This window comes from Modestobacter sp. Leaf380, assembly GCF_001424485.1.
In the GTDB taxonomy this organism is placed as follows: domain Bacteria; phylum Actinomycetota; class Actinomycetes; order Mycobacteriales; family Geodermatophilaceae; genus Klenkia.
Genome location: NZ_LMQC01000012.1, coordinates 453024 through 509842, shown reverse-complemented (window position 1 = coordinate 509842; position 56819 = coordinate 453024). Strand labels below are relative to the sequence as shown.

General features: G+C 73.9%; 59 protein-coding genes and 1 tRNA gene (2 of these 60 cut by a window edge). 44 read left to right on the top strand and 16 right to left on the bottom strand.

Features of this window, described 5'->3' with window-relative positions:
* From tmk to ASG41_RS10500, 4 genes are all read left to right on the top strand, one after another.
* A protein-coding gene (gene tmk, locus ASG41_RS10515) for a dTMP kinase (RefSeq protein WP_056293605.1) crosses the window boundary here: on the top strand, positions 1 to 47 show its end. The gene continues 619 nt to the left of window position 1, outside the view; the window shows 47 of its 666 coding nt (coding positions 620–666); the start codon falls outside the window, past its left edge; the stop codon is at positions 45 to 47.
* Positions 44 to 1219: a DNA polymerase III subunit delta' gene (locus tag ASG41_RS10510; RefSeq protein ID WP_056293603.1), complete on the top strand. Its 1176-nt coding sequence runs from the start codon at positions 44 to 46 to the stop codon at positions 1217 to 1219. Before tmk ends, ASG41_RS10510 begins: the two co-directional genes overlap by 4 nt.
* A 58-nt stretch (positions 1220 to 1277) precedes the next feature.
* Positions 1278 to 1353, top strand: a tRNA-Thr gene (locus tag ASG41_RS10505).
* 142 nt (positions 1354 to 1495) lie between these two features.
* Complete coding sequence (locus ASG41_RS10500) at positions 1496 to 2458, top strand: nitronate monooxygenase family protein (RefSeq protein WP_056293600.1); 963 nt, start codon at positions 1496 to 1498, stop codon at positions 2456 to 2458.
* Between the two features lie 5 nt (positions 2459 to 2463).
* On the opposite strand, the gene ASG41_RS10495 is transcribed toward ASG41_RS10500, so the two are convergent.
* The gene (locus ASG41_RS10495; RefSeq protein WP_200938822.1) at positions 2464 to 3501 is read right to left on the bottom strand and encodes an aldo/keto reductase; all 1038 of its coding nucleotides are present in this window, start codon (positions 3499 to 3501) and stop codon (positions 2464 to 2466) included.
* Positions 3502 to 3506: 5 nt separating this feature from the next.
* Positions 3507 to 4304, bottom strand: coding sequence for an SDR family NAD(P)-dependent oxidoreductase (locus ASG41_RS10490; RefSeq protein WP_056293597.1), 798 nt, complete (start codon positions 4302 to 4304; stop codon positions 3507 to 3509).
* 54 nt (positions 4305 to 4358) lie between these two features.
* Between ASG41_RS10490 and ASG41_RS10485 the strand changes: the two genes are divergently transcribed.
* Positions 4359 to 4961, top strand: a complete 603-nt coding sequence (locus ASG41_RS10485) for a TetR/AcrR family transcriptional regulator (RefSeq protein ID WP_056294842.1) — start codon at positions 4359 to 4361, stop codon at positions 4959 to 4961.
* A 96-nt stretch (positions 4962 to 5057) separates the two neighbouring features.
* Here ASG41_RS10485 and ASG41_RS10480 read toward each other — a convergent pair whose 3' ends face one another.
* A complete protein-coding gene (locus ASG41_RS10480; protein ID WP_056293593.1) occupies positions 5058 to 5552 on the bottom strand; it encodes an inorganic diphosphatase in 495 nt (164 codons plus the stop codon).
* Positions 5553 to 5561: 9 nt separating this feature from the next.
* Between ASG41_RS10480 and dacB the strand changes: the two genes are divergently transcribed.
* The 10 genes from dacB (at position 5562) to ASG41_RS10430 (ending at position 14802) form a co-directional block, all read left to right on the top strand.
* On the top strand, positions 5562 to 7058 hold the full coding sequence (dacB, locus tag ASG41_RS10475) for a D-alanyl-D-alanine carboxypeptidase/D-alanyl-D-alanine-endopeptidase (RefSeq protein ID WP_235564708.1): 1497 nt from the start codon (positions 5562 to 5564) through the stop codon (positions 7056 to 7058).
* 40 nt (positions 7059 to 7098) lie between these two features.
* Positions 7099 to 8181 (top strand): zinc-dependent metalloprotease, encoded by a 1083-nt coding sequence (locus ASG41_RS10470; protein WP_056293589.1) that lies wholly within the window; start codon positions 7099 to 7101, stop codon positions 8179 to 8181.
* Between the two features lie 4 nt (positions 8182 to 8185).
* Positions 8186 to 9166 carry a tRNA lysidine(34) synthetase TilS gene (gene tilS / locus ASG41_RS10465; protein WP_056293586.1) on the top strand — a complete coding sequence of 327 codons (981 nt, stop codon included), beginning with the start codon at positions 8186 to 8188 and terminating at the stop codon, positions 9164 to 9166.
* 38 nt (positions 9167 to 9204) lie between these two features.
* Positions 9205 to 9762: a hypoxanthine phosphoribosyltransferase gene (gene hpt, locus ASG41_RS10460; protein WP_056294836.1), complete on the top strand. Its 558-nt coding sequence runs from the start codon at positions 9205 to 9207 to the stop codon at positions 9760 to 9762.
* Positions 9763 to 9954: 192 nt separating this feature from the next.
* Positions 9955 to 11964: an ATP-dependent zinc metalloprotease FtsH gene (gene ftsH, locus ASG41_RS10455; RefSeq protein WP_056293583.1), complete on the top strand. Its 2010-nt coding sequence runs from the start codon at positions 9955 to 9957 to the stop codon at positions 11962 to 11964.
* On the top strand, positions 11961 to 12560 hold the full coding sequence (folE, locus tag ASG41_RS10450; RefSeq protein ID WP_056293576.1) for a GTP cyclohydrolase I FolE: 600 nt from the start codon (positions 11961 to 11963) through the stop codon (positions 12558 to 12560). The genes ftsH and folE overlap by 4 nt, the downstream gene beginning before the upstream one ends.
* Positions 12557 to 13447 carry a dihydropteroate synthase gene (gene folP / locus ASG41_RS10445; protein WP_255352979.1) on the top strand — a complete coding sequence of 297 codons (891 nt, stop codon included), beginning with the start codon at positions 12557 to 12559 and terminating at the stop codon, positions 13445 to 13447. Before folE ends, folP begins: the two co-directional genes overlap by 4 nt.
* On the top strand, positions 13440 to 13802 hold the full coding sequence (gene folB, locus ASG41_RS10440) for a dihydroneopterin aldolase (protein WP_056293574.1): 363 nt from the start codon (positions 13440 to 13442) through the stop codon (positions 13800 to 13802). The genes folP and folB overlap by 8 nt, the downstream gene beginning before the upstream one ends.
* A complete protein-coding gene (folK, locus tag ASG41_RS10435) occupies positions 13799 to 14302 on the top strand; it encodes a 2-amino-4-hydroxy-6-hydroxymethyldihydropteridine diphosphokinase (RefSeq protein ID WP_056293572.1) in 504 nt (167 codons plus the stop codon). Before folB ends, folK begins: the two co-directional genes overlap by 4 nt.
* Positions 14299 to 14802: a DUF3180 domain-containing protein gene (locus tag ASG41_RS10430; RefSeq protein ID WP_056293570.1), complete on the top strand. Its 504-nt coding sequence runs from the start codon at positions 14299 to 14301 to the stop codon at positions 14800 to 14802. Before folK ends, ASG41_RS10430 begins: the two co-directional genes overlap by 4 nt.
* A gap of 18 nt (positions 14803 to 14820) precedes the next feature.
* Here ASG41_RS10430 and ASG41_RS10425 read toward each other — a convergent pair whose 3' ends face one another.
* A complete protein-coding gene (locus tag ASG41_RS10425) occupies positions 14821 to 16020 on the bottom strand; it encodes an ABC transporter ATP-binding protein (protein WP_082556771.1) in 1200 nt (399 codons plus the stop codon).
* Positions 16021 to 16046: 26 nt separating this feature from the next.
* On the opposite strand from ASG41_RS10425, the gene ASG41_RS10420 reads away from it, so the two are divergent.
* From ASG41_RS10420 to ASG41_RS10405, 4 genes are all read left to right on the top strand, one after another.
* Positions 16047 to 16799, top strand: coding sequence for an ABC transporter permease (locus ASG41_RS10420; protein ID WP_304438020.1), 753 nt, complete (start codon positions 16047 to 16049; stop codon positions 16797 to 16799).
* A complete protein-coding gene (locus tag ASG41_RS10415) occupies positions 16796 to 17569 on the top strand; it encodes an ABC transporter permease (protein WP_082556769.1) in 774 nt (257 codons plus the stop codon). Before ASG41_RS10420 ends, ASG41_RS10415 begins: the two co-directional genes overlap by 4 nt.
* A gap of 120 nt (positions 17570 to 17689) precedes the next feature.
* On the top strand, positions 17690 to 18682 hold the full coding sequence (locus tag ASG41_RS10410; protein ID WP_056293568.1) for a glycine betaine ABC transporter substrate-binding protein: 993 nt from the start codon (positions 17690 to 17692) through the stop codon (positions 18680 to 18682).
* A gap of 205 nt (positions 18683 to 18887) precedes the next feature.
* Entirely contained in the window at positions 18888 to 19874 is a 987-nt protein-coding gene (locus ASG41_RS10405) for a glycine betaine ABC transporter substrate-binding protein (RefSeq protein WP_235564705.1), read from the top strand.
* A 114-nt stretch (positions 19875 to 19988) separates the two neighbouring features.
* On the opposite strand, the gene ASG41_RS10400 is transcribed toward ASG41_RS10405, so the two are convergent.
* Entirely contained in the window at positions 19989 to 20597 is a 609-nt protein-coding gene (locus ASG41_RS10400; RefSeq protein ID WP_056293562.1) for a DUF1684 domain-containing protein, read from the bottom strand.
* A gap of 83 nt (positions 20598 to 20680) precedes the next feature.
* Here ASG41_RS10400 and ASG41_RS10395 point away from each other — a divergent pair, with 83 nt between their 5' ends.
* Complete coding sequence (locus ASG41_RS10395; protein ID WP_056293559.1) at positions 20681 to 21943, top strand: DUF6779 domain-containing protein; 1263 nt, start codon at positions 20681 to 20683, stop codon at positions 21941 to 21943.
* Between the two features lie 6 nt (positions 21944 to 21949).
* On the opposite strand, the gene ASG41_RS10390 is transcribed toward ASG41_RS10395, so the two are convergent.
* Positions 21950 to 22711 (bottom strand): SDR family oxidoreductase, encoded by a 762-nt coding sequence (locus ASG41_RS10390; protein WP_056293556.1) that lies wholly within the window; start codon positions 22709 to 22711, stop codon positions 21950 to 21952.
* 293 nt (positions 22712 to 23004) lie between these two features.
* Between ASG41_RS10390 and ASG41_RS10385 the strand changes: the two genes are divergently transcribed.
* The 9 genes from ASG41_RS10385 to ASG41_RS10345 all read left to right on the top strand — a co-directional run bounded on the left by ASG41_RS10385 (position 23005) and on the right by ASG41_RS10345 (position 33577).
* Entirely contained in the window at positions 23005 to 23946 is a 942-nt protein-coding gene (locus ASG41_RS10385; protein WP_082556857.1) for a Rossmann-like and DUF2520 domain-containing protein, read from the top strand.
* Positions 23943 to 24800, top strand: a complete 858-nt coding sequence (panC, locus tag ASG41_RS10380; protein WP_056293549.1) for a pantoate--beta-alanine ligase — start codon at positions 23943 to 23945, stop codon at positions 24798 to 24800. The genes ASG41_RS10385 and panC overlap by 4 nt, the downstream gene beginning before the upstream one ends.
* Before the next feature lie 8 nt (positions 24801 to 24808).
* Positions 24809 to 25234: an aspartate 1-decarboxylase gene (panD, locus tag ASG41_RS10375; protein ID WP_304438019.1), complete on the top strand. Its 426-nt coding sequence runs from the start codon at positions 24809 to 24811 to the stop codon at positions 25232 to 25234.
* Positions 25231 to 26925: an L-aspartate oxidase gene (locus ASG41_RS10370; protein ID WP_235564703.1), complete on the top strand. Its 1695-nt coding sequence runs from the start codon at positions 25231 to 25233 to the stop codon at positions 26923 to 26925. The genes panD and ASG41_RS10370 overlap by 4 nt, the downstream gene beginning before the upstream one ends.
* On the top strand, positions 26922 to 27845 hold the full coding sequence (gene nadC / locus ASG41_RS10365) for a carboxylating nicotinate-nucleotide diphosphorylase (protein ID WP_056293544.1): 924 nt from the start codon (positions 26922 to 26924) through the stop codon (positions 27843 to 27845). Before ASG41_RS10370 ends, nadC begins: the two co-directional genes overlap by 4 nt.
* Entirely contained in the window at positions 27845 to 28636 is a 792-nt protein-coding gene (locus tag ASG41_RS10360; RefSeq protein WP_056293540.1) for a type III pantothenate kinase, read from the top strand. Before nadC ends, ASG41_RS10360 begins: the two co-directional genes overlap by 1 nt.
* A gap of 33 nt (positions 28637 to 28669) precedes the next feature.
* Positions 28670 to 30175, top strand: coding sequence for a lysine--tRNA ligase (lysS, locus tag ASG41_RS10355; RefSeq protein ID WP_056293537.1), 1506 nt, complete (start codon positions 28670 to 28672; stop codon positions 30173 to 30175).
* Positions 30176 to 30325: 150 nt separating this feature from the next.
* A complete protein-coding gene (locus ASG41_RS10350) occupies positions 30326 to 30685 on the top strand; it encodes an Lsr2 family protein (RefSeq protein WP_056294825.1) in 360 nt (119 codons plus the stop codon).
* 351 nt (positions 30686 to 31036) lie between these two features.
* Positions 31037 to 33577, top strand: coding sequence for an ATP-dependent Clp protease ATP-binding subunit (locus tag ASG41_RS10345; RefSeq protein ID WP_056293535.1), 2541 nt, complete (start codon positions 31037 to 31039; stop codon positions 33575 to 33577).
* Between the two features lie 82 nt (positions 33578 to 33659).
* Here the strand turns inward: ASG41_RS10345 and ASG41_RS10340 are convergent, their stop codons facing one another.
* The gene (locus ASG41_RS10340) at positions 33660 to 34556 is read right to left on the bottom strand and encodes an A/G-specific adenine glycosylase (protein ID WP_056293532.1); all 897 of its coding nucleotides are present in this window, start codon (positions 34554 to 34556) and stop codon (positions 33660 to 33662) included.
* Positions 34557 to 34629: 73 nt separating this feature from the next.
* The gene (locus tag ASG41_RS10335; protein ID WP_157519254.1) at positions 34630 to 34935 is read right to left on the bottom strand and encodes a putative quinol monooxygenase; all 306 of its coding nucleotides are present in this window, start codon (positions 34933 to 34935) and stop codon (positions 34630 to 34632) included.
* A 129-nt stretch (positions 34936 to 35064) separates the two neighbouring features.
* Here ASG41_RS10335 and ASG41_RS10330 point away from each other — a divergent pair, with 129 nt between their 5' ends.
* Complete coding sequence (locus ASG41_RS10330; protein ID WP_056293526.1) at positions 35065 to 35772, top strand: hypothetical protein; 708 nt, start codon at positions 35065 to 35067, stop codon at positions 35770 to 35772.
* A gap of 22 nt (positions 35773 to 35794) precedes the next feature.
* Here ASG41_RS10330 and disA read toward each other — a convergent pair whose 3' ends face one another.
* The 3 genes from disA to ASG41_RS10315 all read right to left on the bottom strand — a co-directional run bounded on the left by disA (position 35795) and on the right by ASG41_RS10315 (position 38956).
* Positions 35795 to 36880: a DNA integrity scanning diadenylate cyclase DisA gene (gene disA / locus ASG41_RS10325; RefSeq protein ID WP_056293523.1), complete on the bottom strand. Its 1086-nt coding sequence runs from the start codon at positions 36878 to 36880 to the stop codon at positions 35795 to 35797.
* A gap of 119 nt (positions 36881 to 36999) precedes the next feature.
* A complete protein-coding gene (gene radA, locus ASG41_RS10320; protein ID WP_200938821.1) occupies positions 37000 to 38364 on the bottom strand; it encodes a DNA repair protein RadA in 1365 nt (454 codons plus the stop codon).
* Positions 38365 to 38410: 46 nt separating this feature from the next.
* Positions 38411 to 38956, bottom strand: coding sequence for a copper chaperone PCu(A)C (locus ASG41_RS10315; RefSeq protein ID WP_056293520.1), 546 nt, complete (start codon positions 38954 to 38956; stop codon positions 38411 to 38413).
* A 100-nt stretch (positions 38957 to 39056) separates the two neighbouring features.
* On the opposite strand from ASG41_RS10315, the gene ASG41_RS10310 reads away from it, so the two are divergent.
* A complete protein-coding gene (locus tag ASG41_RS10310) occupies positions 39057 to 40628 on the top strand; it encodes a cryptochrome/photolyase family protein (protein ID WP_235564701.1) in 1572 nt (523 codons plus the stop codon).
* Here ASG41_RS10310 and ASG41_RS10305 read toward each other — a convergent pair.
* Complete coding sequence (locus tag ASG41_RS10305) at positions 40625 to 41485, bottom strand: UbiA family prenyltransferase (RefSeq protein WP_235564698.1); 861 nt, start codon at positions 41483 to 41485, stop codon at positions 40625 to 40627. The genes ASG41_RS10310 and ASG41_RS10305 overlap by 4 nt on opposite strands.
* A 129-nt stretch (positions 41486 to 41614) precedes the next feature.
* Between ASG41_RS10305 and ASG41_RS10300 the strand changes: the two genes are divergently transcribed.
* Together ASG41_RS10300 and ispF are read left to right on the top strand one after the other, a co-directional pair.
* On the top strand, positions 41615 to 42097 hold the full coding sequence (locus ASG41_RS10300; RefSeq protein ID WP_029337651.1) for a CarD family transcriptional regulator: 483 nt from the start codon (positions 41615 to 41617) through the stop codon (positions 42095 to 42097).
* A gap of 91 nt (positions 42098 to 42188) precedes the next feature.
* Complete coding sequence (gene ispF / locus ASG41_RS10295; RefSeq protein ID WP_200938820.1) at positions 42189 to 42668, top strand: 2-C-methyl-D-erythritol 2,4-cyclodiphosphate synthase; 480 nt, start codon at positions 42189 to 42191, stop codon at positions 42666 to 42668.
* Between the two features lie 13 nt (positions 42669 to 42681).
* Here ispF and ASG41_RS10290 read toward each other — a convergent pair whose 3' ends face one another.
* The 4 genes from ASG41_RS10290 to ASG41_RS10275 all read right to left on the bottom strand — a co-directional run bounded on the left by ASG41_RS10290 (position 42682) and on the right by ASG41_RS10275 (position 46098).
* On the bottom strand, positions 42682 to 43659 hold the full coding sequence (locus ASG41_RS10290) for a sugar-binding transcriptional regulator (protein ID WP_200938819.1): 978 nt from the start codon (positions 43657 to 43659) through the stop codon (positions 42682 to 42684).
* Between the two features lie 155 nt (positions 43660 to 43814).
* Positions 43815 to 44282, bottom strand: a complete 468-nt coding sequence (locus ASG41_RS10285; protein ID WP_056293513.1) for a PTS sugar transporter subunit IIA — start codon at positions 44280 to 44282, stop codon at positions 43815 to 43817.
* Positions 44279 to 45703 (bottom strand): PTS galactitol transporter subunit IIC, encoded by a 1425-nt coding sequence (locus ASG41_RS10280; protein WP_056293510.1) that lies wholly within the window; start codon positions 45701 to 45703, stop codon positions 44279 to 44281. The genes ASG41_RS10285 and ASG41_RS10280 overlap by 4 nt, the downstream gene beginning before the upstream one ends.
* An 80-nt stretch (positions 45704 to 45783) precedes the next feature.
* Positions 45784 to 46098: a PTS sugar transporter subunit IIB gene (locus tag ASG41_RS10275; protein ID WP_056293507.1), complete on the bottom strand. Its 315-nt coding sequence runs from the start codon at positions 46096 to 46098 to the stop codon at positions 45784 to 45786.
* Between the two features lie 53 nt (positions 46099 to 46151).
* Here ASG41_RS10275 and ASG41_RS10270 point away from each other — a divergent pair, with 53 nt between their 5' ends.
* From ASG41_RS10270 to ASG41_RS10220, 11 genes are all read left to right on the top strand, one after another.
* Positions 46152 to 47234, top strand: coding sequence for a thiamine pyrophosphate-dependent dehydrogenase E1 component subunit alpha (locus tag ASG41_RS10270; RefSeq protein WP_200938817.1), 1083 nt, complete (start codon positions 46152 to 46154; stop codon positions 47232 to 47234).
* On the top strand, positions 47234 to 48259 hold the full coding sequence (locus ASG41_RS10265; protein WP_056293503.1) for an alpha-ketoacid dehydrogenase subunit beta: 1026 nt from the start codon (positions 47234 to 47236) through the stop codon (positions 48257 to 48259). The genes ASG41_RS10270 and ASG41_RS10265 overlap by 1 nt, the downstream gene beginning before the upstream one ends.
* Before the next feature lie 3 nt (positions 48260 to 48262).
* Positions 48263 to 49606: a 2-oxo acid dehydrogenase subunit E2 gene (locus tag ASG41_RS10260; RefSeq protein ID WP_056293500.1), complete on the top strand. Its 1344-nt coding sequence runs from the start codon at positions 48263 to 48265 to the stop codon at positions 49604 to 49606.
* 273 nt (positions 49607 to 49879) lie between these two features.
* Positions 49880 to 50767, top strand: coding sequence for a pyruvate, water dikinase regulatory protein (locus tag ASG41_RS10255; RefSeq protein ID WP_056293496.1), 888 nt, complete (start codon positions 49880 to 49882; stop codon positions 50765 to 50767).
* Positions 50764 to 53157, top strand: coding sequence for a phosphoenolpyruvate synthase (ppsA, locus tag ASG41_RS10250; RefSeq protein WP_235564697.1), 2394 nt, complete (start codon positions 50764 to 50766; stop codon positions 53155 to 53157). The genes ASG41_RS10255 and ppsA overlap by 4 nt, the downstream gene beginning before the upstream one ends.
* 180 nt (positions 53158 to 53337) lie before the next feature.
* The gene (locus ASG41_RS10245; RefSeq protein ID WP_056293492.1) at positions 53338 to 54327 is read left to right on the top strand and encodes a sugar-binding transcriptional regulator; all 990 of its coding nucleotides are present in this window, start codon (positions 53338 to 53340) and stop codon (positions 54325 to 54327) included.
* Entirely contained in the window at positions 54324 to 54770 is a 447-nt protein-coding gene (locus tag ASG41_RS10240) for a transcriptional regulator GutM (protein WP_056293488.1), read from the top strand. The genes ASG41_RS10245 and ASG41_RS10240 overlap by 4 nt, the downstream gene beginning before the upstream one ends.
* Before the next feature lie 178 nt (positions 54771 to 54948).
* The gene (locus ASG41_RS10235; RefSeq protein ID WP_082556763.1) at positions 54949 to 55554 is read left to right on the top strand and encodes a PTS glucitol/sorbitol transporter subunit IIC; all 606 of its coding nucleotides are present in this window, start codon (positions 54949 to 54951) and stop codon (positions 55552 to 55554) included.
* Entirely contained in the window at positions 55551 to 56147 is a 597-nt protein-coding gene (locus ASG41_RS10230) for a PTS glucitol/sorbitol transporter subunit IIB (RefSeq protein ID WP_082556762.1), read from the top strand. The genes ASG41_RS10235 and ASG41_RS10230 overlap by 4 nt, the downstream gene beginning before the upstream one ends.
* Before the next feature lie 69 nt (positions 56148 to 56216).
* Complete coding sequence (locus ASG41_RS10225) at positions 56217 to 56588, top strand: PTS sorbitol transporter (RefSeq protein ID WP_082556853.1); 372 nt, start codon at positions 56217 to 56219, stop codon at positions 56586 to 56588.
* Positions 56585 to 56819: the 5' portion of a PTS glucitol/sorbitol transporter subunit IIA gene (locus tag ASG41_RS10220; RefSeq protein WP_056293479.1), read on the top strand. The gene runs 206 nt beyond the window's last position; the window shows 235 of its 441 coding nt (coding positions 1–235); it begins with the start codon at positions 56585 to 56587; the stop codon falls past the right edge of the window. Before ASG41_RS10225 ends, ASG41_RS10220 begins: the two co-directional genes overlap by 4 nt.

The following is a 56819-nucleotide window of genomic DNA, read 5'->3' as shown; positions in this document are numbered from 1 at the left end:
CCGCCGTCCGGGACCGGGTCGGGCAGCTGCTGGTGGACCGACCGTGAGCGCCGGGGGCGTCTGGACCGACGTGGTCGGGCAGCCGGCCGTCGTGGCCGAGCTCTCCCAGGCCGTGGCGCACCCGGCCTCCATGACGCACGCCTGGCTGTTCACCGGGCCCCCCGGCTCGGGTCGCTCGGTGGCCGCCCGCGCCTTCGCCGCCGCCCTGCAGTGCCCCGACGGCGGTGACGGCACCTGCCACGCCTGCCGGACGGCGCTGGCCGGCACGCACGCCGACGTCCGGGTCGTGGCACCCGAGGGGCTGTCCATCGGGGTCAACGAGACCCGCGAGCTGGTCCGGCTGGCCGGCCGGGCGCCGTCCCAGGGCCGGTTCCAGGTGGTGATCGTCGAGGACGCCGACCGGATGACCGAGCAGGCCACCAACACCGTGCTGAAGATGCTGGAGGAGCCACCGCCCCGGACGGTCTTCCTGCTGTGCGCGCCCTCGCTGCACCCCGACGACGTGCCGGTCACCATCCGCTCCCGCTGCCGGGTGGTGGCGCTGCGCACCCCGCCGGTCGAGGCCGTCGCCGAGGTGCTGGTCCGCCGGGACGGCATCGACCCGGCGCTGGCCTCCTGGTCGGCTGCGGCAGCCGGTGGGCACGTCGGGCGGGCCCGGCACCTGGCCCGCGACGAGGAGGCCCGGATGTCCCGCAAGGCGGTCCTGGACGTCCCGCTGTCGCTGGTCAGCCTGGCTGCCTGCCTCAACGCCGCCGACGACCTGGTGTCCGCGGCCAAGGTCGAGTCCGACCGGACGACGGCGGTCACCGACGGCGCCGAGACCGAGGCGGTCAAGGCCAGCCTGGGCATCGGCGCGCGCGGGCCCGGGGTCGCCGCGGCCAGCCGGGGCGCCGGCCAGCTCAAGGAGCTGGAGAAGAAGCAGAAGTCCCGGGCCACCCGGCTGGGGCGGGACTCCCTGGACCGGGCGCTGGTCGACCTGGCCTCGCTCTACCGGGACGCCCTGGTCATCCACACCGTGCGCGGTGACCTCACCCGGGTGCCGCAGCTGGCGCACCCCGACCGGGCCGCCGACGCCACGGAGCTGGCCAAGAAGATCGGCGCCGAGGGCGCCCTGCGCCGGATCGACGCCGTGCTCGCCGCCCGCACCGCGCTGGAGCGCAACGTCAAGCCGCAGGTGGCGATCGAGGCGCTGTGCGTGGCCCTGCGGCTGCCGGCGTGACACCCGCACCGGTGCTCGGGTCCTCGCAGGCGGTCCCGTAAGCTCTCCGACGCAGCACGCCGCCTTAGCTCAGTCGGTAGAGCATCTCACTCGTAATGAGAAGGTCGTCGGTTCGATTCCGACAGGCGGCTCCACCACACCGACACGCACGGCCCCCGGTCCCCACGGACGGGGGCCGTCGTCGTCCCCGGCCCCGGTGCTCGGGCAGTCAGGGCTGACCGGCAGACTGCCCGCAGGCTCACGCACCGCGGCGTGACCAGGAGGGGAGCTGCACCCATGTCGATCCCGGACGTCCTGCAGGGCCGGCTCAGCCTGCCCGTGGTGGCCTCGCCGATGTTCATCGCCAGCGGCCCCGACCTCGTCGTCGCGCAGTGCTCGGCGGGCATCGTGGGGTCCTTCCCGGCGCTCAACGCCCGGCCGGCCGCGATGCTCGGCGACTGGCTGGCCGAGATCGACGAACGCCTGGCGGCCGCCGCGGCGACCGGGGCCACCGTCGCGCCGTACGCGGTGAACCAGATCGTGCACCGCTCCAACGACCGGCTCGAGGCCGACGTCGCGCTGTGCGTGGAGCACGAGGTGCCGGTCGTCATCACCTCGCTGGGCGCCCGTTCCGACGTGTACGACGCGGTGCACTCCTACGGCGGCATCGTGCTGCACGACGTCATCAACGACCGGTTCGCGCACAAGGCGGTGGAGAAGGGCGCCGACGGGCTGATCGCCGTCGCCGCGGGTGCCGGCGGGCACGCCGGGACGCAGAGCCCGTTCGCCCTGGTCCGGGAGATCCGCCGCTGGTTCGACGGCCCGCTCGTGCTCTCCGGCGCCATCGCGCACGGCCGGTCCGTGCTCGCCGCCCAGGCCGCCGGCGCAGACCTGGCCTACATCGGCTCGGCGTTCCTGGCGACCACCGAGGCCCGGGTGGTCGAGGGCTACCGGCAGATGATCGTGGACAGCGCCGCCGACGACATCGTCTACAGCAACCTGTTCACCGGCGTGCACGGCAACTACCTGCGCGGCAGCATCACCGCCGCCGGCCTGGACCCCGACGCGCTGCCCACCTCCGACCCCAGCGCGATGAGCTTCGGGTCGGGGGAGAGCAAGGCCTGGCGCGACGTGTGGGGCTCGGGTCAGGGCATCGGCGCCATCGACGCCGTCCTCCCGGCCGGCGAGCTGATCGCCCGCTTCGGCCGGGAGTACGCCGAGGCCGTGGCCGAGCTGCGGACGGTGCTGGCCGGCGTCTGAGCCGGTCAGCCGCGCAGCCGCCGGTAGGGGGTGCCGCCGGTGATGACCGCCGTCGTCATCGCCGCCGTGTAGATCGCGTACGGGAAGCCCAGTTCCGGCGCGCTGACCCGGTCCAGCCGGGCCAGCGCGTCGGCCGGCAGGACGGTGTCGGCGGCCGCCAGGTTGGCGCGGGCCTGCTCCGGGGTCCGGGCGCCGACCAGCACCGAGTCGACCCCGGGGCGCCCCAGCACCCAGGCCAGTGCCACCTGTGCCGCGGGCAGGCCGAGCTCGTCGGCGACGGCGCGCAGCACCTCGAGGACCGCCCAGTTGCCGGGGGTGTCCTTGGTGTCCCCGAACGGGTTGGGGCCGGACAGGCGCCCGGCCGTGGCGGGCTGCCCGGGGTGGTACTTGCCGCTGAGGAAGCCGCCGGCCAGCGGGCTCCACGGCACGATGCCCATCCCCAGCTCCCGGGCCGCCCGGACGTGTTCCTGCTCGATCGACCGGGCCACCAGCGAGTACTCCAGCTGCAGCGCGACCGGCGCGGGCACGCCGTGCGCCCGGGCCAGCGTCGCCACCTGGACGGCGAACCAGGCAGGCACGTCGGAGAGCCCGTAGTGCCCGGTCTTCCCGGCCCGGACCAGGTCGACCATGGTGGCCAGCACCTCCTCGGCCGGGGTGACGTCGTCCCACACGTGCAGCCAGTACAGGTCCACCCGGTCCGTGCCCAGCCGGCGCAGCGACCCCTCCAGCGCACGGACGGCGTTCATCCGCCCGGCGCCGCCGGTCAGCGGCCCGCCCCCGGCGTTGAACCCGTACTTGGTGGCCAGCACGACCCGGTCGCGCAGCCCGCGGGCGGCCAGCAGTCGGCCGAGGACCTCCTCGCTGCGGCCCCCGGAGTAGACGTCCGCGGTGTCCACGGCGTTGCCGCCGGCGGCCAGGTAGGCGTCCAGGACGGCGCCCGAGGTGGCCTCGTCGGAGCCCCACTGGTCGTTGCCCACCGTCATGGCGCCGAGGGTGAACGGGCTGACCAGCAGCCCGGAGCGGCCCAGCGTGCGGAGCTCCACGGCGGTCAGCCGACCCGGGCGGCGAGGATGCCGCCGTCGACGTCGAGGGTGGTGCCGTGCACGAAGGCGGCCTCGTCGCCGACCAACCACCGGACGGCGAGGGCGACGTCGACGGGCCGGACCGGACGTCCGGCGACGGTGGACGCGGTCATCTGCGTCAGCACCGCCTCGGCCCCGGCGTTGCCCGGGGTCGACGTCACGCCCGGCGCCACGGTGTTCACCCGGACCCCGCGGGGCCCGTACTCGGCGGCCCACGCCCGGGTCAGCTGCTCCAGGGCGGCCTTGGTGGCGGTGTACATCGCGCCGAACGGGCTGCCCACCCGGGCCATCCAGGACCCGACGTCGACGACCACCCCGGACCCCCGGGCAGCCATCGCCGGGGCGATCGCGCCGACCAGCACGTGCGGGGCGCGGACGTTGACCGCGAGCAGGGCCTCGAGGTCGTCGTCGGCCAGGTCCTCGGTGGCCGAGACGGGGTAGACGCCGGCGTTGTTGACCAGCACGTCGAGCCGGCCGCCGGCCAGCTCGACCGCGCGGGCGGCGGTCGCCCGCAACGCGTCGGGGGCGGCGGCCAGGTCGGCGACGAGGACGAGCGCACGGCCGCCGGCGGCCGTGATCGCGTCTGCGACGGCCGCGGCTCGGGTGGCGTCGCGGCCGCTGACGAGCACGGTGGCCCCGGACGCGGCCAGCACGTGCGCGGTGGCCTCGCCGATGCCGCTGGTGGAGCCGGTGACCCACGCGGTGCGGCCGGCCAGCCGGTCGTCGCGGGGCAGGGTGGACAGGACGTCTGCGTTGGACTGCACGGTCCAGTTCCTACCAGGAGTGGACCGTGCGGTCCAGCGGGTACCGTGCGGCACGTGGCGGAGCTGACCGAACGGGGACGACGCACCCGCCAGCGCATCGTCGAGGAGACCGGGCGCCAGATCCTGGCCGCCGGGATCGGCGGCACCACGCTGGACGACGTCCGGGCCGCCACGCTGACCAGCAAGAGCCAGCTCTTCCACTACTTCCCCGGTGGCAAGACCGAGCTGGTCCGGGCCGTCGCGGAGTGGGAGGGCGGCCAGCTGCTGGCCGCCCAGGAGCCGCACGTGCACGACCTGTCGACCCGGGCGTCGTGGGAGGCGTGGCGGGCGGCGCTGGTCGACTACTACATCGGGCAGGGCCGGTGGGCCTGCCCGATCGGCTCGCTGGCCACCGAGGCGGCGGCCCGGGACCCCGGACTGGCGGCCACCGTCGCCGGGGCGTTCACCGCCTGGGCCGACCTGCTCGCCGCCGGCGTCGTCCGGATGCAGCAGGCGGGGGAGCTGGACGCCTCGGTCGACCCGCGTCGCATCGCGGCGTCGGTGCTGTCGGCGATCCAGGGCGGTCTCGTGCTCAGCCAGCCGCTGCGCGACCCGTGGCCGCTGGAGGCCGCCCTGGACCAGGCGCTGCACGCCCTGGACGCCCCCGCCCGGGGTTGAGACGACGACGGGCGCCGCACCCGGGTGGGGTGCGGCGCCCGTCGGTCGTCCGGGTGAGCTCGGCGGCCGTGGGGAGACCGGCCAGTCAGGAGGGGGTCAGTGGTGGCCGGGCGCGTTCTTGGCGCGCTCGAAGGAGGCGTTGATCTCCGCCTCGGCCTCGGCCAGACCGACCCAGTTGGCGCCCTCGACGCTCTTGCCGGGCTCGAGGTCCTTGTAGGTCTCGAAGAAGTGCTGGATCTCCAGGCGGTCGAACTCCGACACGTCGGTGATGTCCTGCAGGTGGGCCATCCGCGGGTCCGTCGCGGGGACGGTGAGGACCTTGTCGTCCCCGCCGGCCTCGTCGGTCATCCGGAACATGCCGATGGCCCGGCAGGTGATGAGGCACCCGGGGAACGTCGGCTCCTCCAGGAGCACCAGGGCGTCCAGCGGGTCACCGTCCTGACCCAGGGTCGCCTCGATGTACCCGTAGTCCGCCGGGTACCGCGTCGAGGTGAACAACATCCGGTCCAGCCGGATGCGTCCAGTGGCGTGGTCCAGCTCGTACTTGTTCCGCTGGCCCTTGGGGATCTCTACCGTCACGTCGAACTGCACCGACGTAGTGTGGCCCACGCCGGCCCGGCGTGGGTGGCCGAGGTGCTCGATCGGGGGGTGGAGGCCATCGCGCGCGCCTCCCGCGACCCGGCCAGCAGTGCGCCGCGGCGCTCCTGGCGCCGCCGCGCGTGGCAGGTCCTGGTGGCCCTGAGCCTGGTCGCGCTGGCGGTCGCCGGCGGGGTCTGGTTCGCCGTCCGGGACGACGCCCGCGACCCCGCGACCGTGGCCGCGGTGCCCTCGGACGCCGTCGCCGTGCCCGACGCGGTGCTGCCCGAGCTCGACACCCCCGCCCCCGGGCTGGCCGCCCTCCCCGGCAGCGCCCCCGCCCCGGACCCCGCGGTGCTGCAGGCCCGGCTCGCGCCGCTGCTGGCCGCCCCGGCGCTGGGCACCGGGCTGTCCGCCGAGGTCGTCGACGTCGCCACGGGTGCGACGCTGCTGGACACCGACGCGCAGGACCCCGGCACCCCCGCCTCCACCGCCAAGGTGCTCACCGGCCTGGCCGCGGTCACGGTGCTGGGCCCGGACACCACGATCACCACCACCGTCGTCGCCGGCGCCACCCCGGGCGAGGTCGTGCTCGTCGGCGCCGGGGACCCCACCCTGTCGACCACCGCGCCCTCGCAGAGCTACCCCGGCGCCGCGACCGTCGCCGACCTCGCCGCCGGCGTGCAGACGGCGCTGGCCGGGGTGCCGGTGACCTCCGTCGTCGTCGACAACTCGCTGTTCACCGGCCCGCTGACCGCGAGCGGGTGGGGCAGCGAGGACGCGCCCTCGACCTACGCCGCACCGGTCACCGCCACCGCCGTCGACGGCGCGCGGGTCTCCCCGGGGCAGACGCCCCGGTCCGGGCAACCCGGCATCGACGCCGGCACGGCGCTGGCCGCCGCCCTGGGTGCTGCCGGGGCGCCTGTCCGGCTGGGCTCCGCTGCCCCCGGCGCCGCCGTGCTGGGCTCCGTGGAGTCCGCGCCGGTGGAGCGGCTGGTCGAGCAGGCCCTCACCGCCTCGGACAACCTGCTCGCCGAGACCCTCGCCCGCCAGGTCGCGCTGGCCACCGGGGCCGAGGCCAGCTTCGCCGGCGCGGCCCGGGCCGTGGCCGACGCGGTGGCCGCCGCAGGCCTGGACACCACCGGGCTCGCACTGTCCGACGGCAGCGGGCTGTCCCGCGAGGACCGGGTGCCCGCCCGGCTGCTCGTCGACGTCCTGGAGGCCGTCGCGGACGGCTCGGTCGAGGGGGCCGGGGCGGTGCTGTCCGGGCTTCCGATCGCCGGGTACACCGGGACGCTGTCCGACCGCGCCGACGACGACCCGGCCACCGCCCCCGGCGCGGTCCGGGCCAAGACCGGCACGCTGGCGACCACCAGCGCGCTGGCCGGTCTCGTCGTGACCGCCGACGGCCGGCTGCTGGCCTTCGCGCTGCTCGCCGACGGCACCACCGGGGACGTCGCCGGGGCCGAGGCCGCGCTGGACGACGTCGCCGCGGCGCTGGCCGGCTGCGGCTGCCGCTGAGCCGGGCCGGGGCCCGCCCGGCTGCGTACCGTGGCTGCGCATGAGCAGCTCCCTGGTCGACTGGTCCCTCGCCGGGCGGACCGCCCGCCGGCTGTCCAAGCCCGGGCCGGAGACCACCCGTGCGGAGGCTGCCGCGGTCGTCGCGCAGCTGCACGAGTGCGCCGCGGCCGCGGTCGCGCACGTCGAGGCGCTCACCGGGCTGGCCCCGTCCGTGGACTCGCCGGTGCCCACCGTGGCCGTCGTCGACCGGCCCGGCTGGGTCGAGGCCAACACCGCCGGCATGGCCGCGCTGCTGGACCCGCTCACCGCCGCGCTGCAGGAGCGGACCGGGGAGCGGCCCAACGCCGTGGTGCAGGCCGTGGGCTCCCGGCTGACCGGGGTTCAGGCCGGTGCGGTGCTGGCGTTCGTGTGCTCCAAGGTGCTGGGCCAGTACGAGGTGTTCGGCAGCGGTGGCCGGCTGCTGCTGGTGGCCCCCAACATCGTCGAGGCCGAGCGGCGGCTGCGGGTGGACCCCTACGACTTCCGGCTGTGGGTGTGCCTGCACGAGGTCACCCACCAGCTGCAGTTCACCGCCTTCCCCTGGCTGCACCGCTACCTGGAGGAGCAGGTGTCCGCCTTCGTCGAGGCCAGCGACCTGGACTCGGGTGTGCTGCGCGAACGGCTGCGCGACGTGGTGGCCAGCCTGGCCGACGCGGTGCGGGGCAGGCCGGTCGAGGGTGATGCGCCCGGCGGCCTCATGGCGCTCATCGCCGACCCCGAGCAGCAGGCCGTGCTGGACCGGGTCACCGCGGTGATGAGCCTGGTCGAGGGACACGCCGAGTTCGTCATGGACGGCGTGGGCCCCGACGTCATCCCCACGGTGCGCACCCTGCGCAAGCGGTTCAGCCAGCGCCGCAAGGGCACCGGCCCGGTCGACCGCGTGCTGCGCCGGCTGCTGGGGCTGGAGCAGAAGATGCAGCAGTACGCCGACGGTCGGCACTTCGTCGCCGGCGTCGTCGACCGGGTCGGCATGGAGGCCTTCAACACGGTCTGGACCGGCCCGGAGACACTGCCGCTGAAGGAGGAGCTCACCGACCCCGACCGCTGGGTCGAGCGCGTCCTGCACCTGCCCGCGCTGCGCTGAGCCGGTGGGGCCCGACCCGGCCGTCGCCGCCGTCCGCAGCGCCGTCCGGCCCGGTCTGACCGACGACGCGACACCGGTGCTGGTGGCCTGCAGCGGGGGAGCGGACAGCCTGGCGCTGGCCGCCGCCGTGGCCTTCGAGGCCCCCCGCGCCGCTCGGCGCGCGGGGGCCGTCACCGTCGACCACGGCCTGCAGCCCGGGTCGGCCGACCGGGCCCGGACGACGGCGGACCTGCTGCGCGGGCTCGGCCTGGACCCGGTGCTCGTCGTCCGGGTCGACGTCGGCACGGCCGGCGGGCCCGAGGGGGCGGCGCGGGACGCCCGCCACGCGGCGCTGCGCTCGGTGGCCGCGGAGCACGGCGCGCGCATCGCGCTGGGGCACACCCGCGACGACCAGGCCGAGACGGTGCTGCTGGGCCTGGGGCGGGGGAGCGGTCCCCGGTCGGTCGCCGGGATGACCGCGTGGCGTGCACCGTTCTGGCGCCCGCTGCTGGGCGTCGAGCGGGCCACCACCCGCCGGGCCTGCGCCGCCGAGGGCCTGCCGGTCTGGGACGACCCGTGGAACACCGACCCGGCCTACACCCGGGTGCGCCTGCGCAGCGAGGTGCTCCCGCTGCTGGAGGAGGTCCTGGGCGGCGGGGTCGCCGCGGCCCTGGCCCGCACCGCCGCGATGGTCCGTGAGGACGTCGACGCCCTCGACGCCCTGGCCGCCGCCGTCCCCGACCCCACCGACTGCGCGGCGCTGGCCGTCCTGCCCGCCGCGCTGCGCCGCCGGGTGCTGCGGGCCTGGCTGATGGCCGGGGGCGTGCGGGACCTGCAGGCGGTCCACCTGCGGGCCGTCGATGCGTTGCTCACCCGGTGGCGCGGGCAGGGCCGGGTGGACCTCCCCGGCGGTGCGGGTGTCGCCCGGACGTCTGGCAGGCTGGTCCTGCTGCCGGGCCCCCCTCCGGCGGACCCCCGCCCCCGCACCGAGGAGCCCCCACCGTGACCGAGCCCGCCACCCCCGCCGGAGCGCCCGCGGGACCCCTGGGCCCCGACCACGGGTACGGCCCCGACATCGACCACGTGCTGCTGTCCGAGGAGCAGATCGCGGACAAGATCCGCGAGCTGGCCGACCGGATCGCCGTGGACTACGCCGGCCGCGAGGTGCTGCTGGTCGGCGTCCTCAAGGGCGCCGTGCTCTTCATGAGCGACTTCGCCCGGGCGCTGCAGCTGCCCACCCAGATGGAGTTCATGGCGGTGTCCTCCTACGGGTCGGCCACCAGCTCCTCCGGCGTCGTGCGGATCCTCAAGGACCTGGACCGGGACATCACCGACAAGCACGTGCTGGTCCTCGAGGACATCATCGACTCGGGCCTGACGCTGTCCTGGCTGCTGAAGAACCTGGGCAGCCGCCGCCCGGCCTCGCTGGAGGTGTGCGCCCTGCTGCGCAAGCCCGACGCGGTCAAGGTGGACGTGCCGGTGCAGTACGTCGGCTTCGACATCCCCAACGAGTTCGTCGTCGGCTACGGCCTGGACTACGCCGAGCGCTACCGCGACCTCCCCTACATCGCGACCCTCAAGCCCGAGGTCTACAGCTCCTGACCCCGGTCCCCACTCCAGGTGGGGTCCAGCCGCTGAGCAGCGGACGCACAGGGTCCCGGGTGTACCGTCGGCGTCCAACGACGTCGCCCCTCGCGACGCAGGTGCCCACCTCGGGTCGCGCGGCGTCCACGGACGATCAGGAGGGTCGACGGGCACCCCGGGTCTCGTCCCCGGACCGCCCGGCATCGGTGTATGGAACGCAAGAAGATCTTCCGCTCCGTCTGGTTCTGGGTCGCCCTCGTCGTCCTGGTCGTCGCGATCGTGCTGCCCGCCTTCCGGGGCAACGGCGGGTACGAGGAGGTGCCCACCTCCACGGCCCTGGCCCAGTTCGCCGACGGCAACGTCGACCGGGTCACGATCAACGACAAGGAACAGACCCTCGACATCGACCTGTCGAGCGCGGTCGACGGCAACGACAAGATCACCACGTCGTACCCGGCCGGCGCCTCCTCGCAGGTCTACGACCTGGTGCGCGGCACCGACGGCAGCGGCTCCAGTGACCCGGTGCGCTTCGACACCAACGTCACCCAGGACAACCTGCTGGTGTCGATCCTGGTCAGCTTCCTGCCCTTCCTGATCATCCTGGGCCTGCTGTTCTGGCTGTTCAGCTCCATGCAGGGCGGCGGCCGCGGCGTGATGGCCTTCGGCAAGTCCAAGGCCAAGGCGGTCAGCAAGGACACCCCGAAGACCACGTTCGCCGACGTCGCCGGCGCCGACGAGGCCATCGAGGAACTGCACGAGATCAAGGACTTCCTGCAGAACCCGGTCAAGTACCAGGCGATCGGGGCGAAGATCCCCAAGGGCGTGCTGCTCTTCGGCCCGCCCGGGACCGGCAAGACGCTGCTGGCCCGCGCCGTGGCCGGCGAGGCCGGGGTGCCGTTCTACTCGATCTCCGGCTCGGACTTCGTCGAGATGTTCGTCGGCGTCGGCGCCAGCCGGGTCCGTGACCTGTTCGAGCAGGCCAAGACCAACGCCCCCGCGATCATCTTCATCGACGAGATCGACGCCGTGGGCCGGCACCGCGGCGCCGGCATGGGCGGCGGGCACGACGAGCGCGAGCAGACCCTCAACCAGATGCTGGTCGAGATGGACGGCTTCGACGTCAAGGGCGGCGTCATCATGATCGCCGCGACCAACCGGCCCGACATCCTGGACCCCGCGCTGCTGCGCCCGGGCCGCTTCGACCGCCAGATCGCCGTCGACCGGCCCGACCTGCTCGGTCGCGTCGCCGTCCTGAAGGTGCACGCGACCGGCAAGCCGCTGGCCGACGACGTCGACCTGGAGACCCTGGCCCGCCGGACCCCGGGCTTCACCGGGGCCGACCTGGCCAACGTGCTCAACGAGGCCGCGCTGCTCACCGCCCGGCACGGCGGCACCGTCATCACCGACGCCACCCTCGAGGAGGCGATCGACCGCGTGCTCGCCGGCCCGGAGCGCAAGACCCGGGCGATGAGCGAGAAGGAGAAGAAGGTCACCGCCTACCACGAGGGCGGGCACGCCCTGGTGGCGCACGCACTGCCCAACCTGGACCCGGTGCACAAGGTGACGATCCTGCCGCGCGGGCGCTCGCTGGGGCACACCCTCGTGCTGCCGACCGAGGACAAGTACACCCAGACCCGCTCGGAGATGATCGACACCCTGGCCTACGCCCTGGGCGGGCGGGCGGCCGAGGAGCTGGTCTTCCACGAGCCGACCACCGGTGCCGGCAACGACATCGAGAAGGCCACCGCGATGGCCAAGTCGATGGTCACCGAGTACGGCATGAGCGCCAAGCTCGGCGCCGTCAAGTACGGCACCTCCGACGCCCAGCCCTTCATGGGCCGGGACATGGGCTCCCGCTCGGACTACTCCGAGGCCGTCGCCGCCGACATCGACTCCGAGGTGCGCGCCCTCATCGAGGCCGCGCACGACGAGGCGTGGGAGATCCTGGTCGAGTACCGGCACGTGCTGGACAGCCTGGTCCTCGAGCTCCTGGAGAAGGAGACGCTGACCAAGGACGACATGGCTCGGATCTGCGCCGGGGTGGACAAGCGGCCGAACCTGGCGCCCTACAACGGCTTCGGCAAGCGGACGCCGTCGGACCGGCCGCCGGTGCTCACCCCGGCCGAGCAGGCCCGCGGCACCGCGGCTCTCAACGGCCACGGCGGGGACGTCGAGAAGCCGCTGCCCGTCGGCGACGCCGGCGCGCCGCAGTCCCGGTGACCGACCTCGCGGTCCCGGCGTCGGTCGACGGCGTCGACCACGCCCGGGCCGAGGCGGCCGTCCGCGAGCTGCTGATCGCGGTCGGGGAGGACCCGGACCGGCCCGGCCTGCGGGACACCCCCGGCCGGGTCGCCCGGGCCTACGCCGAGACCTTCGCCGGTCTCCGCCAGGACCCGGCGCAGATCCTGGCGACGACGTTCGACGAGGACCACGACGAGCTGGTCCTGGTCAAGGACATCGCGCTGTACTCGACCTGCGAGCACCACCTGGTGCCCTTCCACGGGGTGGCGCACATCGGCTACATCCCCGGTGCCGACGGCCGGGTGACCGGGCTGTCCAAGCTGGCCCGGCTGGTCGAGGTCTACGCCCGGCGGCCCCAGGTGCAGGAGCGGATGACCAAGCAGATCGCCGACGCGCTGATGTCGGCGCTGCAGCCGCGCGGCGTCATCGTGGTGGTCGAGGCCGAGCACCTGTGCATGGCCATGCGCGGGGTGCGCAAGCCGGGCACCCGGACGATGACCTCCGCGGTCCGCGGGGTGTTCAAGGAGTCCGCGGCCACCCGTGCCGAGGCGATGAGCCTCGTCCTGGGCCGGTGACCGCGCCTCTGCCGCGCGGGGACCGCTGCCAGGTGATGGGCGTCCTCAACGTCACGCCCGACTCCTTCTCCGACGGCGGCTGCTTCGCCGACACCCCGACCGCCGTCGCGCACGGACTGGCACTGCACGCCGCCGGGGCGGACTGGGTCGACGTGGGCGGGGAGTCCACCCGGCCCGGTGCCGACCGGGTCGACGCCGCGCAGGAGTGCGAGCGGGTGCTGCCGGTCATCGGTGAGCTGGCCGCCGCCGGGGTGCGGGTCAGCGTGGACACCACCCGGGCCGAGGTCGCCGCCGCCGCGCTGGACGCGGGCGCCGGCCTGGTCAACGACGTCAGCGGTGGGCTGGCCGACGAGGGCATGGCCGCCCTGGTCGCCGAGCGGGGGGTGCCCTGGGTGCTCATGCACTGGCGGGGGCACAGCCGGGAGATGCACGCCGCGGCGCGCTACGGCGACGTGGTGACCGAGGTCTGCGCCGAGCTCACCGCCCGGGTCGAGGACGTCGTCGCCGCCGGCGTGGACCCCGCCCAGCTGGTGCTGGACCCCGGCCTGGGGTTCGCCAAGAACGCCGAGCACAACTGGGCGCTGCTGGCCGGGCTGGACCGGCTGGTCGGGCTCGGTCTGCCGCTGCTGGTCGGTGCGTCCCGCAAGAGCTTCCTGGGCCGGCTGCTCGCCGACGACGCGGGCACCCCCCGCCCGGCCGAGCAGCGCGACGCCGCCACGCTGGCCACCACCGTGCTGGCCGCCGAGGCCGGCGCCTGGGGGGTCCGGGTGCACGACGCCGGCCCCTCCGTCGACGCCGTCCGTACCGTGGCCGCGGTCCGTGCCGCCCGCGCCGCCGCGGGTGCCACCACCCGTCACCCCGCCCCCGACCGGAGGTCCCGTGCCTGACCAGATCGCCGTCCGCGGCCTGACCGCCCACGCCCACCACGGCGTCTACGCCGTCGAGCGCGAGCAGGGCCAGACCTTCTCCGTCGACGCCGTGCTCGACGTCGACACCGCACCGGCCGCCGCCGGGGACGACCTGGCGAAGACGGTCAACTACGCGGAGCTGGCCCAGGCGCTGCACGCGGTGCTCACCGGCGAGCCGGTGGACCTGCTGGAGACCCTGGCTCAGCGGCTGGCCGACGTGTGCCTGGGCGACCCGCTGGTCGACGCCGTGCAGATCACCGTGCACAAGCCGGACGCCGACCTGGGTGTGCCCTTCGACGACGTGACCGTCCAGATCCGGCGCGAGCGCCGGTGACCCGCGCCGTGCTGTCGCTGGGGGCCAACCTGGGCGACCGGGCCGGCACCCTGCGCACCGCGCTGCGGGCGCTGACGGGGGAGGGGCTGGTGGCCCGCTCGGTGCTGTACGAGACGCCCCCGTGGGGCCCGGTCGAGCAGCCGCCCTACCTCAACGCGGTCGCCGTCGTCCGCGGTGACCGGGACGCCGCCGGGTGGCTGGCGCTGGCCCACGAGCTGGAGCAGGCCGCCGGCCGCACCCGCGGGGTCCGCTTCGGACCGCGGACGCTGGACGTCGACGTGGTCACCGTGACCGACGACGACGGCCGGCCGGTGCTGTCGGAGGACCCGGAGCTGACCCTGCCGCACCCGCGGGCACACGAGCGCGCCTTCGTGCTGGTGCCGTGGCTGGCGCTCGACCCGGCCGCCGTCCTGCCCGGGCGGGGTGCGGTGCGCGAGCTGCTGGCCGCGCTCCCGCCCGAGGACGTCGAGGGTGTCGAGCGGTGGGAGCAGCTGGCGTGAAGCCGGTCTCCCGCCGTGACCTGGCCGTGCTGGCGGTGGGCGTCGCCGTCGTCGCCTGGCTCGTCGTCCGCCAGTCCTACGGCAGCCTGCCCACGTTGCACTGGTGGCAGCCGGTGCCCCTCGGCCTGCTCGCCGCGGCCGAGGGGCTGGGCGCCCGGACGCTGCGGGCCAGGCTGGCCGCCGAACGCGACCGCCGTCCGGCCCCCGGGCGCAGCGGTGCCGCCGCGGCGCGGCCGGTGGAGCCCATGCTCGTGGCCCGGCTGGCGGTGCTCGCCCAGGCCAGCGCCTGGGTGGGGGCCGGGTTCGCCGGGCTGTGGGCCGGCACCGGGGTGCACGCCCTGTCGGAGTCCGGCCGGTTGGCCGCCGCCGGCGGGGACGCCGTGGCCGCCGCGATCGGGGTCGTGCTCTCCGCGGCCCTGGTGGGTGCGGCGCTGGTGCTCGAGCACGCCTGCCGCGTGCCCGAGCAGCCCGACGACCGGGACGACGCCCCGCGGGGCTGAGCGTCGTCCCGGGGCGGGTCAGCCCAGTGCGGCGCCGGCGGTCTCGGGGACCGACCCGTCGACGGAGCGGCGCAGCGCGGCGTGCAGCGACTCCGGGGTCAGCACCCCCAGGAAGCGGTCCCCGTCCAGGACGGCCACCCAGCCGGCCTCCATCCGCAGCATGATCGCGAAGGCGTTCTTCAGCGTGGAGTCCACGGGCACCCACGCCTCCATGTGCCGCCCGGCGCTGCGCACGGTGCCCGAGCCCTGCGCCCGGTCCACCGAGAGCCAGCCGTGCAGCGTCTCCTGCGCGTCCAGCACGACCGCCCAGCGGGCGCCGGTCTGTTCCAGGACCGCGCGGGCCTCGGCCAGGGTGTCGTCCACGTGCACCACCGGGGGGCGCTCGAGGTCGGCGGTGTCGATGCCGGTGACGGCCAGCCGCTTGAGCGCGCGGTCCGAGCCGACGAAGTCCGCGACGAACGGGCTGGCCGGCTTCCCGAGCAGCTCGGCCGGGGTGGCGTACTGCTCGACCTTGCCGCCCTCGCTCATCACCGCGATCCGGTCACCGAGGCGCACGGCCTCCTCGATGTCGTGGGTGACGAAGACGATGGTCTTGCGCACGGTCTCCTGCAGGCGCAGGAACTCCGACTGCAGGCGCTCGCGGACCACCGGGTCGACGGCGGAGAACGGCTCGTCCATCAGCAGCACGGAGGGGTCCGCGGCCAGGGCCCGGGCCACGCCGGCGCGCTGGCGCTGACCACCGGAGAGCTGGTGGGGGTAGCGGTCGCCGAACGTGGCCGGGTCGAGCCCGACCGTGGACAGCAGCTCCTCCACCCGGTCGCGGGTGCGCCTCTTGTCCCAGCCCAGCAGCTTGGGGACCGTCGCCACGTTGGTCCGGATGGACTGGTGCGGGAAGAGACCCACGTTCTGGATGACGTAGCCGATGCGGCGGCGCAGCTGCACCGGGTCGACCCGGGTGACGTCGTCCTCACCCACCAGGATGCGGCCGGTGCTGGGCTCGATGATCCGGTTGATCATCTTCATCGTGGTGGTCTTCCCGCAGCCCGAGGGGCCGACCAGCACGGTCAGCTCACCGGCGGCGAAGGACAGGTCCAGGGACTGCACGCCGACGGAACCGTCGGGGTAGACCTTGCTGACGCCCTCCAGACGGATCTCCTCGGCGCCGCCCTGACCTGCGGGAGCGGTGGTGGGAGCGGTGGAGGTGGCAGTAGCGTCCACGCGGTGACCTTCCTGGTGCGCGCTCGGTGAGCGCTGCGAGCGAGATGGCGGTGCTCGCGGTGGACGCGGCGCCGAACCCGTGGTTCAGCTCCTCGTGGGTGGTCGACAACTGGGGCACCATCATGCCGTTGTTGGTCCAGCACGTCAGGTTGACCGTCGTGTCCGTGCTGATCGGAGCGCTGATCGCGTTCCCGCTGGCCCTGCTCGCGCGGCGCAGCCGGTTCCTCACCGGGCCCGTGCTGGGCGTCTCGACGCTGGTCTACACGATCCCGTCGCTGGCCATGTTCGCGTTCCTGTCGCCCTTCACCGGGCTGTCGGAGACCACCGTCGCCGTCGGCCTGGTGCTGTACTCCCTGGTGATCCTGGTCCGGAACTTCCTGGCCGGCCTGCAGGCCGTGCCCGCCGACGCCGTCGAGGCCGCCCGCGGCATGGGCTACGGCCCCGGGCGGCTGCTGGCCAAGGTGGAGATACCGCTGGCGCTGCCCTCGATCATGGCCGGGCTGCGGATCGCCACGGTCTCCACCGTCGCCCTGGTGACGGTCGGCGTCGTCGTCGGTCAGGGCGGGCTGGGGCAGATCATCATCGTCAACGGGTTCAGCGCCAACTACTACCGGCCGCCGATCGTCTTCGGCACGCTGGCCTGCGTCGTCCTGGCGTTGGTCGCCGACCAGCTGCTGGCCCTGCTCGAGCGGGTGCTCACCCCCTGGACCCGCACCCCGACCGCGGGGCGCACGAGGTCCGCCACCCGCACCGCCGAGTCCGTGGAGGTCGCCGCGTGAGCGCCATCGGGGACGCCTTCGTCTACCTCAACGACCCGGTCAACTGGACCCGTCCGCGCGGCATCCTGGACCTGGCCGGTCAGCACCTGCAGATCGCCGGTCTCGCGTTGGCCATCGGCCTGGTCATCGCCGTGCCGCTCGCGGTCGTGCTGGGGCACACGGGCAAGGGCGGGGCCATCACCGTCGGCCTGGCCAACGTCTCGCGCGCCGTGCCCACCCTGGCGATCCTCACGATCTTCGCCGTCACCCCGATCGGGTTCACCATCTGGGCGCCGGTGATCGCGCTGGCCGTCTTCGCGATCCCGCCGATCCTGGCCAACACCTACGTGGGCTTCCGCGAGGTCGACCGGGACGTCGTGGAGTCCGCGCGGGCGATGGGGATGAGCGAGCGGCAGGTGGTCTTCCGGGCCGAGCTGCCCCTGGCCGTGCCGCTGATGATGACCGGCATCCGGACGGCGGCCGTGCAGGTCGTCGCCACCGCGACGCTGGCCGCACTGCTCGGCGGCGGCACGCTGGGCTCGGTCATCCGCACCGGCTTCGCCCGCCAGGACAACGGCGTCGTCATGGCCGGTGCGCTGCTGGTGGCCCTGCTGGCCCTGCTCACCGAGGTCCTGCTGGCCGTGGTCAGCTGGGTCGTCACCCCCGGGGAGAAGCGGCTGCCCTTCACCGGCGGTCGCCCCCGCCGCCCGGTCGACGAGCCGGTCGACCTGCCCGCCGCCGAGGACCGCGACCTGGTCGGCGCCGGAGCCGGAGCCTCGCCCCCGAGGTAACAAGACGGCAACGCCCGATTGCCCCGGTCGGTCGTGCCGGGTTGAGTCGTGTGCTGCGGGAGTCCTCCCGCCAGACACGCGTCGCCCCAGACCGGGGCGCGGGACACAGAAGGCGGACCCATGCGCACCAGCGCCCGCATCCTCACCACCACGTTCGCCGTCGCCACGGTGCTGGCCACCGCCGCCTGCGGGGAGTCCGGTTCCTCGGGCACCAGCTCCGGCGGGGGCGCCGAGGCCTCCGGCGACGCCTGCGCGCCCATCCCGGGCGACCAGCTCGTCGTCCTCGAGGACGACGAGGGCCTGCAGGCCGTCGACAACATCATCCCGGCGATCAACACCGCCTACGCCACCGCCAACCCCGGCGTGCTCGACGTGCTGAGCTCCATCTCCACGGTGCTCACCACCGAGGACCTCGTCGCGATGAACTCCGGCGTCGACATCGAGCGCCAGTCCGCCGAGGACGTCGCCGCCGCCTACGTCGCCGACAACGACCTGGGCTCCGACGCCACCCCCGGCACCGGCACCGTCCGGGTCGGGGCCGCGGGCTTCACCGAGAGCCAGATCCTGGCCAACGTCTACGCCGACACCCTCAACGCCGCCGGCTACACCGCCACGGTGCAGACCGTCGGCCAGCGCGAGGCCTACCTGCCCGCCCTCGAGGGCGGCGAGTTCGACGTCTTCCCCGAGTACGTGGGAACGCTGACCGAGTACCTCGACGGCAACCCCGACGAGGCCGTGGCCAGCGCCGACCTGGACGCCACCGTCGAGGTGCTGCGCCCGCTCGGTGACGCCGTGGGCCTGACCTTCGGGGAGCCCGCCGAGGCCGCCGACGAGAACGCCTTCGCGATCACCACCACCCTGCAGGACGAGCTGGGCGGCATCACCACCCTCTCCGAGCTGGCCGAGGCCTGCTCGGACGGCTCGCTGGTCCTGGGCGGCACCCCCGAGTGCCCGACCCGGCCCTTCTGCCAGCCCGGCCTCGAGGAGACCTACGGCTTCACCTTCTCCCAGGTGAACGACTACGACCTCGGCGCCCCGACCAACCAGGCCCTCATCCAGGGCGAGATCTCCCTCGCGCTGGCCCTGTCGACCGACCCGGTCTTCGCCCAGTAGGCCGTTCCGGCACGGCACAAGAGGCGGGCACCCCCGGGGGGTGCCCGCCTCTCGGCGTTCACAACGGTTCGGTCACGGTGTCCCGGGGGATTTGCGCTGGTCACGACGGTCGCGGTTCGCTCAGGGGCCGCGGGACACCTCCCGCCGGACACGCGTCGTCCCCCAGACCCGGGGGGCGCGGGACACAGAAGGCGGACACATGCGCATGCGCGCCCGCGTACTCACTCCGTTCGCCATCGCCGCGGTGCTGGCCACCGCCGCCTGCGGCGAGTCGGGTTCCTCCGGCAACGGCAGCGGCGGCTCCGACGGTGGCCAGGCCTCCGGCAGCACCTGCGCGCCCATCGCCGACGACCAGCTCGTGGTGATGGAGGACGACAAGGAGCTCCAGGCCGTCGACAACATCATCCCGGCGCTGGAGACCAGCTACGCCGAGGCGAACCCCACCGCCCTGGACGCGCTGAACACCGTCTCCGACGTGCTCACCACCGAGGACCTCGTCGGCCTCAACGCCGCCGTCGACGTCGAGCGCAAGAGCGTCACCGACGCCGCCGCCGAGTACGTCGAGGCCAACGACCTCGGCTCCGGCGTCACCGGCAGCGGCGCCGTCACCGTCGGGGCCGCCAGCTTCACCGAGAGCCAGATCCTGGCCAACGTGTACGCGGGCGCCCTCAACAACGCCGGCTTCACCGCCACCGTCCAGACCGTCGGCCAGCGCGAGGCCTACCTGCCCGCCCTGCAGGCCGGCCAGTTCCAGGTCTTCCCCGAGTACGTCGGCACCGTCGCCGAGTACCTCGACGGCAACCCCGACGAGGCCGTCGTCTCCGGCGACCTGGAGCCCAGCGTCGAGGCCCTGCGCGGCCTGGGCACCCCGGCCGGCCTGACCTTCGGCGAGCCCGCCGAGGCCGAGGACAGCAACGCCTTCGCCATCACCGTCGCCCTGCAGGAGGAGCTCGGGGGCATCACCACGATGTCCGAGCTCGCCGAGGCCTGCTCCGACGGGTCGCTGGTCCTGGGTGCCACCCCCGAGTGCCCGACCCGGCCGTTCTGCCAGATCGGGCTCGAGGACGTCTACGGCTTCCAGTTCGCCTCGCTGGGCGACTACGACCTGGGTGCCGCCACCAACCAGGCGCTCATCCAGGGCGAGATCTCGATGGCCCAGGTCCTCTCGACGGACCCGATCCTGGCCCAGTAGCAGAAGGACCTCGTCGCCCCCCACGACGCGCTCCGCGCGCCGCGGGACCCTGCGACGAGGCCGTTCCAGCACGTCACCGAGGCGGGTGCCCCCAGGGCGCCCGCCTCGCGGCGTTCAGTACCAGCCGCCGGGCGGGAGCTGCTCGCCCGCGGTGACGACGGCGTCGAGCCGGTTGCCCTCCTGGGGCAGCGGGCAGGACCAGCGCGGGTCGTAGGTGCAGGAGGGGTGGTAGGCCAGGTTCAGGTCGACGACCAGGGAGCCGGCGTCCCCGCCGAGGTCGGCGCCCTTGACCGTGTCCAGCAGGTAGCGGCCACCGCCGTAGGTCGTCGTCCCGGCGCTGCCGTCGCGCAGCGGGAGGAACAGCCCGCCGCCGTACCCGCCCAGCCACCACACGTCCAGCCGACCCAGCTCGCCCAGGGTCACCCGGCCGACCCGGTCCAGGGCGACGACGCCGTCGTCGGCGGTGGGCAGCTGCAGGCGTTGCGGCTCGACGTCGGTGTCCAGCCGGGCGAGGAAGCGCAGCTGCGGGTCGTAGGGCGCCACCGGCAGCCCGGTGAACGCGGCCCGGGCGGTCTCCCCGAGCGGGGAGTCCGGGTGGTCGGTGAACAGGCGGTCGCGGCCGGCCCGCCAGGTGGCCCAGCCGGCCTGCGGGTCCTCGGCGGACCGCGCGGCGGCGTAGAGGGCGTGCACCTGTCGTCGCCAGTCGAGCAGGGTGAGCGTCACGCCGTCCACTGTGACACCCGGTCACCCCGACACTGCGGTCACGATCACGACCGGTGCCGCCCCCGCCACCGTAGGGTGGAGGGGTGGCAGACCGGCCGGACGACGTGGGGTCGCACGCGTCCCGTCCCGTCGGCCGGGTCGACGACGCCGCCCGGACCAGCACCTCCTCGGCGTCCGCGCTGCGGATCACCGGGATCGCGCTGGGCTTCGCGCTGGCCATCGGCGCCACGCTGGCGGTCTTCCTCACCGACAACGCGCTCTACCTGCGGCTGGCCGTCATCGCCGTCGCGTGGGCCTTCGTCATCGCCGCCTTCTCCGCCGGCCGCCGCAAGACCGACCAGGCCGTCGCGGCCGGCCGGGAGGCCGAGCTGCGGCAGGCCTACGAGCTCGAGCTCGAGCGCGAGGTCGCCGCCCGCCGGGAGTACGAGCTGCGGCTGGAGAACCAGCTGCGGCGGGAGACCCAGGAGGCCATGCGGGCCGAGATGGACCAGCTGCGCAACGACCTGGCCGGCCTGGCCGCCCTCCGCGACCAGCTGGCGGGGCTCGGTGAGCTGAAGTCCGACATGAGCCGGCTGCGCCACGAGCTCACCGAGCAGCTGTCCGGGGAGATGCTGGTCGAGCGGATCGTCATGCGCACCCAGTCGATCCGGATGCCCAGCGAGCGCCCTCGGCTCGAGCGCGGTGAGGACCGGCTGCTGGAGGCCGCGCCGGTGTGGGTGGACCCGACCCCCGAGCCCCTCCCCGTGCGCACCACCACCCCGCCGGTCCCGGCGCCGGCTCCGCTCCCGGCCGACGCCACCCGCTCCTTCCCGCGGATCGAGCCCGAGCCGGTCGAGCCGGTCATGGCCGAGCAGTCGGCACGGCCGGAGCCGCCGTCCCCGCGGGAGTGGCTGGGGCAGCGCGACCTCCCCGCCGAGCCGGTCCGACCGGTGGCGGCGCAGCCCGCCGTCCCCGCACCGGTCGTCCCCACACCCGCCGTCCCCGCACCCGCCGCCGTCCCCGCCCCGGCCGAGCCGGAGCGCTGGGAGGAGACCACCAGCTGGGACGCCGTCCGCGAGCCGGCACCGGAGCCGACGCCGGCCCCGGCCGCCTCGCTGTGGGAGGCGCCGCCGGCCGCGGACCGGCCCCGGCACCACCGGCGGGCACCCGAGGAGGAGGTCGTCGTGGTCCCGGCCGAACCCGAGCACGAGCCGGACGTCTACGAGACCGCAGGCCACCAGCGGCTCACCGAGATCCTCGCCGAGTCCGGCTCGACCGCCGGCGGGTCCCGCCGGCGCCGTCGCTACCGCGAGGACGACGACAGCACCGACGACGACGTCCTCGCCCGGGTGCTCGACGGCCGCTGAGCTGCCTCAGATGGGGCCCTGGGAGAGCGCGCCGCCGTCCAGCACCAGGGTCTGGCCGGTGACCCAGCCGGCGGCGTCGGAGAGCAGGTAGGCCCCGGCCTCGCCGATGTCCTCGGGGACGCCGAGCCGGCCGATCGGGTACTGCCGGGACACCTCGTCCTCGCGGCCGTCGAACAGGGCCTCGGCGAACCGGGTCTTCACCACGGCCGGGGCGACGGCGTTCACCCGGATCCGCTGCGGGCCCAGCTCCACGGCCAGTTGGGTGGTCAGGTTGACCAGCGCGGCCTTGCTGACCCCGTAGGCGGCGATGCCCTGGCTGGACTTCAGCCCGGCCACCGAGGCCACGATGAGCACCGAGCCGCCGTGCTCGCCCAGCCACGCCCGGTGGGCCTCCTGCACCAGCCCCAGGGTGCCGACGACGTTGGTGTCCAGGATCTTCCGGAAGGCGTCCAGCGGGGCGTCCATGAGCGGGCCGTAGACCGGGTTGATGCCGACGTTGCCGACCAGGTGGTCCAGGCTGCCGAACGTCGAGACGGCGGTCGCGACGGCCTCGGCGCGGTGCTCGGGGTCCCCGGCGTTCCCGGCGACGGCGACCGCCACCTCCGGCCCGCCCAGGGACTCGACGGCCTCGGCGAGGGCGTCGGCCTTGCGGGCGGTCAGCACGACGCGTGCACCCCGCTCGACCAGGGACCGGGCGATCGCCAGTCCGATGCCGCGGCTGCCGCCCGTGACCAGGGCCGTGCGTCCGGTGAAGTCAGTGGCGCTCACAGTGCTCCTCGGGTGGGGGCCGGCAGCGTCGCCGACCTGCGTCTGGACCCTAGCCAGCTCCCCGGGTGAGTCAGCACACAGCCCGCAGGCGTTGCCGAGGCCGTCCACGCGTAACACACTCGCCGACGACACGACACCTGCGTGACACACCCTGGTCGCAGCAGGTGCCCGGTCGCCGCACCACAGCACCGTCCAGCACCACACCCAGCACCACCCCGCGGACCCTCGACGACGAGGGACCGCACGCCGATGAGTCCGGTACCCGCGAGGGACTGGAACGAGAGGTGCACGCCATGGCTGCTCGCCGTCCCCGCCGCGCTGCGTCCGCAGCCGGCCTCCCGCCCGTCTCGCAGGCCCCCGCCCGACTCCGCGTGGGCGTCGTCGGTGCCGGTCGGGTCGGCGCCGTGCTGGGCGCTGCGCTCGCCGCCGCCGGCCACGACGTGGTCGCCGCCGCGGGCCTGTCCGCCGCCTCCGCCGAACGGGCCGCCCGCCTCCTGCCCGGCGTCCCCCTGCTGCCCACCGACGAGGTGGTGGCCGCCAGCGACCTGGTCGTCCTGGCCGTGCCCGACGACACCCTGCCCGGCCTGGTGGCCGGCCTCGCCGAGACCGGTGTCTGGCGCCGCGGCCAGCTGGCCTTCCACACCTCCGGCGCGCACGGCCTGGCCGTGCTGGCCCCCGCCGAGCAGGCCGCGGTGCTGAGCCTGGCGCTGCACCCGGCCATGACGTTCTCCGGCGGCGCGGAGGACCTGGACCGGCTCGTGGGCACCCCGTTCGGCGTCACCAGCCGCCCCGAGCACCGGGCGGTCGCCGAGACCCTGGTGCTGGAGGCCGGCGGCGAGCCGTTCTGGGTCGCCGAGGCCGACCGCACGCTCTACCACGCGGCCCTGGTCACCGGGGCCAACCACCTGGTCACCCTGGTCGCCGAGGCCGCCGACCTGCTGCGCACCGCCGGCGTCGAGGACCCCGCCCGGGTGCTGGGCCCGCTGCTGAGCGCCGCGCTGGACAACGGACTGCGCCGCGGGGACGCCGGGCTCACCGGCCCGGTCAGCCGCGGTGACGTCGGCACCGTCGCGGGGCACCTGGCCGCGCTGGCCGACCGGGCGCCCGACGCCGTCGGTGCCTACGTCGCGATGGCCCGCCGCACCACCGAGCGGGCCCGGGCTGCCGGGCGGCTCAAGGCGCACGAGGCCGCCCCGCTCACCGAGCTGCTGGACGCCACCGAGGTGTCCCGGTGACCGGCCGCGGGACCGGTGTCGCCGTCGCCGAGACCGTGGCCGACCTGCGCAAGCTGGTCGCCGACCTGCCCGGTCCGGTCGTCCTGGTGCCGACCATGGGCGCGCTGCACGAGGGTCACCGCACGCTGGTCCGGCACGCCCGCACGCTGGGCGGCAGCGTCGTGGTCTCGGTCTTCGTCAACCCCACCCAGTTCGGGCCCGGCGAGGACTTCGACCGCTACCCCCGCACCTGGGACGCCGACCTCGCCGCCCTGGCCGAGGAGGGCGCCGACGTCGTGTTCCACCCCGGCGTCGGGGACGTGTACCCCGACGGCGCGCTGGGGGTGACCGTGCACCCGGGCCCGCTGGGCGACGTCCTGGAGGGCGCCGTCCGTCCCGGCCACTTCGCCGGCGTGCTCACCGTCGTGGCCACGCTCTTCGGCCTGGTGCGCCCGGACGTCGCGGTGTTCGGCGAGAAGGACTACCAGCAGCTGACGCTCATCCGCGCGATGGCCCGCGAGCTGGCGCTCGGCGTCCAGGTCGTGGGCGCGCCCACCGTCCGTGAGGACGACGGGATGGCGCTGTCCTCCCGCAACCGGTTCCTCACCCCGGACCAGCGCGCCACCGCCGCAGCGCTCTCGGCCGCGCTGCGGGCCGGGGCCGCCGCCGGTCGGGAGGGCCCGGACGCCGTGCTGGCCGCCGCGCACGCCGTCCTGGCGGAGGAGCCCTCCCTGGTGCTGGACTACCTCGAGCTCACCGACCCCGACCTCGGCCCGGCGCCCACGGTCGGCCCGGCCCGACTGCTGGTCGCCGCGCGCGCCGGCAGCACCCGACTGATCGACAACACCCCTCTCGCCCTGGAGGCCGCACGGTGATGCGCACGATGCTCAAGTCCAAGATCCACCGCGCCACGGTGACCCAGGCCGACCTGCACTACGTCGGCTCGGTCACCGTCGACGAGGACCTGATGGACGCCGCCGACCTGCTGGCCGGCGAGCAGGTGGCGATCGTCGACGTCACCAACGGGGCCCGGCTGGAGACCTACGTGATCCCCGGTCAGCGCGGTTCCGGCGTGCTGGGCATCAACGGCGCCGCCGCGCACCTGGTGCACCCCGGTGACCTGGTCATCCTGATCAGCTACGGGCTGATGGACTCCGCGGACGCCAAGGCGTACCTGCCCACCGTCGTGCACGTCGACGCCGACAACCGGGTCGTCGACCTGGGCAGCGACCCCGCCACCCCGCCCCCCGGCGTCGCCGGCAACGACCTCGTCCGCGGGGACGACGTCACCCAGACCCTCCAGCGGTGACGCTGTCCGCGGCAGCTCCCGTCGCCTCCGGTCCGGCCATCCCGACGGGCCTGCCGCTGCGGCTGGCCGCTCCGCAGCCGGGCTGGGAGCTGACCGCGGACGTCTGCGTCGTCGGGTCCGGCGTCGCCGGGCTGTGCGTCGCGCTGCACGCCCGGGCCGCCGGGCTGTCGGTCGCCGTCGTCACCAAGGTCGAGGTGGACGACGGCTCCACCCGCTGGGCGCAGGGTGGGATCGCCGCCGTGCTCGCCGACACCGACTCCCCGGCCGCGCACGCCGCGGACACCGAGACCGCCGGCGTCGGGCTGTGCGAGCCGGCGGCCGTGCAGGCCCTGGTGACCGAGGGCCCGGACCGGCTGCGCCAGCTGATCAGCTGGGGCGCCGCCTTCGACCGGGGCGCCGACGGCCACCTGCTCCTCACCCGCGAGGGCGGGCACCACGCCGACCGGATCGTGCACGCCGGCGGGGACGCGACCGGGGCCGAGGTGCAGCGCGCGCTGCACGCGGCGGTCACCGCCGACCCGGGCATCACCCTCGTCGAGCACGCCATGGTGCTGGACCTGGTCACCGACGGCGCCGGCCGCGCCGCCGGGGTCACCCTGCACGTGCTGGGCGAGGGCACCGCGGACGGCGTGGGCGCCGTCCGGTCCCGCGCGGTGGTGCTGGCCACCGGTGGGATGGGCCAGGTCTACGCCGCGACGACGAACCCCAGCGTCTCCACCGGGGACGGCGTGGCCCTGGGCCTGCGGGCCGGTGCGGTGGCCACCGACCTGGAGTTCGTCCAGTTCCACCCCACCGCGCTCTACCTGGGCCCGGACTCCCGCGGCCAGCAGCCGCTGGTCAGCGAGGCCCTGCGCGGGGAGGGTGCGCTGCTGCGCGACGCCGCGGGGGAGCGGTTCATGGTCGGCGTGCACCCGCTGGCCGAGCTGGCCCCGCGCGACGTGGTCGCCAAGGCGATCACCCGGGTGCAGCTGCGCGACGGCACCGACCACGTGTTCCTCGACGCCCGGCACGTCGCGGGCCTGGCCGAGCGGTTCCCCACGATCGTCGCGCGCTGCCGTGAGGCCGGCATCGACCCGGTCACCGAGCTCGTCCCGGTCACCCCGGCCGCGCACTACGCCTCCGGCGGCCTGGCCACCGACCTCACCGGCCGCACGACGGTCCCGGGCCTCTACGCGTGCGGTGAGGTCGCCTGCACCGGCGTGCACGGGGCGAACCGGCTGGCCTCGAACTCACTGCTGGAGGGCCTGGTGTTCGCCGGCCGCATCGGTGCCGCACTGGCCGCCGAGCTGCCCGTGCCCGAGGCGGTGCCCGAGCAGGTCGCGCACCGGGACGGACTGCTGGACCCGGCCGCCCGCACCCCGCTCACCGCCACCATGTCCGCCCGGGTCGGCGCGCTGCGCAGCGGCGCCGGGCTGACCGCCGCCGCCGGCGAGCTCGCCGCGCTGGCCGGCCTGCTCGGCGAGGCCGAACCCGGCGTCCCCGGGTGGGAGGCCACCGACCTGCTCACCGTCGCCACCGCGCTCACCGCCGCCGCCGGCGCCCGCGAGGAGACCCGCGGCTGCCACTGGCGTGAGGACCACCCCGACGCCGAAGACGCCTGGGCGGTGCACCTGGACGTGCGGCTGACCCGCGACGGCGCCCTGCAGCTGACCCCCCGCCCCGTCGGCACGCCCCCCGAGGTGACCTGGTGACCGTCCCCGCGACCCGACCCGACCCGCGCGACCTCACCGGCACCGGCCTGGACGAGGCCTGGGTCACCGAACTCGTCGAGCGCACGCTGGCCGAGGACCTCACCGGCGGCACGCCCCTGCCGCACGCCCCCGACCAGGCCGTCGCCCACGACGTCACCAGTGCCGCGACCGTGCCGGCCACCCAGCGCGGGACCGCCGACCTGGTCGCCCGCGCCGACGGCGTCGTCGCCGGGCTGCCGGTCGCCGCACGGGTGTTCGGCCGGTTGTCGCCGTCCGCGACGATCGTCGCCGGGGCCGCCGACGGCGACCGGGTGCGCCGCGGCGACGTGCTGCTCACCGTCTCAGGGCACGTGCGCGCCCTGCTGGCCGCCGAGCGGTCCGCGTTGAACATCGCCAGCCGGGCCTCGGGCATCGCCACCGCCACCCGCGCCTGGGTGGACGCCGTGGCCGGCACCGGGGCCGTCGTGCTCGACACCCGCAAGACCACCCCGGGACTGCGCGCGCTGGAGAAGTACGCGGTCCGCTGCGGCGGGGGCTCGAACAAGCGGATGGGCCTCTACGACGTCGCCATGGTCAAGGACAACCACGTCGCCGCCGCGGGCTCCGTGGCCGCCGCCGTGGCCGCCGTCCGGGAGCGGGCACCGCGGGTGACCGTCCAGGTCGAGGCCGACACCGTCGCCCAGGCCGTCGAGGCCGTCGAGGCCGGCGCGGACTTCCTGCTGCTGGACAACATGTCCCCCGACGTCCTGCGCGAGGCCGTCGCCGCCGTCGCCGGGCGCGCCGAGACCGAGGCCACCGGCGGGCTCACCCTCGCCGTGGCCCGCGAGGTCGCCGAGACCGGCGTGGACTACCTGTCCGTCGGCGCGCTCACCCACAGCTCGCCGATCCTGGACCTCGCCCTGGACCTGCGGACGCACTGATGCTGCTCACCGTCGACGTCGGCAACAGCCACACCGTCCTGGCCGTCTTCGACGGCGACACGGTGGCCGGCTGCTGGCGGGTCCGCACCCAGCCGCGGGCCACCGCCGACGAGGTCCAGCTGCTGTGGCGCGGGCTGCTGCGCGACACCGACGTCACCGGCGTCGCCGCCTGCTCCACGGTGCCCCAGCTGCTGCCCACCCTGCGCCAGCTCACCGACCGGCTCGACGTCCCCGTCACCCTCATCGGGCCCGGGGTGCGCACCGGCGTCCCACTGCACGTGGACAACCCCCGCGAGGTCGGCGCCGACCGGGTGGTCACCGCGCTGGCCGCGCACGAGTTCTACGGCCGTCGACCCGACGGCACCGGCCGACCGGTCGTCGTCGTGGACTTCGGCACCTCCACCACCGTGGACGCCGTCGGCCCGACGGGTGCCTTCCTCGGCGGCGCCATCGCCCCCGGCGTCGAGGTCTCCCTGGACGCGCTGGCCTCGCGGGCCGCCCAGCTGCGCTCGGTCGAGCTGACCGTGCCCGCCCAGGCCATCGGCAAGAACACCGTCGCAGCGCTGCAGTCCGGCGTGGTGCTCGGGTTCGCCGGCCTGGTCGACGGGCTCGTCACCCGGATCGCCGGGGAACTGGTCGCCTCCTACGGCGCCGCGCCGCTCGTCGTCGCCACCGGGGGGCTGCACCCGTTGGTGGTCGACAGCTGTCGCTCCATCGGCGAGCGCGAGCCCGACCTCACCGTGCACGGGCTCCGGCTGGCGCACGAGCGCCACCAGCGGGGCGTGCGCTGAGCCACCGCCGTCCCGGTCCGTAGGCTCACCCGGGTGACCGTGGAACCACCTGAAGCGCCCGACGACGAGCTCCCCGAGCAGCTGCGCGTCCGCCGCGCGAAGCTGGACCGGTTGCGCGAGTCCGGCATCGACCCCTACCCGGTCAGCGTGGCCCGCACGACCTCGCTGGCCGCGGTCCGCGAGGCCAACCCGGACCTGGACGCCGACGTCATGACCGGCACGCAGGTCGGCGTCACCGGGCGGGTCATCTTCAGCCGCAACACCGGCAAGCTGTGCTTCGCCACGCTGCGCGAGGGCGGCACCGAGCTGCAGGTCATGCTCTCCCGCGACCGGGTGGGCGAGGAGTCCCTGGCCGCCTGGAAGTCCGACGTCGACCTCGGGGACCACGTGCTGGTCACCGGCGAGGTGGGCACCTCCCGCCGCGGCGAGCTCTCGGTCTTCGCCGACAGCTGGCAGCTGGCCTCCAAGGCGCTGCGCCCGCTCCCGGTCGCGCACAAGCCGATGAGCGAGGAGCTGCGGGTCCGCCGTCGCTACGTCGACCTCATCGTCCGCGAGGAGGCCCAGCGGGTGGTGCACCAGCGCGCCGCGGTGAACGCCGCCGTGCGCGCCGGGCTGACCGCCCGCGGCTACCTCGAGGTCGAGACGCCGATGCTGCAGGTCGTGCACGGCGGGGCTGCCGCGCGCCCGTTCCGCACGCACATGAACGCCTTCGACCTGGACCTGTACCTGCGGATCGCGCCCGAGCTCTTCCTCAAGCGCTGCATCGTCGGCGGCCTGGACCGGGTCTTCGAGATCAACCGGAACTTCCGCAACGAGGGTGCCGACAGCTCGCACTCCCCGGAGTTCGCGATGCTGGAGTTCTACGAGGCGCACGCGGACTACCAGGACATGGCGACGACGACGCGCGAGCTCGTGCAGGACGCCTGTGCGGCGTTGTTCGGCGACCACACCGCGCGGCACCACGACGGCACCGAGGTGGACCTGTCCGGCGTCTGGCCGCAGGTGTCGCTGTACGGCGTCACCTCCGAGGCGGTGGGGGAGGAGATCACCCCGCAGACGCCGGTGGAGACCCTCCGGGCGATCGCCGAGCGGCACGAGGTCGGCGTCGACCCGGCCTGGGGTGCGGGCAAGCTGGTCGAGGAGCTCTTCGAGGCCCTCGTCCAGGACAGCCTGCAGGCCCCGACGTTCGTCGTGGACTACCCCACCGAGACCTCGCCGCTGACGCGGGCGCACCGCTCGGTGGAGGGCGTCGCGGAGAAGTGGGACCTCTACATCGGCGGCATCGAGCGCGGCACCGGGTACTCCGAGCTCGTGGACCCCGTGGTGCAGCGCGAGCGCTTCACCGCCCAGGCGCTGCTGGCCGCCGCCGGCGACCCCGAGGCCATGGTGCTCGACGAGGACTTCCTCGAGGCCCTGGAGTACGGGATGCCCCCCACCGGTGGTGTGGGAATGGGGATGGACCGTTTGATGATGACGCTCACGGGTCTCGGAATCCGGGAGACGATCCTGTTCCCACTCGTGCGCCCCATCACTTCTTAGCCCATTCTGCCCCCATGGGGTCGGCCTTTCTCGGGAATGGGCCGGCGGATTGGCTCGGAACGCGTACGCCGTGGTGCAATGAATTCGTCGCCGAGAATGGCGACGAGATCCACGGCCGCACGGGGGCCAGCGACAGGAATGGGAAACGAGATGGCTCGCAAGGTCCAGGTGATCCTCAGTGACGACCTCGACGACGACACCCCCGCCGATGAGACGGTGACGTTCTCACTCGACGGGACGACGTACGAGATCGACCTCTCCGAGAAGAACGCCGGCGAGATGCGGGACGTCTTCGCGAAGTACGTCGACGCCGCCCGCAAGGTGAGCAGCCGCGGCACCCGCGCCTCCGGTGCCGGCCGTTCCAAGGCCACCGGTGGCGGCGGCGGGGGTCGGATGGACCGCGAGCAGGCCGGCGCCATCCGCGACTGGGCCCGCAAGAACGGCCACGAGGTCAGTGACCGCGGGCGCATCCCCGGCACCGTCGTGGACGCCTACGAAGCAGCGCACTGAAGGAGGACCCCCCCCGCCCCCGGCCCGCGCCCCGCGCGGACCGGGACCGGGCGAGGGGGTCCTCCCGGCACGTGGCGTGCCCGGTCCCCGGTGGGGGCCGGGCCGTCGTGCTGAGCGGGGTCTGTTCGCTCTGGGCGTGACGGCGGCGGAACACCGCCCCGGCACCGGCAGTTGTGCAGGGCAGGAACGGGGAGGACGGGCTGTGCACGAGCGCGGCCACCCCCGCATCCGGGACTACAGTGGAACGACCGGTGCCCGTTCATCGGAGACAGTCGCCGACGACGTCGGTCAGCACGACCCCGCGAGGGGAGCAGCACCGCACGTCCGAGCCGGTCAGAGGGGAAGCAGCAGATGTTCGAACGGTTCACCGACCGAGCCCGTCGGGTGGTCGTCCTGGCACAGGAAGAAGCCAGGATGCTCAACCACAACTACATCGGCACCGAGCACATCCTCCTGGGCCTGATCCACGAGGGTGAGGGCGTCGCCGCCAAGGCGCTGGAGTCCCTGGGCATCTCGCTCGAGGGCGTCCGGCAGCAGGTCGAGGAGATCATCGGGCAGGGCCAGCAGGCCCCCTCCGGGCACATCCCCTTCACCCCGCGCGCCAAGAAGGTCCTCGAGCTGTCGCTGCGCGAGGCGCTGCAGCTGGGCCACAACTACATCGGCACCGAGCACATCCTGCTGGGCCTCATCCGTGAGGGCGAGGGCGTCGCCGCCCAGGTCCTGGTGAAGCTGGGCGCCGACCTCAACCGGGTCCGCCAGCAGGTGATCCAGCTGCTCTCGGGGTACCAGGGCAAGGAGCCGGCCGCTGCCGGCGGCCCCGCCGAGGGCACCCCGTCGACCTCGCTGGTCCTCGACCAGTTCGGCCGCAACCTGACCCAGGCCGCCCGCGACGGCAAGCTGGACCCGGTCATCGGCCGGGCCAAGGAGATCGAGCGGGTCATGCAGGTCCTCTCGCGTCGCACCAAGAACAACCCGGTGCTGATCGGCGAGCCCGGCGTCGGCAAGACCGCCGCCGTCGAGGGCCTCGCGCAGGCCATCGTCAAGGGCGAGGTGCCCGAGACGCTGAAGGACAAGCAGCTCTACACCCTCGACCTGGGTGCGCTCGTCGCCGGTTCCCGCTACCGCGGTGACTTCGAGGAGCGGCTCAAGAAGGTCCTCAAGGAGATCCGCACCCGCGGGGACATCATCCTGTTCATCGACGAGATCCACACCCTCGTCGGGGCCGGTGCCGCCGAGGGCGCGATCGACGCGGCCAGCATCCTCAAGCCGATGCTCGCCCGCGGTGAGCTGCAGACCATCGGTGCCACCACGCTGGACGAGTACCGCAAGCACCTGGAGAAGGACGCCGCCCTCGAGCGCCGCTTCCAGCCCATCCAGGTGAGCGAGCCGACGCTGGCGCACACCATCGAGATCCTCAAGGGCCTGCGGGACCGCTACGAGGCCCACCACCGGATCAGCATCACCGACAGCGCGCTCGTCGCGGCTGCCACGCTGGCCGACCGGTACATCTCCGACCGCTTCCTGCCCGACAAGGCGATCGACCTGATCGACGAGGCCGGCGCGCGCATGCGCATCAAGCGGATGACCGCCCCGCCGGACCTGCGCGAGTTCGACGACCGGATCTCGGCCATCCGCCGGGAGAAGGAGTCCGCGATCGACGCGCAGGACTTCGAGAAGGCAGCCAACCTCCGCGACAAGGAGAAGCAGCTGCTGGGCGAGAAGGCCGAGCGCGAGAAGCAGTGGAAGGCCGGCGACATGGACGTCGTCGCCGAGGTCGACGACGAGCAGATCGCCGAGGTCCTGGCGAACTGGACGGGCATCCCGGTCTTCAAGCTGACCGAGGAGGAGACCACTCGTCTGCTCAAGATGGAGGACGAGCTCCACAAGCGGATCATCGGCCAGGAAGAGGCCATCAAGAGCGTCAGCCAGGCCATCCGGCGCACGCGTGCGGGCCTCAAGGACCCGCGCCGTCCCGGCGGTTCCTTCATCTTCGCCGGCCCCTCGGGTGTCGGTAAGACGGAGCTGGCCAAGACGCTGGCGAACTTCCTCTTCGGCGACGACGACGCGCTCATCCAGATCGACATGAGCGAGTACCACGACCGTTTCACGGTCTCTCGTCTCGTCGGTGCCCCTCCCGGCTACGTCGGTTACGACGAGGGTGGCCAGCTGACCGAGAAGGTGCGGCGCAAGCCGTTCTCGGTGGTCCTCTTCGACGAGATCGAGAAGGCGCACGCCGATGTCTTCAACACGCTGCTGCAGGTGCTGGAGGACGGTCGTCTCACCGACGGTCAGGGCCGGATCGTGGACTTCAAGAACACGATCCTGATCCTCACCACGAACCTGGGTACCCGCGACATCTCCAAGGCCGTGGGTCTGGGCTTCCAGGTGGGCAACGACGACCAGAGCAACTACGAGCGGATGAAGCTCAAGGTCAACGAAGAGCTGAAGACGCACTTCCGGCCCGAGTTCCTCAACCGCATCGACGACATCGTCGTGTTCCACCAGCTCACCGAGAGCGAGATCGTGCACATCGTCGATCTCATGCTCACCCGGGTCGAGGGCCAGCTGTCCAACAAGGACATGGCACTGGAGGTCACCCCGGCGGCCAAGAAGCTGCTCGGTGCCCGCGGCTTCGACCCCGTGCTCGGTGCGCGCCCGCTGCGTCGCACCATCCAGCGCGAGATCGAGGACGCCCTCAGCGAGAAGATCCTCTACGGCGAGCTGGCCCCCGGCCAGATCATCGTGGTGGACGTGGAGGAGAACGCCGACCCCACCAAGTCGACGTTCACCTTCCGCGGCGAGGCCAAGCCGATCGACCTCCCCGACACCCCGCCGGTCTCCCTCGCGGGCGCCGACGGCGACGACGAGGGGCCGGTGGCCGCGGCCGAGTGACCGCAGCCTGATCGACCCGCACCACCGGCGAGGGCCGTCACCCGCACCAGCGGGTGGCGGCCTTCGCCGCGTGCGGCCGCCCTCAGGAGGGCAGGGCGAACCGGTCGTCCTCGGTCTGCACGACCAGGCCGTCGACCAGCAGGGAGTCCAGGCACCGGGAGCGCTGCACGGCGTCGGTCCACACGGCGTCGAGCTCGGCCGCCTCCACCGGGTGGTCGGCCCCGCGCAGCACGTCCAGCAGCCGTCCACGCACCTGACGGTCCGTGCCGGCGAAGCCCTGCACCCGGCGCGGGGGTCCCTCGTGGGCCGGGGAGCCGGCCAGCCGCCAGGCGCAGACGGTGCGCACCGGGCACGCCGCACAGCGCGGCGTGCGGGCCACGCACACCAGCGCCCCCAGCTCCATCACCGCCACCGAGAACCGGACCGCGCGGTCGTGGTCCGCCGGGGCCAGTGCGGCGATGTCGGTCAGGTCCGACGAGCGCGCCGGCAAGGCCTCGGCGCGGCCGTGCACCAGCCGGGCGACCACGCGCCGGACGTTGGTGTCCACCACCGGCTGGCGCTGCCCGTAGCCGAAGCAGGTCACCGCACGTGCGGTGTAGGTGCCGATGCCGGGCAGCGACTCCAGCACCGCCACGTCGTCGGGCACCACGTTGTGGTGGTCGGTGGCGATCGCCGCGGCCGCGGCCTGCAGCCGCAGGGCACGACGGGGGTAACCCAGCTTCCCCCAGGCCCGGATCACGTCCCCGGGGGACGCCGCCGCCAGGTCGGCGGGTGTCGGCCAGCGCGCCAGCCAGGCCCGCCAGGCCGGCTCGACCCGGGCGACCGGGGTCTGCTGCAGCATCACCTCGCTGACCAGCACAGCCCACGCGTCCACGCCCGGCTGCCGCCACGGCAGGTCCCGGGCCGCGGTGGCGTACCAGTCGACCACCAGGTCCCCGGCCGGGGCGTCGACGGGGTCGGTCGTGGGGGAGGGGCTCACGGGCAGCCAGTCTCCCAGCCTCCGGTGTCCGGTGGTGTCGGCCCCAGGGGGTCGCAGGGGGTCGCAGGGAGTCTCAGCCGCCGTAGGGCGCGGTCGCTGCGACCTCGTGCACCGTGATGGTCGGCTCGCCGGTCAGCAGCGCCGGGAGGGCGCCGAGCAGCTCGGCGAGCTCGGGGGTGCCCATGTGCCGGTCCAGGTCCTCCCGGGAGTCCCAGGTCTCCACCGAGACGAAGGAGTTGGGGTCCTCCAGGTCGGTGTGGAAGGCGTAACCGGTGTTGCCCTGCTCGTGGCGGGAGGCACGGGCTGCGGCCACCAGGTGGCCGACCAGGGTGTCGCGCGTGTCGGGGCGGGACTGGGCCCGGGCGATGACGAGGATCATGGCCGCACGGTCGCACGTGACCGGCGACACCACCAGTGCGTGGATCCCGACCGCCGCACCGTCGTGCAGACAGCAGGGTCCCGGCGAGCCGCTCGGGCCCGGCCCGGTCCGCGGGTTAACGTCACCGACGTGCTGCACCCGGTCGGCGAGCTCCCCGCCGTCGTCTACTGGCGACGACGTGCGTTGCTCATCGGGCTCCTGCTCGCCGTCGTCGTGGGCGGTGGCTGGGTCGGGGTGTCCGCGGTCGCCGGCGGTGGTGGGACGACCCCGGTCGCGGCCGGGCCGAGCAGCTCGGACGAGCCCGTCGCGGCCCCCTCCCTGGAGCAGGTCGTGCCCTCGCTGGCCGCGGTCGAGACCCCCACCATGCCGTCGGAGACCCCTGAGCCCACGCCCGAGCCCGCACCCGCCCCCGCACCCACCCCTGGCGCCCCGGTGTTCACCGAGGGCCAGGCCTGCAGCGATGCCATGGTCGCGGTGACGGTGGTGCCGGAGCCCGCGCAGGCGCCCGTGGGCAGCAAGCCGACCTTCACCCTCGTGGTCACCAACACCTCACCGGTGTCGTGCACCCGCACCCTGGACGCCGGCCTGCGCGAGGTCGTCCTCGTCGACGGCGCCGGCACCCGGCTGTGGGGCAGCAACGACTGCTTCCCGGAGACCAGCAGCGACACCCGCACCCTGGCGGCGGGTCAGGCGGTGTCCTTCCCGGTCCTGTGGGGCGGGCTGACCAGCAACCCCGGTTGCACGGCCGCGCGAGTCAACCCCGCCGCCGGGAGCTACCAGGTGCAGGGTCGGGTCGACACCGCGGTCGGCGCCCCCACGCCCTTCACCCTGGTCTGACCGGCCCGCGGGACGGGCCCGGTCAGCTGTAGCGGTCGAGGATCGAGGTCTCGGCGAGGCGGGAGAGCCCCTCGCGGATGCCGCGGGCGCGGGCCTCGCCGACGCCCTCGACGGAGAGCAGGTCCTCGATGGTGGCGGCCAGCAGCTTCTGCAGGCCGCCGAAGTGGGTGACCAGCCGGTCGATGATGCCGGCGGGCAGCCGCGGCACCCGGGCCAGCAACCGGTAGCCCCGCGGGCTGACCGGGGAGTCCAGCGCGTCCGGGGACGTCGGCAGGCCGTAGCAGCGGGCCACCGCCGACAGGTCAAGCAGCTCGGTGGCAGTCAGGGCGCGCAGGTCGATGAGGACCTCCTCGCCCTCAGGGGTGCGCCGACCGTCGGTGGGCAGGTAGTCGCGGACCAGCAGGCCGCGGTCCTCCTCGACACCGGCGAGCATCTCGTCCAGCTGCAGGGCCAGCAGCCGACCGTCGGTGCCGAGCTCGATGACGAAGCCCTCGATCTCGTCGGCGATGCGGCGGACCATCTCCAGGCGCTGGCTGACGCTCATCGCGTCGCGCACCGTCACCAGGTCCTCGATCTCCAGCGCGGACAGCGTGCTGGCGACCTCGTCCAGGCGGAGCTTGTAGCGCTCCAGGGCGGCGAGGGCCTGGTTCGCCCGGGCCAGGATCGTCGTCGGGTGCTCCAGCGTGTACCGCCGGCCCGCCACGTAGACGGAGATGATGTGCATCGACTGGCTGACCGACAGGACCGGGAACCCGGTCTGCAGGGCGACCCGCTCGGCGGTGCGGTGCCGGGTGCCCGACTCCTCGGTGGGGATGGTCGGGTCGGGCATCAGGTGCACGCCGGCCCGGACGATCCGGGTGCCGTCGTAGGAGACGATCACCGCGCCGTCCATCTTGGCCAGCTCGCGCAGCCGGGTGGCCGACAGGGCCACGTCCAGGGCGAAACCACCGGTGCACAGCGACTCGACCACCCGGTCCGAGCCGAGCACGACCAGGGCCCCGGTGCGACCGGCCAGGATCCGCTCGAGGCCGTCCCGCAGCGCGGTGCCCGGGGCGATCCGGCCCAGGAGCTCGCGCAGCGCGAGATCCGGGTCCACAGCGGGGTGCACGGTCGCTCCTTGCTCTCGGTGGTGCGTCGGCTGAGTCTAGGTGACGCCTGCGGGACGGGCGCCGCGTCGGTCCCGGTGGGGGCGGGGCTGGGGCCCCGGCCGGGCGTCGGAGCGGTTCCTCAGAAGAGCCGGCCGAAGAGCGCGCCCAGGTCGGGCACCTCGACCAGCCGCATCCCGGGGGGCGCCTGGCCGGCGTCCGGCGGGACCAGGGCCACGGTGTAGCCCTGCCGGGCGGCCTCGGCCAGCCGCCGGCCGGTGCCACCGACCCGTCGGATCTCCCCGGACAGCCCGACCTCGCCCAGGGCCACGATGCCGTTGGGCAGCGGGCGGTCCTTGGCGGCGGAGGCGATGGCGAGGGCCAGGGCCATGTCGGCGGCGGGCTCGGTGATCTTCACCCCGCCGACCGAGGCGGCGAACACGTCGGCGTCGGCCAGCCGGACCCCGCCCCGCCGCTCGACCACGGCGTTGATCATCGCGACCCGCTGGGGGTCCAGGCCGCTGACCGCCCGCCGGGGCGACCCGCCCCCCGACGGCGCGACGAGGGACTGCACCTCGGCCAGCAGCGGTCGACTGCCCTCCATCGTCACGGTGACGCTGCTGCCGGCCACCGGGGCGGACCGCTTGGAGACGAACAGGTGGGAGGGGTCGGGGACCCCGACGACACCGGCGTCGCCGATCTCGAAGCAGCCGATCTCGTCGGCCGGGCCGAACCGGTTCTTGGTAGCCCGGACCATCCGGAGCGTCGAGTGCCGCTCGCCGTCGAAGCTGATCACCACGTCCACCAGGTGCTCCAGGGCCCGCGGCCCGGCGATGGCGCCGTCCTTGGTGACGTGCCCGACCAGGATCACCGTCATCCCGCGTGCCTTGGCGATGCCGGTCAGCGCGGAGGCGACCGCGCGCACCTGGGTGGCGCCGCCGTCGGTGCCGTCGACGGCGGGGGAGCGGACGGTCTGCACCGAGTCCAGCACCAGCAGCGTGGGGTTGACGTCCTCCACGTGGGAGAGGACCGCCGACAGCTCGGTCTCCGCCGCGAGGTACAGGTCGTCGTGCAGGGCGCCGATCCGTTCGGCCCGCAGCCGCACCTGGGCGGCGGACTCCTCGCCGGAGACCACCAGCGTCGGGCCGTTGCCGGCCGCGACGCGGTGGGCGACCTCGAGCAGCAGGGTGGACTTGCCCACCCCGGGCTCACCGGCCACCAGCAGCACCGCACCGGGCACCAGACCACCGCCGAGCACCCGGTCGAACTCGTCGATCCCGGTGGGCACCGCCCGGGCGCCGGCCAGCTCGACCTGTGCGATGGGGCGGGCCCGGCTGGTCACCGGGCCGGCGGACACCGCTCGCAAGCCGGAGGTGGCGACCCCGCCGACCTCGGACAGCGTGCCCCAGGCCTGGCACTCCGGGCAGCGCCCGACCCACTTGGCCGAGGCGAAACCGCACTCGGTGCACCGGTGGGCGGGGCGGGACTTCACGGTCGTCGGCGGCACGGGGACATCGTGCCCCCGGGGTACGACAGAACCGGTGGAGGGAGGGTTACTCCTCGCCGCCGTGGAAGTCGAAGCCCTCGCCGCGGGGCAGGTCCAGCGACGGGGTGCCGATGAGCACGGGCAGGGTGACCTCACCGGCGTCCTGGAAGGTCATCGTGACCTCGAGCGACTGGCCGGGGGTGAGCTCCTCGGTCAGCCCGACCAGGGTGACGGTGGGCCCGCCCTCGCCGACGTAGACGTTCTGCCCGGCCGGGACGGTGATCTCGGTGGGCGCCTCCTCCTCGGAGGTGGGGTCGACGATCTCGACGGACTCGAAGCCCTCGCCGGAGATGTCGGTGAGCACGTCGTCGGCGGTGCCGGAGTTGGCGATCGCGACGAGCAGCCGGGCGTCGCCGCCGGACTCGTACAGGCCCGACTGCGGGTAGGCGGTGCTCGCCGTCCGCAGGTGAATGTCACCCACGTTGGCCTGCCCACCGCGGATGTCGCGGTCCTGGGTGGCCGTCTGGGCGACCTGGCCGGCGCTGCACGCCGAGAGGACCGCGGGGGACAGCACGAGCACACCGGTCGTTACGGCGCGCAGGACGCGGTTCACGGCGGGGGACCTCCAGGGGCTCACGGCAGCCGGACGTCGGCGGCTCGAGTCGCGTCAAGACTATCGGTCTGCCCACGATGCGCGCGGGGAGGTGAGGCGTGTGGCCGAGCACGTGCAGGACAGCAGGACCGACGCCGTGGACGACCCGGCGACGGCGGACTTCCCGGAGCGGGCGCCGGGGACCCGGCGGTGGCTGTTCGCCGACCAGCTGGGACCCCACTTCCTGGACGACCCGCACCAGCCGGTGCTCCTGGTGGAGTCCCGGGCGGTGTTCCGGCGTCGGCGGTTCCACCGGCAGAAGGCGCACCTGGTGCTGTCGGCACTGCGGCACCGGGCCGCCGAGCTCGGCGACCAGGCGGTCTTCCTGCAGACCGACACCTACGCGCAGGCCCTGGACCAGGTCGAGGGCCCGCTGTCGGTCTGTGCGCCGACGACCTGGGGCGGGCGCGACTTCGTGCTGGGCCGCGACGACGTCCAGGTGCTGGCCGCGCGCGGCTTCGTCACCACCCAGGCCGACTTCGTGCGCTGGGCCGGTGGCCGGTCCAACGGCCGCCGGGGCCGGTCGCTGCTGATGGAGGACTTCTACCGCGACGCCCGCCGCCGTCACGACGTCCTGATGGACGGCGCCGAGCCGGTCGGCGGCCGCTGGAACCTCGACGCCGACAACCGCGAGCCCCCGCCCGCCGACGGCCGGTCGCCGGCGCCGGCGCCGTGGATCCCGGTGGAGGACGAGATCGACGAGCAGGTCCGCGCCGACCTGGACCGCTGGGAGGCCGACGGCGACGTCTCCTTCGTCGGGGACGACGGCCCGCGGCTGTTCCCGGTCACCCGCCGGGAGACGCTCCACCGGCTGCGGGACTTCCTGGACCACCGGCTCGGGGTCTTCGGCCCGCACGAGGACGCGATGCTGGCGGAGGAGCCGTGGCTGGCGCACTCGCTGCTGTCCGCGCCGATGAACCTGGGCCTGGTGGACCCGCTGGAGGTCGTGCACCGCGCCGAGGCCGCCTACCGGGCGCCGGGTGCCGGTCTGCCGCTGAACTCCGTCGAGGGCTTCGTCCGCCAGGTGATGGGCTGGCGGGACTACGTGTGGCACCTCTACTGGTTCCTGGGCCGGGACTACCGGCACGGCAATGCGCTGTCCGCGCACCAGCCGGTGCCGGACTGGCTGGCCGAGCTGGACACCACCGACGTCGACGCCGCGTGCCTGTCCGGCGTCCTCACCGACCTGCGGCGGCGCGGCTGGGTGCACCACATCCCGCGGTTGATGGTGCTGGGCAACTACGCCCTGCAGCGCGGCATCGACCCGCTGGCGATGACCGACTGGTTCCACCGGCTCTTCGTGGACGGCTACGACTGGGTGATGGTGCCCAACGTCGTGGGGATGAGCCAGCACGCCGACGGCGGGGTGATGGCCACCAAGCCCTACGCCTCGGGCGGGGCCTACATCGACCGGATGAGCGACTACTGCGGCGGCTGTCGGTACGACCCCAAGAAGCGGCTGGGGGAGGACGCCTGCCCGTTCACCGCGGGCTACTGGGGGTTCCTGGACCGGGTGCGGCCGGCGCTGGCGGGCAACCAGCGGATGGCCCGTCCGCTGGCCGGACTGGACCGGCTCAAGGGCCGCGAGGAGGTCGTGGACCAGGAGCGCCGGCGGGGCACCGACCCGTTCTAGCGCAGGCTGCCGCCCCCGACGAGGAGCAGCACCACGTCGACCACGGTCAGCAGCATGACCGCGGGGAAGGCGAGCCGGCGGAACCGCTCGGTCCCGGCGAGACCGGCCACGGCCAGCGCCGGGACGGCGACGACCAGCGCCAGCCAGCCGACGACGCCGGGCGGGCCGGCGGGGCCGAGCACCAGCACCAGAGAGGCGCCGCCGAGCAGGGCCGCGGCGACCAGGGCCGAGACGGTGGCGCCGAGCCGGTGCGGCAGGCCGCGGACGCCGGTGGCGGCGTCGTCCTCCAGGTCGGGGGCCACGTTGGCCAGGTGGGCCGCGCCACCCAGCGCGGCCCCGGCGGCCACCAGCCACCAGGGTGCGGCCGGGGTGCCGGGGGCGGCGGCCACGACGCCCGCGGGCAGCAGCCCGAAGGCGACCAGGTAGGGCACCAGGGAGGCGGCGGTGCGCTTGAGCCCGGCGTTGTAGGCCCAGCCGCCGGCGACCACGCCCAGCAGGAGCAGTCCCGGTGCGGCGCCCAGGGCCAGGGAGAGCACCGCCGCGAGGACGACGGCCGCCAGCGCGGCCGCACGCAACCGCACCGGGGTGACCAGGCCCTGCACGGTGGGCTTGTCGGCCCGGGCGACGGCGGCGTCGCGCTCGGCGTCCAGCCAGTCGTTGCTCCAGCCGATCGAGGCCTGCCCGGCGAGGACGGCGGCGGTCACCAGGACGGTGCGGCCGGGTCCCACGCCGGCCGTGACGGCCAGCAGCGCGGCCACCGTGGTGACCGCCACGGTGGGCCCCAGGTGGGTCGCCAGCGCCATCGCGACGGCCACCCGGACCGCTCCCGGACGGGACTGCTCACCCTGCGCCTGCACACCCACCACCCCCTGTCAACCCCGGTCTGACCTGCGACAAGCCTCTGACCTGCATGTTTGGCAGGACCAACCAGTCCGCCCCTACCCGTCCCGTGGTATTCTGGGGTCAGCGAAAGGGGTCACACACACATGGGCTTCACTGTCGGCGAGACCGTCGTCTACCCGCACCACGGCGCAGCGCTCATCGAGGCGATCGAGCAGCGCACCGTGAAGGGGGTCGAGAAGGCCTACCTCGTGCTCAAGGTCGCCCAGGGCGACCTCACCGTACGAGTCCCGGCGGACAACGCCGAGATCGTGGGCGTCCGTGACGTCGTGGGACAGGAGGGCCTGGACAAGGTCTTCGAGGTCCTGCGCGCGCCGCACACCGAGGAACCGACCAACTGGTCGCGTCGCTACAAGGCCAACCTCGAGAAGCTGGCCTCCGGCGACGTGAACAAGGTGGCCGAGGTCGTCCGCGACCTGTGGCGCCGCGACAAGGACCGCGGTCTGTCCGCCGGGGAGAAGCGCATGCTCTCCAAGGCCCGCCAGATCCTGGTCAGCGAGCTCGCGCTCGCCGAGGGCACCAACGAGGACAAGGCCGAGATCCTGCTCGACGAGGTCCTCGCCAGCTGAACCACCCGCACCACCCACGACGGGCCCCCGACCACGCGGTCGGGGGCCCGTCGTGCGTCCGGGGTGCCGGCGGGCTGTCAGACTCCACCGCGTGCAGCTGCCGCTGGTCGGGATCGGTGTCGACGTCCACGCCCTGGAGGCGGGTCACCCGCTGTGGGTCGCCGGTCTGCACTGGCCCGACGCCGCGGCCGGGCTCGCCGGGCACTCCGACGGCGACGTCGTCGCGCACGCCGCCTGCGACGCGCTGCTGTCGGCGTCCGGGGTGGGCGACCTGGGCGGGGTGTTCGGCACCTCGCGACCGGAGTACGCCGGCGCCTCCGGGACCACCCTGCTCGTCGAGACGGCCCGGTTGGTGCGCGCCGCCGGCTTCGAGATCGGCAACGTCGCCGTCCAGCTGATCGGCAACACCCCGCGGATGAGCGGACGCCGGGACGAGGCGGTGGCCGTGCTCTCCGAGGCGTTGGGCGCCGTCGTCCGGCTGACCGCGACGACGACCGACGGTCTGGGCCTGACCGGCCGCGGTGAGGGCATCGCCGCCGTCGCGACCGCGCTCGTGGCGCCCACCGGCTGATCGCCGGAGAGCCTCAGGCCACGTGCTGGGTGCTGCTGCCGGCCCGGTCCTGGGTGAGGACGGCGCGAGCCAGGGGCTCGTCGCAGACCAGCACGTCGACCAGGCGGCCCCGCAGGGCACCCAGCACGGCGGCGGTCTTGACCCGGCCGCAGGCCACGCCCACGACGGTGGGGATCGCGGTGAGCTCTTCCAGCGTCACGCCCAGCACCCGGTCGTGCACGGCACCGAGCACCGGCCGGCCGTCCCGGTCGAAGTAGCGCGAGGCGATGTCGCCGACCGGCTGGGCGGCCCGCAGGTGGGCGGTGTCCGCGGCATCGAGGCCCAGGGAGGCCAGGACCGCGCCCGAGGACCCGTGCTCGGGGGCGCCGATGCCCACGACGGCGATGTCGGCGTCCCGGGCGCGGGCGAGGGCCTGGGCCACGGAGGCCTCCCCGGCCAGGGAGTCCCGGGCGTCGGCCGTGGTGAGCGTCGCGGGGGCGTGCAGGTACTGGTAGGTGGCCCCGAGGCGGGCGGCGAGCTCGCGGACCAGTTCGTGCCCGGAGACCTCGTTCTCCACCGCCGACTGGCCGCCGACCAGCTGGACCAGGTGGACGGCGTAGTCGCGGTCGGGGCTGGTCTGCCACACCATGGCCTGCAGCGCGCTGCCCCACGACAGCGCGACCGTCATCCCGTCGCGCAGCTCGTGCACGAGGTGGCGTCCGGCCTGGATGCCGACCTCGACCTGGGGGTTGCCCAGGCTGGTGCGCTGGGTGACGCGCACCGCCTGGAGGTCGAAGCGCTGGCGCAGCTGCTCCTCGAGGTCGCGGTCCCGGCCCGCCGGGTCGTTGATCCGGATCTCGACGATGCCCTGCTCGACGGCCGCGGCCAGCATCCGGGAGACGTTGCTGCGGCTGGTGCCCACCCGCTGGGCGACCTCGGCCTGGGACAGGTTCTCCACGTAGTACATCCGGGCAGCGGCGACCAGGGTCTCGGCGTCGCGCGGCGCTGGCACGGGGTGGTTCCTCTCGCTGGGGTGGACGGCGCTGCCGTCGAGGGGCAGATCACCGCCGATGGTGCCCCAGGTGGGGTGTCCGCGCCGGTGGTCGGACCCGGCGGGGACGGCGCGTCGGCCAGGGGGCGGCGGTGCCCCCTGGCCGACGGGCCGGGTCAGGCAGGGCCGACGGCACCCTCGGGACGCAGCGCCCGCACCAGGTCACCCGGGTGCTCGACGGTGGCGAGACGGTCGGCCAGCGCGGGGTCCTGCAGGGCCGCGATGACCTCCCCGAGTGCGGTGACCTGCTGGTCGGGGTCCTGCACCAGCAGCATGACGACGAGGCGGGCGGCGACCTCGCGGTCGCTGGACCCCATCTCGACGAACGTGACCGGCTCGGCCAGCAGGGCCACCACCGCGCCGGCGGAGACCACGTGACCCGCGTCGGTGTGCGGGATGGCGGACGGGACCGCGGTCGGCAGGCCCGTGGGGAACCGGCCCTCCCGTTCCACCACCGCGTCGGCGAACGTGTCGTGCACCCGGCCGGCCCGGTGGGCGTGCTCGGCCATCAGCCGGAGCAGCGCGGCCCGGTCGCTCACGGCCGGGTGCACCAGCACCAGGTCGTCGGTGAGCGTGCCGATCACGCAAAGGCCTGCTTCTCGGCGTTGGTCTCGGCGTCGGCCTGCCCGACGGCCTCGGCGAGGTCACGGCGGCGGACGACGCGGGCGATGACGACGGCCAGCACCAGCGAGGCAAGTGCGCCGACCAGGACCCCGATCGGGCCCAGGCTGCCGAGCCAGGTCAGCAGACCGGTGAGCGGGTTGGCGCCGTCCACCAGGGAGGAGATGCGGTCACCGCCCTGCTCGCTGCTGAAGCCGGACTCGCTGGCGACCTGGGTGAAGGTGCCGGAGATCGCGGTGGCGATGAAGAGGCCGCCGCCGATGACCAGCGCGCCACCGATCACCGAGCGGACGATGTTGCCGCGGAAGATCGGCACCATGATCGCGATGATGAAGGGGATCGTCGCGAGGTCGACCAGCGGCAGCACCTGGTTGCCCACCGGCGCCAGCGCGATGGCCAGCACGATGGTGATGGGGACCAGCAGCAGCGCCGTCGCGAGCACCGCGGGCTGACCGACCGCCAGGGCGGCGTCCAGGCCGATGTAGAACTTCTTGCCGGGGAACCTGCGGGCCAGGAAGTCACGGGCGGACTCCGAGACCGGGATCAGGCCCTCCATCAGGATGGCGACCATCCGGGGCAGCAGCAGCATGATCGCGGCGACGTTGATGCCCAGCGTCAGGATCGAGATGGAGTCCGCGCGGGGGTCGTCGAAGCCGTAGCCGGCCAGTCCGAGCACCAGGCCGATGACCAGGCCCAGGAACATCGACTCACCGAAGATGCCGAACCGCTTCTGGATCGCCATGGGGTCCGCGTTCAGCGAGCGCAGTCCCGGAATGCGGTCGAAGACCCAGTTCAGCGGGATCGCGAAGAGCGCGTAGGGGGCCGCGGTGGCGTGCGGGAAGGAGATGTCCGGGAAGGAGAAGTACTTCTGCACCAGCGGGGCCGACCAGTCCGCCAGCGCCAGCGTGACGACCATCGCGACCCCGGCGGTGGCCAGGCCCAGCCAGAGGTTGTCGCTCACGGCCGCGACCAGGGCGCCCGACAGCGCGAAGTGCCAGTAGTTCCAGAGGTCGATGTTGAAGGTCCGGGTGAGCCCGACGACCAGCAGCACGATGTTGAGCAGCAGGCAGAACGGGATGATCAGCGCGCCGACGGTGGAGCCGAACGCGATGGCGGCGCTGGAGGGCCAGCCCACGTCCACGATCCCCAGGTCGACGTCGAACCGCTGCGCCAGTGCCTGCGCGGCCGGGCTGACCTGGGCGAAGAGCAGCCCGATCACCAGGTTGACCCCGATGAAGCCGACGCCGATCAGGACGCCGGAGTGCATGGCGCGGCTGAACTTCTGACCCAGGACCAGCGCCAGGATCGTGATCAGGATGGGGAGGACCACGGCCGCGCCGACGTCGTTGAAGTACGACGTGACTGCCTTGAGTGCGTCTTGCATCGGGGGCTCCTGGGTGCTGGGGGGGCGTGCGGAGGAGGACGGGCGTGCGGGCGTGCGGGCGTGCGGGCGTGCGGGCGAGCTCAGGCGGACAGGCGCGCAGCGATGTCGTCGAGGGTGGCGGCGAGGCCCATGCCGGTGAGGAAGGGCAGCCCGGCCACGACCGGGATGGTCACCGAGTCGGGGATCTGCGTGGTCGCGACGATCAGGTCGGCGTCGGCGTTGCCCGACAGCAGGTCCATGACCTTGCCCTGACGCACGTCGACGTCCATCCCGCGCTGGGTCAACGAGTCGCGGATCTTGGTGGCCACGACGGTCGAAGTCGCGACCCCGGTCCCGCAGCGCCGTCGTGGCCGGGGGACCGCGCGGACGACTCCCGGGGGAGGGGCTTGCGTCACATTCGGGCAGGCCCTACATTCCCTGAGCAGACGTGCAGACCGTCGTCACAGAAGTGCAGACCAGGGAGTCCGACATCACCGCCATCGCGCACCAGCCGCCCGTCCAGGACGGCGTCCCCGCCGCGCCGTCCACCGACCCGGCCACCGCCCGCGCAGCGCTGGGCACCATGTGGCGCATCCGCCGCTTCGAGGAGGCCGTGGACGACCTGTTCGCCCGCGGGCTCATGCACGGCACCATGCACCTGTCGATCGGCCAGGAGGCCAGTGCGACCGGTGTCTGCCTGGCCCTGCGCGAGCGCGACGCGATCACCAGCACGCACCGCGGCCACGGGCACTGCATCGCCCAGGGCGCGGACCTGACCCGGATGATGGCCGAGCTGCTGGCCAAGGAGACCGGGTACTGCCGCGGTCGCGGTGGCTCGATGCACATCGCCGACGTCGCCACCGGCAACCTCGGTGCCAACGGCATCGTCGGCGGGGGCATCCCGATCGCCGCCGGCGCAGCGCTGGCCTACAAGATGCGCGGCGAGGACCGGGTCGTCGCGAGCTTCTTCGGCGACGGCGCGACCAACGAGGGCGCCTTCCACGAGGGCCTGAACCTGGCCGCGATCTGGGACCTGCCGGTCGTGTTCGTCTGCGAGAACAACAAGTACGGCATGAGCTTCTCCACCGAGTTCTCGATGGCCGTCCCGCACGTCGCCGACCGGGCCGCGGCCTACGGCATGCCCGGGGTCACCGTCGACGGCAACGACCTGGACGCCGTGCACGCCGTCGCCGCCGAGGCCGTGGACCGCGCCCGCAACGGTGGCGGCCCCACGTTGATCGAGGCCGAGACCTACCGCTGGAAGGGCCACAGCAAGAGCGACAAGAACCTGTACCGCACCCGCGAGGAGATCGCCGAGTGGCGTGAGCGGGACCCGATCGTCGCCTTCGAGACCAAGGTGACCGAGTCCGGTCTGCTCACCGCCGCCGACATCACCGCCGCCCGCGACGAGGCCACGGACGCGATCAAGGCCGCCGTCCGGGAGGCCAACTCCGGCACCGACGCCGACCCCGGTGACCTGCTCGACGCCGTCTTCGCCCCCGTCGACGCAGCACCCCTCGCATCCAGCCCCAACCAGGACGTGACCCGCTGATGACCGCCACCCTGCCCCAGACCGAGACCCAGGCCGAGAGTCGGGAGCTCACCTACTCCGAGGCCATCCGCGAGGCCCTCGCCGAGGCGATGACCGCCGACGACCGGGTCTTCATGCTCGGCGAGGACGTCGGCGTCTACGGCGGCGCCTTCGGCGTCAGCGGCGACCTGGTGCACCGCTTCGGCAAGGAGCGGATCCGGGACACCCCGATCTCCGAGCTCGGCATCGTGGGTGCCGCCGTCGGCGCAGCGCTGGCCGGCATGCGGCCGATCGTGGAGATCCAGTTCTCCGACTTCACCTGCCAGGCGATGGACCAGATCGTCAACCAGGCCGCCAAGATCCACTTCATGCTCGGTGGCGCCGTCTCGGTGCCGATGGTGCTGCGCACCCCGCTGGGCTCGGGCACCGGTGCCGCCGCCCAGCACTCGCAGAGCCTGGAGGCGTGGTTCGCCCACGTGCCCGGCCTGAAGGTCGTCATGCCCAGCACCGTGTCCGAGGTCAAGGGCCTGCTGCTGGCCGCGATCGACGACCCGAACCCGGTCGTCTTCCTCGAGCACAAGCTGCTCTACCGCACCAAGGGCCACGTGCCCGCGGGTGCCGACCGGGTGCCCCTGGGCCGCAGCGTCGTCCGCCGCGAGGGCGCCGACCTCACCATCGTGGCCACCGGGATCATGGTCAGCCGCAGCCTGGAGGCCGCGGCCCGGCTCGCCGACGAGGGCATCGAGGCCACCGTCGTCGACCCGGTCACGCTCACCCCGCTGGACGAGGCCCCGATCCTGGACGCCGTCCGGCGCACCGGCCGGGTGATGCTGGTGCAGGAGGCCCCCGGGCACGTGGGCTTCATGTCCGAGATCGCCGCCCGGATCGCCGGGTCCTCGGCGCTGTACAGCCTCGAGGCCCCGATCAAGCGGCTGTGCGGCCTGGACGCCCCGATGCCGTACGCGCCGGCGCTGGAGGCCGCGATGGTCCCGCAGCTCGACGACATCGTGGTCGCCGGGCGTGCCCTGGCCACCCAGGAGGCCTGACCCGTGGCACGCGTCCCCGTCCGGATGCCCAAGATGTCGATGACGATGACCGAGGGCGAGCTCAGCCACTGGGCGATCGCCGTCGGCGACGAGATCGGCTCCGGTGACGTCATCTGCGAGGTGCTCACCGACAAGGTGGACATGGAGGTGGAGAGCCCGGCCACCGGCGTGCTGGTCGAGATCGTCGTCGAGTCCGGCATGGTCCCGGTCGGTGAGCCGATCGGCTGGATCGAGGCCGACGGCGACTCCTTCACCGACCTGCTCGACTTCGGTGACCCCGAGGAGCCGGCCGCGATCGGGGACGAGCTGGGGTCCGACGGCGCCGACGCCGTCGTCCCGGAGCCCGAGCCCGCCCCGGGCGGGGCCCCCACCCCGGTGGCCGAGCGCGCCGCGACCGGACCGGTGGCCGCCGTGCCGCGGGCCCGGGCGCTGGCCGCCGAGGCCGGCCTGGACCTGCGGTCGGTCACCCCGACCGGTCCCGGGGGAGTGGTGTCGATCGCCGACGTCCGCTCCGCCGTGGAGTCCGCGGCTGCACCCGCCGTGCCCGCCGTGCCCGCCGCGGCCGCGCCGGAGCCCCCGGCCCGGCCGCTGACCCCGCCGCAGCGCAAGCGCGCCGCGGTGCAGGCCCAGCAGCAGGTGCCCCCGGCCGCGCCGGCCGCCACCCCGGCACCGGCCGCGGCGCCCGCCCAGGCCCCGGCCCCGGCGTCCGCGCCGGCCGCGGGGGTCAGCCCCAAGGTCGCCGCCGTCCGGCGGGCCGTGGCCCGCAAGATGACCGAGAGCGCGGCCATCCCGCAGTTCACGGTCTGGCGGGACCTGCACCTGGACGCCGCCGACACCCACCGCGACGGGCTGTCCTGGACGACGGTGCTGCTGCAGTCCTACGCCCGGGCCCTGCTGCAGGTGCCCCGTCTGCTGGACCGCTGGGACGGCGAGAACGCGGTGCCCACCGGCGCGCCCGTCGTGGCGCTCGCGGTGGACACCCCGGGCGGGCTGATGGTGCCCACCTTCAGCTCCCCGGAGAGCGCCAACCCGCGCAGGCTCGACGAGGACCTGCGTGCGGTGGCCCGGGCGGCCCGGGACGGCAAGGTCGACGCCGCCCACCAGGGCGTGGCCAACTCCAGCCTGTCCAACCTGGGCGGCCTGGGCGTCGACCGGTTCCAGGCGCTGATCACCCCGCCGCAGGGCAGCGTGCTGGCCCTGGGCTCGATCAGCCGTCGTCCGGTCGCCGTCCCCGGCGGCATCGGCACGGCCCTGGTGGTCACCGCCGGGCTCACCGTGGACCACCGGGTCGGCGACGGTGCCGACGGCGCCCGGTTGCTCGCGCTGATGGCCGACGACCTGGCCTGACCCGCCCCTGCGGCGTCCCCCTGCCCGCCGCCGGCCGGTGCTCACGCCCGGCCGGCGGCGGCCCCACGAACACCCTCCCGGGACAGCGTCGTCCCGGGAGGGCCCTGACCGTCCCCGCGGGTCGTGCGCCTCTTGCCGGTGTCGTCGGCAGCCCGCAGGATGGCTGTCCCGAGGTCTCGAGGTGCCGGTGTCTGCAGCAGCTGTGCCAGGTCGTCAGTGCGGTCGTCAGTGCGGTCGTCCGCGCGCGCGGTCGGTCCCCGCCGGGATCCACGGGTGACCGGGCTCCCGGAGGTGCCCCCGGTCCCGGTCTTCTTCCTGTCCGACTCGACGGGGATCAGCGCGGAGATCATGGGCAACGCGCTGCTCATCCAGTTCCCCGAGCTGGTCTTCGAGCGGACCATGATCCCGTTCATCGGCACGGTGGAGCAGGCTCGCGAGGTGGTCGCCCAGCTCGACCGGGCGATGGAGGAGGCCGGGGACGGCCCGGCCCAGCCGCTGGTGTTCTGCACCGCCGTCGTCGACGAGGTGCGGGCCGAGCTGCTGCGGACCCGCGCCCCGGTGATCGACCTCTTCGGCATGCACATGGCCCGGGTCGAGGACCTGCTCGGTGTCCGGGGGCTGCGCGAGGCCCGCCGGCTGCACGGGGTCGGCGACGTCCGGCGCTACAACGACCGGATGGCGGCGGTCGAGTTCGCCATCGAGCACGACGACGGGCAGACCTTCCGGGCCATCGAGCGGGCCGACGTGATCCTGCTGGCCCCCTCGCGGTGCGGCAAGACGCCCACCGCCATGTACCTGGCCCTGCAGCACGGGCTCTTCGTGGCCAACTACCCCTTGGTCGACGAGGACCTGGAGACCACCGACCTGCCCCGTCCGGTGAAGGACCACGCGGCCAAGTGCTTCGGGCTGACGACGACGGTGACCCGGCTGTCCCGGGTGCGCCAGGAACGACGCCCCAACTCCCGCTACGCCTCCGAGGCCCAGTGCCGCGGAGAGCTCCGGCAGGCCACCGCCATGTACGACCGGCACCGGCTGCCGACCATCGACACGTCGAGCTCCTCGGTGGAGGAGATCGCCGCCGTCGTCCTGCAGACCCTCAAGCGACGCCGCCCCGGCCGGACCCCGGCCGGGAGCACCCCCACCCCAGGAGGCACCCCGTGAGCACCGTGCGTGCGAGCACCCAGAACGTCCGTTGGTTCGCCGAGCTGGGCATGGGCGACCTGGAGGAGGTCGGCGGCAAGAACTCCTCGCTGGGCGAGATGATCTCCCACCTCGCCGACGCCGGCGTCCGGGTGCCCGACGGGTTCGCCACCACCGCCGCGGCCTACCGGCACTTCCTGGGCGACACCGGGCTGGCCGAGCGGATCAGCGCGAAGCTGGCCTCGCTGGACGTCGACGACGTCCGGTCGCTGTCGGCGGCCGGCCGGGAGATCCGCGGCTGGATGGTGGACCAGCCCTTCCCCGAGGACCTGGAGGCCGACATCCGGGCCGGCTACGAACAGCTGACCGGCGACGACGCCGAGCTGTCCTTCGCCGTCCGGTCCAGCGCGACCGCCGAGGACCTGCCCGATGCCTCCTTCGCCGGGCAGCAGGAGACCTTCCTCAACGTGCGCGGCATCGACTCGGTGCTCACCGCGATCCGCGAGGTCTACGCCTCGCTCTACAACGACCGGGCGATCGCCTACCGGGTGCACCACGGCTTCGAGCACGACGCGGTGGCGCTGTCGGCCGGGGTGCAGCGGATGGTCCGCTCGGACATCGGCTCCTCCGGCGTCATGTTCACCATGGACACCGAGTCCGGGTTCCCCGACGCGGTCTTCATCACCTCGGCCTACGGGCTGGGGGAGGGCGTCGTGCAGGGTGCGGTGAACCCCGACGAGTTCTACGTCTACAAGCCCTCGCTGCGGGCCGGGAAGGCCGCCGTCCTCAAGCGGGGGGTGGGGGACAAGGCCACCAAGATGGTCTACACCGACGACGCCACCGTCGGCCGGACGACGGAGTTCGTGGACGTCGACGAGGCCGACCGCCGGAAGCTCTCCCTCACCGACGACGAGGTGCTGCAGCTGGCCCGGTACGCGCTCACCATCGAGGAGCACTACGGGCGCCCGATGGACATCGAGTGGGGGAAGGACGGCCGGGACGGCGAGTTGTACGTGCTGCAGGCCCGCCCGGAGACGGTGGTCTCCCGGGCCGGCAGCTCGTTGGAGCGCTACAAGCTGACCGGCACCGGCACGGTGATCGTCGAGGGCCGGGCGATCGGGCAGAAGATCGGCGCCGGCGCGGTCAAGGTGCTCTCCGACATCGAGGAGATGGCCGACTTCCGGCGCGGTGACGTGCTGGTCGCGGACATGACCGACCCCGACTGGGAGCCGATCATGAAGCGGGCCTCGGCGATCGTCACCAACCGCGGCGGGCGCACCTGCCACGCCGCGATCATCGCCCGCGAGCTGGGCATCCCGGCCGTCGTGGGCACCGGGGACGCCACCCGCACGCTGACCGACGGGCAGGAGGTCACCGTCTCCTGCGCCGAGGGTGACACCGGCAACGTCTACGAGGGGCTGGTCGACTTCGAGGTGGAGGAGACCCGGCTGGACGCGATGCCGGACATCCCCACCAAGATCATGATGAACGTCGGGACGCCGGAACAGGCCTTCGCGTTCTCCCGGCTGCCGCACGCCGGCGTCGGGCTGGCCCGGCTGGAGTTCGTGATCAACCGGCAGATCGGCATCCACCCGCGGGCGCTGCTGGACCACGACCAGCTCGAGGGCCGGCTGCGCGAGGAGATCAGCGAGGCGATCGCCGCGTACTCCTCGCCGCGGGAGTTCTTCGTCCAGCGGGTGGCCGAGGGCATCTCGATGATCGCCGCGGCGTTCGCCCCCGAGCCGGTCATCGTGCGGATGAGCGACTTCAAGTCCAACGAGTACGCCAACCTGGTCGGCGGCGAGCTGTACGAGCCGCACGAGGAGAACCCGATGCTGGGTTACCGGGGCGCCTCCCGGTACCTGTCGGCGGACTTCGCCGAGTGCTTCGCGATGGAGTGCGAGGCGCTGCGGTACGTCCGGGACGAGATGGGCCTGACCAACGTCAAGATCATGATCCCGTTCGTGCGGACCGTGGCCGAGATCGAGGGCGTGGTCGAGCTGCTGGCCTCGCACGGGCTGGTCCGCGGGGAGAACGACCTGTCGGTGGTGATGATGTGCGAGCTGCCGTCCAACGCGCTGCTGGCCGACGCCTTCCTGGACCACGTCGACGGGTTCTCCATCGGCTCCAACGACATGACCCAGCTGGTGCTCGGGCTGGACCGCGACTCCAGCCTGGTCGCGGCCTCCTTCGACGAGCGCAACCCGGCGGTGCTCGCGGTGCTGGAGATGGCGATCAAGGCCTGCCTGGCGCGGGGCAAGTACGTCGGCATCTGCGGGCAGGGCCCCAGTGACCACCCGGACCTGGCCGAGTGGCTGGTCGAGCAGGGCATCGAGTCCATGTCGCTGAACCCGGACACCGTCGTCGACACCTGGCTGCACCTGGCGAAGACGGCCCGTCCGACCGGCTGAACCGCCGCCTGACCGCCCCGACGCGCGTCCGGGGTCGGTGGAGATCCGGTGCCGTGGGGTCCGTGTGCACCGATGTGCAGGAAAATTGAGAAAACGTGCGCAAGGGGCTTGCAGGTGACTGGCGCCACATGCCACTGTGCCTCGCGCACAACGGTGCGCCGAAGCTGAACGGAGGTGACGATGCCCGCTCCCCGAGAACTCGAGTCGCTGGTGGCCGCAGCGCGGCTGTACTACCTGGAGAACCTCTCGCAGGCCGAGGTGGCCACCCGGCTGGGCACGAGTCGGAGCAACGTCTCCCGGATGCTCGCCTCCGCCGTCGAGCAGGGTGTCGTCGAGATCCGGGTCAACGACCCGGCCGGCCGCGACCGCGAGCTGGAGACCGCGCTGCAGACCCGCTTCGGCCTGCGGTCGGTCCGGGTCGCCCAGCGCACCGCCGTCGGCAACGCCGACCAGCAGGTCGGCACCCAGGCCGGGCGCTTCCTGCTCAGCGAGCTCCGCGACGGCATGACCGTGGCGCTGTCCTGGGGGAGTGCCCTGCAGTCCATGGTCTGGCAGACCACCGCCGAGCACGACTACGCCGTCCGGCTGGTGCAGCTGGTCGGTGGGCTGTCCGCGGTGGACAACGAGGTCTCCGGCCACGAGCTGGTCCGTGAGCTGGCCTCCCGGCTGGGCGCCTCCTACCGCTACCTGCACGCCCCGGCCACCCTGACCACCGCCAGCGCCCGCGACGCGCTCGCCGAGGAGGCCTCGGTCGAGCAGGCCCTGGCCGAGGCCCGGCGCGCCGACATCGCCTTCGTCGGCATCGGGACGCCGACCCACGGGTCCTCGGCCTCGGTGCTCACCGCGCTGGCGCTGGACGCCGAGGAGGCCGCCCAGCTGCGCAAGGCCGAGCCGGTCGGCGACATCGCCGCGCGCTACTTCGACGCCGCCGGCCAGCCCGTGCTGGGCGCCGTCCACGAGCGGGTGCTAGCGGTGACGCTCGCCGAGCTGGCCGCCATCCCGACCGTCGTGGGCGTCGCCTGCGGACGGGTCAAGGCCGCGGGCGTCCTGGGCGCCCTCCGCGGCCACCTGATCGACGTGCTGGTCTGCGACGAGAGCCTGGCCCGTGCCGTGCTCGCGCTGGGCCGGTCCGAGGACACCGACACCGACGAGAGCGAGACCCTCCGATGAGCCTGTGGATGCTGCTGATCCCGGTGGTGGTGGGCACCGTCCTCCAGCTGTGGCTGACCGCCAAGCAGACCACCGCCTGGACCCAGGAGCTCAAGCGGCTGCGGCCGCTGGGCGCCACCGCCGTGGGCAAGGGCGGGCGTCGCTACCGCGGCGGCATCGCCTTCGTCGCGCTCTCGGTGGCCGACAAGCGGGTCACCGGCGCCTTCTCCCTCCGCGGCTTCACCACCGCCGCCCGCCCCCACCCGGTGCCGGCCCTGGTGGGCCTGCGCCTGTCGGTGGTGGCCGGCGACCGCCCCATCGAGGGCCTCACAGACTCCGAGCGCTCCGCCGCTCGCGAGGCGGCCGGGATGCTCCGCGCCGCCCTTGCCCGCGAGCCCGGTGCCACGAGCACCGCCGGGCCGCAGGTCACCCCCACCACCGTCGGGGCCGCCGGACCGGTGTGACCCACCGGCACGACCCCGCACCCCGGCACCGACCCCAGCACCACCTCCCAGCACCACCTCCCAGTACCACCCCCCCCAGCACCACTTGAACGGCCGACCCACCGCACCACGGGGACGGTCCCCGCACCGTGCCCGCGCACCCCCCACCCCTGCCACGTTCCAGAGAGGGACGCACGCCATGTCAGTACTGGCAGCCGAGACACCGCAGGCCGAGGACCCCACCGGCTTCTTCGGTGTCCTCGCCCACGCCGCCGAGTGGTTCATCGGCCTCTTCCAGGCAGGCGCCGACAACTTCGTCGGCCTGCTCGTCGGCATCATCCCGCTGCTGATCGTCCTGCTGACCGCGGTCAACGCGCTGGTGCGGGCCATCGGCATCGAGCGGATCGAGCGCTTCGGCGCGATGGCCGCCCGCCCGGGCATCCAGTGGTACCCGGTCCGGTACCTGCTGCTCCCGGTGCTCTCGGTCTTCTTCCTGACCAACCCGATGTGCTACACGATGGGCCGCTTCCTGCCCGAGAAGTACAAGCCGGCCTTCTACGACTCGTCGGTGTCCTTCGTGCACCCGATCCTCGGCCTGTTCCCGCACGCCAACCCCGGTGAGCTCTTCGTCTACTACGGCATCGCCGCCGGCATCACCACCCTGGGCCTGGGCCTGGGCGACCTCGCCGTCCGCTTCCTGCTCGTCGGCCTGGTCGTGATCCTCATCCGCGGTGTGGTCACCGAGCTGATCACCACGCGTCTGCTGGCCCGCAACACCACGCGCACCGAGGGAGCACTGGCATGAGCACCACCGTCGAGAACGAGAAGGCCACCAGTGGCGGCTCCTCGGTGATGGGCAAGGCCAGCGGTGTGCTGGTCCGCGTGGGCAAGGCCGTCGGCGGCGTCGTCGGCGTCCTCTACCAGGCCGGTCGCGACACGATCGACACCGTCATCCGCAACATCATCCCGTTCATGGCCTTCGTCTCGGTCATCGTCGGTATCGTCAACTACACCGGCCTGGGCAACGTGCTGGCCAACTTCGTCGCCCCGCTGGCGTCGAGCCTGATCGGCCTGCTGGCCATCTGCGTCTTCTGCGCCATCCCGGTGCTGTCCCCGGTCCTCGGCCCGGGTGCGGTCATCGCGCAGGTCGTCGGGGTGCTGCTCGGCACCCGCATCGGCGCCGGGGACATCCCCCCGCAGTACGCCCTCCCGGCCCTGTTCGCGATCAACCCGCAGGTCGGCTGCGACTTCATCCCGGTCGGTCTGGCCCTGGGTGAGGCCGAGCCGGAGACCGTCGAGGCGGGTGTCCCGGCGGTGCTGTTCAGTCGTCTGATCACCGGTCCGATCGCCGTCGTCATCGCCTACTTCGCGAGCTTCGGCCTGTACTCGTCCAACTGATCCACCGGCGGCGTGGCCGACCTGGCCACGCCGCCCGAGCACGAAGCGACCCCGCAGGAGGAGCACCCGATGTCCGACTACAAGTCCGTCACCATCAGCAAGGGCCGCGGCGGCTGGGGCGGCCCCCTGGTCATCACCCCGACCGCCGACAAGCCGCTGATCTACAGCGTCACCGGCGGTGGCATCCACCCGGTGGCCGCCCGGATCGCCGAGCTGACCGGTGGCCAGGCCTTCGACGGCTTCAAGAGCTCGGCCCCGTTCGACAAGATCGCCGTGGCCGTCATCGACTGCGGCGGCACCGCGCGCGTCGGGGTCTACCCGATGAAGAAGGTCATGACCGTCGACGTCCACGCGACCTCGCCGGCCGGACCGCTCGCCTCCTTCATCAAGGAGGAGATCTTCGTGTCCGGTGTCGGGGTCAACGACGTGGTCGAGAAGTGACCTCCTCCACCACGGAGTCCCCGGTGACGGTGGAGGAGGAGGTCCTCTACTCCTCCACCGTCACCGCGGTCGGCGAGCAGGTCGCCACGTTCGTCGAGGGCCACGGGATCCTGGTCTTCTTCGGCGTCGACTCACCCGTCGAGCTGCACGACTTCTCCGCCCTGCACGAGGCGACCGTGGCCACCGCCGGCCCGCGCACCGGCGACGTGATCGAGCTGGGCGGTGCCCGCA

What these genes read in the sequence shown, in the direction of transcription:
- panD (WP_304438019.1), top strand. Translation starts at nt 24,809, where the DNA reads ATGCTCAAGTCCAAGATCCACCGCGCCACGGTGACCCAGGCCGACCTG.
- ASG41_RS10410 (WP_056293568.1), top strand. Translation starts at nt 17,690, where the DNA reads ATGCGCACCAGCGCCCGCATCCTCACCACCACGTTCGCCGTCGCCACG.
- ASG41_RS10265 (WP_056293503.1), top strand. Translation starts at nt 47,234, where the DNA reads ATGACCGCCACCCTGCCCCAGACCGAGACCCAGGCCGAGAGTCGGGAG.
- ASG41_RS10280 (WP_056293510.1), bottom strand. Translation starts at nt 45,703, where the DNA reads ATGCAAGACGCACTCAAGGCAGTCACGTCGTACTTCAACGACGTCGGC.
- ASG41_RS10500 (WP_056293600.1), top strand. Translation starts at nt 1,496, where the DNA reads ATGTCGATCCCGGACGTCCTGCAGGGCCGGCTCAGCCTGCCCGTGGTG.
- ASG41_RS10245 (WP_056293492.1), top strand. Translation starts at nt 53,338, where the DNA reads ATGCCCGCTCCCCGAGAACTCGAGTCGCTGGTGGCCGCAGCGCGGCTG.
- ASG41_RS10345 (WP_056293535.1), top strand. Translation starts at nt 31,037, where the DNA reads ATGTTCGAACGGTTCACCGACCGAGCCCGTCGGGTGGTCGTCCTGGCA.
- ASG41_RS10385 (WP_082556857.1), top strand. Translation starts at nt 23,005, where the DNA reads ATGGCTGCTCGCCGTCCCCGCCGCGCTGCGTCCGCAGCCGGCCTCCCG.
- ASG41_RS10300 (WP_029337651.1), top strand. Translation starts at nt 41,615, where the DNA reads ATGGGCTTCACTGTCGGCGAGACCGTCGTCTACCCGCACCACGGCGCA.
- ASG41_RS10470 (WP_056293589.1), top strand. Translation starts at nt 7,099, where the DNA reads ATGAGCAGCTCCCTGGTCGACTGGTCCCTCGCCGGGCGGACCGCCCGC.
- ASG41_RS10235 (WP_082556763.1), top strand. Translation starts at nt 54,949, where the DNA reads ATGTCAGTACTGGCAGCCGAGACACCGCAGGCCGAGGACCCCACCGGC.
- ASG41_RS10225 (WP_082556853.1), top strand. Translation starts at nt 56,217, where the DNA reads ATGTCCGACTACAAGTCCGTCACCATCAGCAAGGGCCGCGGCGGCTGG.
- ASG41_RS10360 (WP_056293540.1), top strand. Translation starts at nt 27,845, where the DNA reads ATGCTGCTCACCGTCGACGTCGGCAACAGCCACACCGTCCTGGCCGTC.
- ftsH (WP_056293583.1), top strand. Translation starts at nt 9,955, where the DNA reads ATGGAACGCAAGAAGATCTTCCGCTCCGTCTGGTTCTGGGTCGCCCTC.
- ASG41_RS10405 (WP_235564705.1), top strand. Translation starts at nt 18,888, where the DNA reads ATGCGCGCCCGCGTACTCACTCCGTTCGCCATCGCCGCGGTGCTGGCC.
- ASG41_RS10240 (WP_056293488.1), top strand. Translation starts at nt 54,324, where the DNA reads ATGAGCCTGTGGATGCTGCTGATCCCGGTGGTGGTGGGCACCGTCCTC.
- ASG41_RS10335 (WP_157519254.1), bottom strand. Translation starts at nt 34,935, where the DNA reads ATGATCCTCGTCATCGCCCGGGCCCAGTCCCGCCCCGACACGCGCGAC.
- ASG41_RS10230 (WP_082556762.1), top strand. Translation starts at nt 55,551, where the DNA reads ATGAGCACCACCGTCGAGAACGAGAAGGCCACCAGTGGCGGCTCCTCG.
- ASG41_RS10350 (WP_056294825.1), top strand. Translation starts at nt 30,326, where the DNA reads ATGGCTCGCAAGGTCCAGGTGATCCTCAGTGACGACCTCGACGACGAC.